Origin of the sequence: Candidatus Tisiphia endosymbiont of Thecophora atra (assembly GCF_964026395.1) — a bacterium.
Classification (GTDB): Bacteria; Pseudomonadota; Alphaproteobacteria; order Rickettsiales; family Rickettsiaceae; genus Tisiphia.
Window position 1 is genome coordinate 807,400 of record NZ_OZ032145.1, and the last position, 57,671, is coordinate 865,070.

Sequence of the window (57,671 nt, forward strand, 5' to 3'; positions counted from 1 at the left end):
AGCAGCTGAAGTCTTGTTTAAACCATTAGATGTACAAGATTTAGCAAATTTTGTATCACAAAACCAACAACAGAGGTCAATAACTGTTTTAGGGGCTGGATCAAATATTATCATTAGAGATGGTGGTATAGATGGAGTTGTAGTAAAACTTGGTCAAAATTTTACTAATATAGGATTTCAAGGCGATAACAAATTGTCAGTGGGAGCTGGTTGCCTGAACTATAATTTGGCAAAATTTTGTCAAAGTCAAGCAATTACCGGGTTTGAGTTTTTGGTTGGTATACCGGGTACTATAGGTGGTGGAGTGGTTATGAATGCTGGGGCGTATGGTTCAGAGTTTAAAGATATCATAATAGCAATTGAAGCAATAGACTCTAGAGGAAATTTTATCCTAATCCCTAACGAAAAGATAGGTTTTAAGTATCGTGGTAATAATTTACCAAAAGATTTGATTATAACTAGGGCTATCTTTAAGGCAACTATTGGGGAGCGAGAGATGATCCTAGCAAAAATGGATGAAATAAATAAAAATAGGCTAGCAACCCAGCCGATTAAAGAACGGACGAGCGGCAGTACATTTGCTAATCCAGAAAATCATAAAGCATGGCAACTAATTGACAAGGCTGGTATGAGAGGATACAGAATTGGTGGGGCTTCTATGTCGCAACTACATTGTAATTTTATGATAAACCATGGTAATGCCTCTGCTTGTGATTTAGAAGCTCTTGGTGATCTTGTAAAAAAAAAGGTATTTGAAAATAGTGGAATTAATCTAAAATGGGAAATTAAAAGAATGGGGAAATATGCATAAATATCAAACAAGCTTTATTGCGAATTCTAAGATTACCATATTGAGTGACAAAGGAAAAAAACACGTGGCAGTAGTAGGTGGTGGTATGTCTGCTGAACGAGAAATTTCTTTAGTATCGTCTTTGGGAGTTAACAAAGCTTTGGTAGATAGTGGATATAAAGTTACTTTTATAGATATGGGAGTAGATATTGCCTCAGTACTGCTGCAGATAAAACCTGATATAGTTTATAATTGTTTACACGGCACTTATGGTGAAGATGGTTGTCTGCCTGGATTACTCAATATCCTACGGATTCCTTATACTCACAGTGGCGTTCTTGCTTCTTCTTTAGCATTTAGTAAAACACATGCAAAAGCATGGTTTGTTGCTAATGATATTAAGATAGCCAAGAGTATTGTAGTTAATAAATCTGATAATATTAACAACGACCCTATGCCAAGACCGTATGTTATAAAACCTATTGCTCAAGGATCAAGTATAGGCGTTGAATTAATATTTGTTGAGGATGATTTTAATTTTGCTGATTATGATTTTCCTTATGGTGATCAGGTAATGATTGAAGAATATATTAAGGGGCGAGAAATGCAGGTAGCCGTTCTAAACGGTAGGGCTTTAGGGGTATTGGAAATAAAACTCCTGAAACAACGTTTTTATGCTTATGATACTAAATACACAGATGGATTTGCTCAGCATTTATGTCCAGCTCCATTACCACAGAATATATATAATAAGTTACTAGAGGAGTCGGAAAAAATATATCAAACCATGAATTGTAGAGGTGTAGCTAGAGCAGAGTTTATTTTTGATGAAAGCAAGAATGAATTTTTTACTCTAGAAATTAACACTCATCCTGGTATGACTCCCTTATCGATTATACCAGAAATAGCTGCCTTACAGGGGATGGATTTCCGCTCGCTAGTTGAAAGAATTTTAGAAACAGCATGCATTGACCCATGAAAAAGAATAAGATGTTTAATAAGAAAAAAAAAGCTAATATACCGCTGCGACGAAAGATTGGAGTGGTGTATGTTAGGGTGGTATTGTTTATTAAAATTATCCTAGTAGTTTTTCTTTCTTTATTTTTCTTCACCAACTATTTTAGTTCTGTAAAACAAGAAATTGCCCAATATGTTTACGAATTCACTTCTGATATTGGTTTTAGGCTTGAAAATGTTTTAATAGAAGGGCAATATAATACTCAGGAAGAAGATATATTGGCTACTTTAAATGCCGATAAGGGTACAGCTATTTTTTCTTTAGATTTGGATTCAATAAAAAGTAATTTAAGACGCAATCCTTGGATTAAAAATGTCTCAATTATTGAGAGAAGATTACCTAATACTCTTTATATAAGACTAATTGAGAGAATACCTATTGCTATTTGGCAGATTAACGGGCAAGTTTTTCTTATTGATCAAGAAGGATATAAAATTACCAATAATATAGGTAGTTTTTCTAATCTTTTGCATGTTGTGGGATCGGATGCTAATATTTATACTAGCAAATTAATTCAGGATTTAGCTAAACACCCTGAATTAGCTAAAAAAATTATCTCTTCTGTACGTTATGGAGGAAGACGTTGGGATTTAAATCTAGAACAAGCTATTACTGTTAAAATGCCGGACTTAGGTTTTGAACATGCTTTAGATTATCTTGCAGGATTGGATATGAAAAATATATTATTTAATCAGAACTATAAAATTATAGATTTACGAGATTCGGCTAAAGTTTATATGGAAAAATATTAAAAATTATGAAAGCCAAATTGTCTAACTTTGTTACTCTTGACCTTGGTAGTAGTAAAATAGCTTGCATTGCGGCATATATTGACAAAAGAGAGGAAGCAAAAATAATAAGCCAAAATCTGTATTACTCAAAAGGCATTAAATCAGGAGTCATATTAGATTTAAAAGAGGCAGAAAATAGCATAGTCGGGGCGATTTATGCATTAGAAAAAGATTGCGGTAAAAACATAAAAAAAATAACTATATCACTAACAGGCTATGGCACTAAGTCTTATTACATAAATAATAAAATAAAACTTTCTAATCAGCCAATTTCACAGCAAGATATCAAAAAACTTATCAAAAAAGCCCTATTGGAGTTCAAGCTTAAAGACCAAGAAATTATTCATTATTTTCCTATAGAATTTATTCTTGACGATAATAATGCTATTGAAGATCCAGTTGGGATGTTTGGCAAAGAATTAGGGTGTGAATTACATATTATTACAGCAAATTCTAATATGCTGATGAATATTACCAATTGTTTTGCAAAATGTCATGTTGAAATAAATAATATTATATTAGCAATTTACGCTTCGGGAATTGCTTGTCTTTCAGAAGATGAAAAAGCTCTTGGTTCTATTATAATTGATATGGGTGCTAGAACTACCTCATTTGGTGTATTCGTCTCAGGTAAATTACTATATACAAGCTACATAGATATAGGTAGCTTTCATATTACATCTGACATAGCAAAAGTCTTTTCAGTAAGCCTTGATATTGCAGAAAAACTTAAAATTCTTTATGGTAATGCTATGCCATCTTCTTTTGATAAAGATAGTGTTATTATTTTAGAAGATTCTGAAATGGAGATTCCTGATAGCGGCAGACCAACAATTACTTCAAAGTATCTTGCATCTGTCATTAATCCAAGAGTAGAAGAAATATTATTGATGGTTCAAGCAGAATATGACAAGGTTGTTGCAGGCAATATGATCGCTTATCGCATTGTTATTACCGGCGGCGGGGCAATGCTCCGAGGAGTAAAAGAACTGGCAAGCAAAATTTTTGAAAAACAAGTACGAATTGGTAAACCAGAGGTCTTACCAGGTTTTGCTGAAGATTATAATCCCCATATATACTCCACTTCTATAGGTATGGTAAAAAATCAATCTTTAAAAATACAAAAAAATAATTTTAATATTAATGATAATAACGATACTAGTTGGTTTAAAAAATTTCTAATTTGGTTGAAGGAGAATATTTGAAAAGAAAATGCCTAATACTCGATAATCAAGCTTTTTAGAATTATTAAAAGATACGTCTATTAGCGAGGAGGCATGAGCCGACGAAGCAATCCACAAAAAATATAATAAGTAATTTGGATTGCAGTGTCGCCACTAAAGTGGCTTTTTGCAATGACGTTTAACTAAAAGTTGTATACATCTTACTAATTTTGTGTGCATCGTCTAGGTTAACGGGGTGTTACCCCTGTGGAAACTTTTTAAGAGCTTAAAAAATGATTAAAAATGAAATATTATCTTACCCAGAAGTAAAAAGTTTGAATGGTCAATGTAAAAAGCTTGTTGTATTGTTACATGGGCTTGGTTCAGATGGGCATGACTTAATAAGCTTAGTTCCCTTTATATCTAAGGAATTGCTAGATTGTCATTTTATTTCGCCGCATGGAGTTGAAAAATTTGATAATGCACCGTATGGTAGACAATGGTTTAGTCTAAATGATCGTACTCCTTATGTAATAGGGGAATTAGTTGCTAAAAATAGCAGTTTAGTTACAAAGATAATTCAAAAAAAACAAGCTGAACTAAATTTAACTAATAAAGATACTATCATAATTGGTTTTTCACAAGGCACTATGATGGGACTATATTTAAATTTGGTACAAAAAGAGCCTTTTGCTTGTGTGGTAGGATTTTCTGGTAAATTAATCGCCCCATTAGAATGTATCAATAAAACTACGCCAGTTTGCGTAATACATGGTGAATTAGACGATGTGGTTGATGTAAGTAGCATGGACGAGATAATAGAATATTTACAGAAATATAATATTGATCATAGTAATTACAAGATACCAAATCTTATGCATTCTATTGATGATAGGGGACTACAATTTGCCGTCAAGTTTATAAATACTAAAGCACAGTAAATTGTAATACGACGTTTTTTTAAGTACTTAATCCCAAGGAATTTAGCAGATGTTTTACTGCTTAGGCAAGTAGCTTAAAACTTCAAATCATTTGAGTATATATGATTAGCTTATTATTGAATTTTTTATATATATTAAGAGTGGTAAGCAAGCAGCAAATACTGACTTATCCTAGTACAATAAGATTACCATCTAGGTTAAAAATTCTTGGCTGGGTGATAACCATAGTAGTTTATCCAATTGGTCTATTTAAAACACCAAAAGATGATTTTGCTATAAGGTTAACCGATTGTTTTAAAAAATTAGGTCCTGTTTATATAAAATTTGGGCAAACTCTTTCCACAAGACCGGATCTTATAGGAGTTAAGATTGCCAGTTATTTGCAGTCTCTTCAAGATAAGTTGCCACCTTTTAGTAGTAGTATAGCACGAAAGATTATTGATGAGTCGTTTGGTCAAAGTACTGAAGAGTTATTCACCGTCTTTGAGGATATACCAATTGCAGCAGCTTCGATTTCTCAAGTACACAGAGCTAAGTTGAAGTCCGGTGAATTCGTTGCAGTAAAAATATTACGCCCGAGAATTCATCATACATATAATAAGGATATTAAACTTTTATATATTCTTGCTAAACTAGTAGCAAGAATATTTATAAAATTTAAAAGACTGCAACCAGTAGCGGTAATAGATGTATTTAATACTACTATGAAATTTGAGCTTGACTTACGTTTAGAAGCGGCGGCAGCTTCAGAACTCTCTGATAATCTGCAAAATGATGTTGATATATATATTCCTAAAGTTTATTGGCAACTGACTCATGAATATATAATAACCACAGAATGGGTAGATGGAATATCAATTTATGCTCGAGATAAGCTTATAGAGCAGGGCTTAGATCTAACTAAAGTAGCCCAAAGATTTGCTACAATATTTTTTAACCAAGTATATAGAGATGGCTTTTTTCATGCAGATTTACACCCCGGCAATATTTTAGTTAGGTCGGATGGTAGCATAGTGTTACTAGATTTTGGTATTATGGGTAGGTTATCTGATAAAGATAGAATGGCAATTGCTGAAAGCCTATTTGGTTTTTTAAGTAGAAACTATAAGTTAGTAGCACTTGTCCATCTTAGGGCTGGTTATATTCCTCAGAATACCGATCTTGATCTTTTTGCTCAGGCGTGCAGAGCAGTGAGTGAACCGATTATGGGATATGTCGTCAAAGATATTTCTATAGGTAGGTTACTTGCACAATTATTTAAAATCACCGAAGATTTTGGCATGGAGGTACAACCACAATTGCTATTATTACAGAAAACTATAGTAGTAGTAGAAGGGGTAGGGCAGCAGCTTGATCCAGAAATTAACGTATGGCAGCTTATAGAACCATGGATCAAGAAATGGGCGGCTAAGAATCTTAGCCCAGAGGCGAAAATTCTTAGAATTTTAAAGCATGTTGTAGTGGAAATATTGGAGAGATTTAATAAATGAAAATAGTAACCTGGAATATTAATTCGGTACGTTTGCGACTTAGTTTACTCAAAAAGCTAATTGATGAACATCAGCCTGATATTATATCATTGCAGGAGATTAAAACAATTAATGAACTATTCCCTTACCAAGCTATTAATGATATGGGCTACCAGCATATATATTGTTCAGGAGAGAAGTCTTATAATGGAGTAGCAATTTTATCAAAATTTCCTTTTACCAATAAATTCATTCTTGAATTGTATAATAGCAATAAAAGGCATGTAGCAGTAGAAGTTTTAGGTATTGAGATACATAATTTTTATGTACCGGCTGGTGGTGATATAGCTGATGTAAATGTTAATGAAAAATTTAAACATAAATTGGCATACGTAAAATTAATACAAGAATGGTTAACCAATAATCGGAGTAAAGATAGTAAGATTATTATAACGGGAGACCTAAATATTGCCCCTCATGAGCATGATGTATGGTCTAGCCGTCAATTGCGTAATGTTGTTAGCCATACAGACATAGAGCGTTCAACTCTGTTGGAATTACAGGCTTCCTTAGGTTTTATCGATAGTAGCCGCTATTTCATACCGTATAATGAAAAATGTTATACTTGGTGGAGTTATAGAAATATAGACTGGCAAAAATCTAATCGGGGACGTAGATTAGATCATATTTGGACTAGTTCTAACTTACAAGATAAGATGCTATCTGTCAGCTCCTTATCAGAAGCTAGGAATTGGCTTATGCCCTCTGATCATGTACCTTATTTTTTAACATTGGGGAGTGTTGGGTAAAGGGTAAAACTGTTATGTTAAACTCGTGTTATTAATGATTAATAATTTAAAAATTGTTGACATGAGTCTATCTGTAATTATATTAGTATGTACAATTATTTTTCTTTAATATAAAAATTGCTTTTTACGTTTAAATTATAAAAAATATCTTAATAATGTAAATAAAGAGGGAAATGTGCGTTTAAGTACACTAATAATGATATTATCTGTTTTCCTATTTTTAACAGGGTGTGGTGGAAATGGAGTTTTGATGCCGAAGGCTAATTTAGCCCAAGATATTACAGGTATCCAAGTAACATATATTTTACCACATGGGATTGAACAAAATGCTGGGACAGTTAATGGACTAAGGTTCAAACAATATGATTGCGGACCTGAGAGTAAAATAGAAAGGTTACATATTAATTCTAAACATAATGGCTTGTTAATAGAAAGAAGGACTGACAATGGGGTGGCAGGTTCTGGTGTGATTTGCAATGTTGACGTAAATACTATATCTAAGCCTGATAGCACATGGGTTATACTAACGCCTAAGACTCAAGAAACATACCAACAGGGTGTAGTTTTGCCATTTCCTGTGCCTGATTTTGATATAGAATCTTATTTATCAAGTGCTACATTTGATTATGTATTTGAACTCAATTCAGAATATAATGGTGATTCAATAAAAGCAAACTTTGATCGTCTGTTAGGTAAAGGCACTGATTACAGATTAAACCTTAATGATGAGCAATTTGACATTTCTGTAAAAATATATCCTTACAGAAATGGAGCAAAAGTTGTTGCCAATATTACGATATATAATCAAAAAACAAAAAATGGAGTAATTAATGTGACTCAAAAAATAGAAAGAGTAAAAGAAGAAATACGCAGAATAGTTAATTCTTAAGCAAGGTTAAGTAAATAATCTTAGGTATAGCTAACACGAAAAGGTTTAAGGCATAGTAATGGTAATAGAATTGGTGTCATTCCCGCGTAGGTAGCGGAATCTAAATATGATCTTACGATGTCATCCCTGCGTAGGTAGATATCTAAAATAACTTAACACACCTATCTTGGTCATTTTTTAGATTCCTGCATACGTAGGAGTGACATAAACCCTCGCAGGGATGACATCGCTTTCTAGCTAAGTAAGATTAACATATACCTAAAACCTTTTCGGGTTAGCTATAATATAATTTTAAATATTGTGAAGATAACTTTATTGCAATCTGATCTTACCTCTTTATTATTTTAAAAAGTTATTAAAATAATAGAAGGTATGGAATTAATAAATGAAAGTTCAGGATTATAAATTTTATAATGATTTAATATCACAGATTGTGGTTGAGGAAGTTTGGTTATTTGGTTCTAGGGCAAGGAACGATAATCAGGATAGAGCAGATATTGATTTAGCTATAGTATGTCATAATGCTACTACTAAGGATTGGTTGAAATTACAAGAAATTGTTGATAATGCTGATACACTCTTAAAAATAGATTGTATAAGGCTTGACGAATTAGAGGATTCATCAGACTTAAAATTATCTATAATACGAGAAGGGGTAAAATTATATGAAAGATCCTAAAATAGAGTTAGGTTTTTCAAAGCTAAGTAGAGCTTTAATATCTTTAGAAGATATTGTATTTAAGCCCGTGCTAGAAGATCGAAGTAATATAGATGCTACCATTCAAAGATTTGAGTTTACAATAGAACTATTTTGGAAATTATTAAGGGTAATTCTTGAAAGCAAAGGAGTAGAAGTGCAATATCCTAAAGATGTTTTAAGAGAAGCATTTAAAGGACATCTGATTGATCATGAACAAGAGTGGTTAAAAATGCTGCTAGATAGAAATATTACCTCTCATACTTATGATGAGCAGCTAGCGGATAAAATTTATAATAATATTAGATCTTACATTCCCACATTAAGAAGTACATTTGATAAGTTGAACTTTCTTAATCACTCACCTTACGCATAATCCCCATGGCAATTTAAAAGTTATAGGAAAAACAGCCTAGCGTCATTGCGAGGAGGCATAAGCCGACGAAGCAATCCATTTTTGGTTACTTTTGTGGATTATTTCGTCGACCTACGGTCTTTTCGCTAATAGACATTGACCGCATACAACTTTTAAACTGCCCTGCCTAAAACCGCTTCCTCTTCGAACTTTCGACAGTTGTGGATCGTAGGTAACCTCAGTTCGATATAAGAATTAATTAATTCTTATATCGAACTGGCTTTGTTATAAGGAAAAATGCACTCTTGAAGCGGCTGACGCGGGTGCATTTTAACTTTTTTCATCATTCAATATGTGATTTTAATAATTAAAATCACATATTGAATGGAGTATTATATTTTAACAATCAGGTGGGCAGCCGCTTCAAACCTGATTGTTTCTATCTTGTGAAGTGGGGACAAGTATTACTTCAAAAGATTGCTACGACGCCGCTTTTCGCGGCTTCTTGCTAATAGACAGTTAAGGAAAAACTTGATTATCGAATTATAAGTATAATATAGTAGGAAAAAGAGTCAAGTAATTTAAATATAAAGAATTTAAAATACGGTAGCACTTCACAAGCTTCTAGAGTAGAATGAGCAAATCTACTCTGTATAAAAAGGTTATTAGTATGTTAAAAAATTATTCGTGTTTAAAGGGAATCGTATCACAGGATTTAGAAGATCATATAAAACACACAATGACTCATCATAATCTTATAGTACAAGCTAATGGATTAGACTATCAAGTAAATATAGATACTCAGTCCGATTCGATACCTAATGTTAAGGTGTACTATACCGATCAGTTTAGTAATGAACTATTAACTAATTTAAATAAACTAGGAAATGAAGGATTGTTTAGTTTGGATAAGTTACCTCGCACTTCTAGGCTTGATTATCTTCGTAGTGGAATTTTAAAAGTAGCTGATTTAAAGAATATACTACCAAAATCATGGCAAGAAATATCAGCTTTGTTAGACCAATATCTTATATGTGGTACAAAAGTGTGTATTTTAGGTGAATCGTATTATAATAGTGAAACAATACAAGAGATACCTTATGGCTTACATCTAAGACAAACATATAATCATCTACCTCCTAGAGGTATACATGATATACATATGAACCAAGGTACTTCTTTAATGATGTCGCAAAGTAAAAATAATGGTATTTATCAAGATGGAGCTATATTTGTAGAAACGCCTGATAACACAACTATGGCTTTTTTCTTTAAGTTTGCTGAGCAATCTTTAGTTACTGATGATGCAGGCAATCCTTTGAATGAAGAAGGTAAGTCAAAAACTTGGGCAGATGAATAACGCGAATTCGGGATAACAGGTTATCCCAAATTCGGCTGTATATATAGAAACAATCAGGTTTGAAGCGGCTGCCCACCTGATTGTTAAAATATCATTTGCGTTCAATAGATGATTTTAATTATTAAAATCATCTATTGAACGGTAAAAAAGTTAAAATGTACTCGCGTCAGCCGCTTCAAGAGTACATTTTTCTTTATATCACAGCTAATTCGGGATAAGAATTATAATTCTTATCCCGAATTAGGGTGAATAGACTATTAATACAGATAGGTAGGAAAAGGAAAAGATTGTTATGAAAAATTATAGAATTGAAACTGATTCATTTGGAGAAATTAAAGTAGATGATCAATTTTACTGGGGTGCGGGAACTCAAAGGTCTCTTGAAAATTTTAAGATAGGTAATCAAAAAATGCCTATCCAATTGATTAAGGCATTGGCAATTTTAAAAAAATGTGCAGCAAAGGTCAATAGGGAATTAGGTGATCTTAAGCCTGAAATAGAAGAATCAATAAATCAAGCTACCACTAGAATATTAGATGGGGAATTTGATGTTCAATTTCCTTTAGTAGTATGGCAAACCGGGTCTGGTACACAGACTAATATGAATATGAATGAAGTAATTGCCTCTATTGGTAATGAACAGCTAGTAGGTAAAAAGGGTGGTAAATCACCAATTCACCCTAATGATCATGTGAATATGGCTCAATCATCCAACGACTCCTTCCCAACTGCTATGCATATAGCAACCGTACTTGCGAGTAAACAACAATTGATTCCAGCCTTAACAAGTCTGCATTCGGCGTTAAATACCAAAGCTCAAGCTTGGAATAAAATAGTTAAGATAGGGCGTACTCATCTGCAGGATGCTACACCTATAACTCTTGGACAAGAATTTTCTGGATATGTAGCACAAGTGGCATATGCTATAGAACGAGTTGAACAATCGCTCGAAAGAGTATATTTCTTGGCACAAGGTGGCACTGCAGTAGGTACTGGTATTAATTGCCGTAAAGAATTTGCAATAAAATTTTCTGATAAAGTTGCCTCATATACTAACTATCCGTTCAAAAGTGCTGCTAATAAATTTGAAGCACTAGCTACTCATGACGCATTAGTAGAATTCTCTAGTACCCTAAATACTATAGCGGTAAGTTTAATGAAAATTGCTAATGATATTAGACTGCTCGGATCAGGGCCAAGATGTGGTTTTGGTGAATTACATCTACCAGAAAATGAACCTGGTTCGTCAATTATGCCAGGTAAGGTCAACCCAACACAAATTGAAGCATTAACTATGGTTTGTGTTCAGGTCATGGGAAATAATCTTGCAGTAACTGTAGCCGGATCAAACGGTTGTCTCGAGCTAAATACTTTTAAGCCTGTTATAATATATAATATTTTGCAGTCAATAGACTTAATGTCTTCTAGCATCAATAGTTTTGTTACGCACTGTATTGATGGGCTAGTACCCAATATAGAACGTATTAATAAGCTCAGAGAACAATCGCTAATGTTAATAACAGCATTAAATCCACATATAGGCTATGATAATGCAGCAAAGATTGCAAAAAAAGCCTATCAAGAAGGCATAACTTTAAGAGAAGCGGCTATAAAATTAAATTTTTTATCAGGTGAAGAGTTTGATAGCTTAGTGCTAGCAGAAAATATGGTATGATATAATGGGCAGATGAAGTCTTGCAAGAAGTCTATTGACTAAAGTTGAAACAGATTATACAGGTTACAGTTTTTAAGCGTGACTTAAAGCGTATTGTTAAAAGAAATAAAGATTTAAAAAAACTATATAAGGTGGTAGAAATATTGGTACAAGGTATTCCTTTGCCAAGTAAGTATCGTTCACACAAATTAATTGGAAATTATGGTTCGAAATATGAATGTCATACTGATGACTTAGTTATATTACACCGCAGTGGCACTCATGTTGATTTATTCGAGTAATTTAAAACAACTCTTAACTATAAGGAAGGTTATTTTATGGTGGAAATTTTTGTATTCTTTACTATACTAACAACAATTTAATTTAACAGGTAGAGTATTATTATGGCTTTACATTTCAAAGCACCAGAGAATATAGTTCTTAAACCAGTTATTACAGTATTTGGTGTTGGGGGAGCTGGTGGTAATGCGGTAAATAATATGGTACTTGCAAAATTACAAGGAGCAAATTTTGTCGTTGCTAATACTGATGCACAATCACTAGAACATTCTTTATGTGATAATAAAATACAGTTAGGAGTTGCTATTACTAAGGGTCTTGGAGCTGGTGCATCTCCAGAGATTGGTGCTTTAGCCGCTGAAGAATCAGCTGACGAGATTAAAGGATACTTAGAGGGTAGCAATATGGTGTTTATCACTGCTGGGATGGGTGGAGGCACTGGTACAGGTGCTTCTCCGGTCGTTGCAAAGATAGCCAAGGAACTAGGAATTCTTACTGTCGGAGTGGTAACTAAGCCTTTTCATTTTGAAGGAAAGCATAGGATTAGAACTGCCGAGCAAGGTTTACTAGATTTACAGAAATTTGTTGATACTTTGATAGTAATACCGAATCAAAATTTATTTCGTATAGCAAATGAGAGTACTACATTTGCAGATGCCTTTAAAATGGCAGATGATGTATTACATGCTGGAGTTAGAGGGGTTACTGATTTGATGATCATGCCAGGGCTTATCAATCTAGATTTTGCCGACATTAGAACGGTGATGAGCGAAATGGGTAAAGCTATGATGGGTACTGGGGAATCCTCTGGCGAGGATAGGGCAGTTAAAGCTGCTGAAGCAGCTATCTCTAACCCATTATTAGATCATAACTCAATGCGTGGTGCTAGGGGGGTTTTAATTAACATTACTGGTGGTACGGATATGACATTATTTGAAGTTGATAGTGCTGCTAATAGAATTAGAGAAGAAGTGGGTGATAGCGATGCTAATATTATTTTCGGCTCTACGTTTAATCCAGAATTAAATGGTGTTATTAGAGTATCGGTAGTTGCTACTGGTATTGATGCTGATCACTCAATAAGTAGCAAATCCCAACCTATTGAATTAATAGCAAGTACTACTACGAGTTCTGAACAGATGGATAGTCAGTCCAATTCGATAGAAACAACAATATTAGAAGAAATTCCAGATTTTGCTCAATATACTGGCGAAAAGCCTAGTTTAGTGGATTCTGAAACACAACATTTAAATTTAAGTGTTCAAGCAACATCAATTGATATGCTAAATCAGCAAACTATAAGCAGTAATGATGCAAAATCATCTTTACTAAGTAGAATGTGGAATTCACTCAGATCTAATACTACTCAAACTCAGGAGCAAATAAAAAAGCCTACACCGCCTATTCCTCAGAAGGATAATATAGAAGTTGATATCCATGATATTCCAACCTTTCTAAGGAAACCAAAATAATTTGTTAACATAATTTATTTTTTTATGAGAGATTTTTTAGGGTGGGCTTTTAAATTACCCTACAATTTTTAACAAATATATTTTACTAAAAATATTTATTGTCTATTATCATCAGATTATCCTATAAGTATAGTGTGTAAAATGACAAAACTAGATTTTAGACATATTTCATCTGTAATAGATGATTATGATGTTTTTTTATTTGATCTTTGGGGAGTGGTAGTAGAAGGTAACCAAATTTATCCCGGAGTAGTTGACAATATTAACAAGATACTTAAACAACAAAAGAAAGTTTTTTTTGTTACTAATGCCCCACGCAACACATTTTCCTTATTTACCAAAATTAACAGCTGGGGCATTAACGCAACGAAAGAAATGATTATTAGTTCTGGTGAAGTAGCAATTGATATGATACTAGAAAGTGATAAAAGATTTGGTATAACAAATCCTATGGTTTATCATCTTGGTCAAGAAAGTAATGATCTTATGCAGGGATTACAGACACCTAGCACCACAAACATAAATGAAGCTAATATTTTGCTGTTAACGCTTTATCGTGATGAAGAAAAAAATTTAAATTTAGATGAGTTTGACGATTTATTAAAAACTGCAGTTAAAAGAAACATGATTAGCATATGTGCAAACCCAGATCTTGGAATTAGGCAACAAGGAGTACAGAGATATTGTGCTGGATACTTTGCTGCAAAAATAAAACAATTTGGTGGTGAAGTAATTTTTACCGGCAAACCCTATATAGAAATATATCATAAAGTATTAAACCAATTACCAAATATTGCATTGAAACGTATTCTTATGATAGGCGATACTTTCTATACTGATATTTTAGGGGCAAATAAAGTAGGAATTAATTCAGCTTTAGTATTAACAGGTAATGCTACAAAGTTTCATAACCAGTATCATACTATTGAAGAAAAAATGTACCATTTGAAAATTGCAGCAACTGAGCAGGAAGTAATGCCAAATTTTGTTATTCAATTGACTGCAAATTGACTCGGATACTTGAATACTTTGAAGAATTGGCTCTTGCAAATACTTGCGGGGTATTCGCCCACAACTGTTGAAAGTTAAAAAACCGTCTATTAGCGAGGAGACCGTAGGTCGACGAAGCAATATATGACAAGCTTCATGGATTGCCACGCTCACGTACGTTCGCTCGCTAATAGACGGTTTTTTAACTTTCAACAGTTGTGGGCGAATACCCAATTCGGGATAAGAATTGACAAATTCTTATCCCGAATTCGCGTATTTTCAAATCCAATTCGTAGGATCATTCGAGTATATATATTGATATTAGTAGAATAATTTGTTATATACACTATTTGGATTAACCAAAATTATTTAGGCTACAGGAATAATTTTATTAAAAACTTATTATTAATTGCGGTCGTGGCGAAATTGGTAGACGCACAGCTTTGAGGGGGCTGTTCTTAACAGAGTGGAAGTTCAAGTCTTCTCGACCGCACCAGTTTTCTATATACTCTCAACTTAGTTGTCTTATAAAACCTAACATGTTAGAATACAAGTGACTCATCCTTCTTGGCTATTGAGGGTACTTTTAGAAAATTCAGTATATATACTCAAATCATTTGAGTATACTCGGTGAACTTCAAGAATTAAGGTCGTCGTATCTAAAAATCGAAGCTGCTCCGTTACTCATGTATGCTCTGCTGCTCGACTTTGCTACTGCCTAGCTCTTCTTGAAGTTGACCTTCGTACTAACTCTTGAAATCATAGCAGTATACTCAAACGAGGAGTTATGCAAAATCAATCAAAAAATATGTTGTCGGTTCATCAAAACCAATTTGACGAAACATTTGAGCATATTAATAATCTTCTGAATAATGATGAATTTGGCAAAGCAATAGAGATTATGAGTAATCTACACTATGCAGATCTTGCAGATGTTTTAGATAATATAAATCAGAAAACATATAAAACAATTCTTCCTTTGTTACAGGATACACTAAAGCCTGAAACTTTAGTACAACTTAGCGTGAACAGTAAACCACTTATAATGCAAATTTTAGGTGTACAGAAAAGTGTACAGCTAATTAATCAACTTGCTATAGAAGATGCTGTTGAAGTTATCGAGGATTTTGATGATCTAACAAAAGAAATGATCTTAAATAATCTCAAAGCAGAAAAAAGACAGCAAATTATAGAAGGCTGTACTTACCCAGAAGATACTGTTGGTAGGGTAATCGAAAGAAATTTTGTGTCATTTCAAGAAGATTGGACAGTAGCCACGGCTATAGATTTTATTAGACACAAACATATAGCACAAGATTTTCATGCTGCTATTATACTCGACAGTAAATACCGACCTATAGGTAGTATACTTCTAAGCACTTTACTGAAGCATAAAGGGGATAAGTTAGTAAAAGATCTTATGAATCCTGAATTTAAAATTACCGATGTATTTACTAATTTAAGTGAGTTAAGTTTTATTTTTAAACAATATGCTCTAACAATTGTACCAGTGGTGAATAAAAGTGGCAAGTTGATAGGTACTGTTTCAATAGATAGTATGCTTTACATCATTGAACAACAAACAGAAAAAGATATAATGTCACTCGGTGGCGTTTATACTCAAGATACATTTTACAATCTATTTTATACTGTGAGACACAGATTCCCTTGGTTATTTGTCAATTTAATTACTGCTTGTATGACATCGATAATTATTAACCAGTTTAGTATTACAATCTCAAAACTTATAACACTGGCAGCTATTATGCCTATTGTTGCTTCTATGGGAGGGAATGCCGGCACACAAGCCATGACAGTGACAGTGAGAGCACTTGCCAACAAAGATATTCACCATAATAACGTGCTGAGAGTGATTCTTAAAGAAATAGCTGTATGCGGATTTAACGGCTCTATACTGGCCTTAGTTGGGGCGCTATTAAGCTTAGCCATGCTTTCTGATCCAAATCTTAGCTTGATTTTCTCTATAGCCGTTATCCTAACTTTTCTAATTGCTGGTCTTTTTGGCTCAGTAATACCAATTACTCTACATTATTTAAATATTGATCCCGCCACTGGCTCAGGTGTATTCTTAACCACCATAACTGATTCATTTGCATTTTTTACCTTTCTTACTTTAGCTTATACCTTTTTGGTGTAAACTTGCCTTGTGATTATCGAGTTTAATTTAAAGTGCTACAAGAAGTATTGAAGTATTAGTTACTCACACCTTACGCATAACCCCCATGGCAATTTAAAAATTAGACTTCTTTCGAAACTCTACTTTTGCTGGTGATTTGTACGTCGATGCGGTACTCGAATCCTCACGTACATTAGAGTACGCTGCGGTTCTGCGTTCCGCGTCTCCTTCAAATCCCTCAGCATAAGCGAGTTTCGAAAGAAGTCTATTGTAGAAAAGTACAAGACGTCTATTAGCGTCACCGCTTTGCGGCTCTTCGTTAATAGACATTTATGCATTTTAAAACAAACTTTTCTATCATTATTTGTGGCTTTTAAACTGCCCTGCTTGAATGCTTATATGATGATGCTTGACAACCAGTAACAACAAATAGATATCTGTGTTAATAATATCAAAAAGAAACGTAAAGTGAAAATATTTTATAATATAGATAACTTTAATAGCTAATAATTATTGATTTACAACATCTATATCTATATCTTTACCTGATAGGCAAGCTATCATTAGCTGAATTAAATTAAACTAACTCACTTAAAGGAAAAATTTATGCACAAAGGTGAATTCATTGATTATATAGCAAACCAACAAAATTGTACTAAAGTTGAAGCTGAAAAGATTATAAATACATTTACCAATGCAGTTACTTCTATTCTTGCTGAAGGTAAAGACGTAATACTGATTGGCTTTGGTAAGTTTTACTCTAGTAAAGTAGCAGCTAGAGCTGGCAAAAATCCTAGAACTGGTCAGCCTCTTAAAATTGAAGCTTACGTTCAACCTAAGTTCTCTGCTGGTGAAAAACTAAAATCTGCCTGCAATGGACGTAAAGACTCAAAACCAAAAACTGCAAAGTAAGTAATATACTCAAATGATTTGAAGAATTGTTTTTTGAAAATATCATGGGTTCGCATGCTCACCATTCATTTTCAAATCCAACTCGTAGGATCATTTGAGTATACTCTTTTTGAAGTAACCATGATCAAAATGAAACATCGCTTTAATTTGTTACTCATACTTATTAGATTTTATCAATTCTTTATTTCCCCCCTACTTGGTGATAATTGTCGTTTTGATCCATCATGTTCAGAATATGCTAGATCAGCAATAAGAATGCATGGTAATATTAAAGGATTATGGTTATTTATTAAGAGAATAATTAGGTGTAATCCTTTCTGTCAAGGAGGATATGATCCTGTGCCTAATACTACCCAACCTGAAAATTAATTAGAAAAGTATAGAGCTACTCATAAAAACAAAATCTTCACGAAACCTAATTTTTCAAATCATTTTTGCTCAGTCTTTAACAGGGCAGTTTAAAAATCCCAACTAATGATAGAAAAGTTTGTTTTTTTAAAATGCATAAATGTCTATTAGCGAGGAGCCACAAAGCGGCGACGTGGCAATCCAAAAGTTGCAGTGGCAAAAAATAAAACAGCGAGCTTATATCTTAAAAACATGTTATAAGTAATTGTAAGAGGGTGACTTGAAGCAAGCTAGACTGAAATAGTCGTGAACAGAATAAGTACCCTCTATCGTTAAGTTTGCTTTGAACAAATTGCAGAAGGTACTGGATACAGTAGCCTTGCACAATAAGATGAAGGAGATTATACTATGAAAAAAATAATAGGTCTAGTTAATAATTTTAAACCTAAAAAAGTTGCGATAGTAGCTTGTATGCGTAAATTACTGGAAGTTTGCCATAAGCTTATTCAACAAAAACGTGTATTTGTTGTTAATCAATAATATTTTTTATTTATATAAAATACAGATAAAAAATATTTAATTTTTTTAAAAAGATAATTGCTGTTTATTTGGATCGCCACGCCACTTTGTGGCTCGCGATGACAACTATTTATTTCTATAATTTAGTATTTTATATCATTAGTTGGGACTTTTAAACTGCCCTAGTCTTTAATCAAATGTAGTAATTTTTCTTTTGCCTCTGCTTTAGCACGTAGGCTTGCATAAGTGTCTTGCTTACTGTCATCTATAATATGGTTTACAAATACAATAGTCCTATTATCTCTTTGAATCCAGCCAATAAACCACCCTTGCTGGAGGTCTAACTTCTTAGTTCTATTTTTATTAAGCTGAGAACCGTTGCCTGTTTTCCCATAAAGTTTCCAGCCGCTTGGTAGTTCCTCCACAAAGAGTATATTTTTTGTCATTTCATGAGATTTAAGACTTATTGGTAATTTGTTATCAATAAGATTCTGTAAGAACACGACTTGCTCTTCAGGTGAAATTTCCAACGAACTAGATAGCCATGAATTCGTTAATCCATTGTTTTTACCTTTATCACCTGAAACATTTTGATTCCCATAGTTAAATTTTATAACATAGTCTTTGAATTTACTCATCCCAAGCTTTTGCGTCAAAACTTGAGAATACCAAACACAACTATTTTGCATCCATGTTGTTGGATTGTGGGGCTGTTTCCACCTGTCAAGCCAATCTACATAACCTTCTTTAAATGGTAACTCAGGATGAGTCTCATCAACTAGCAATCCTTCTTCATATCCCATCAAACTAATGGCGATTTTGAATGTTGAGCAAGGTGCATAGCGTGATGCACAATCACCTTCTTGTTTGATAATTTTATCATTTTCTTTAACCAAAAAGCATTTGGTATCTGCCAGTGAGGATGTATTAAACAATAACCCTATGCTTAAATAGAAAATAAGTTTTTTCATTATACCCTCAAAAATTTAAATTTGTTTCTTCTTTTATTAAGCCAATAAGCCTTATTGGAGCTTCTGTTGCCCCTCTTACCTTAATTGGTAGAGCTAAGATACAGCTTCCTGTTATAGGTAGATTTGCCAAATTAGCAACATTTTCAACAATATATTTGCCATTGCCCAAAAACAATTTATGAACGGGAAATCCATCTGCTGGCCTGTCTGGTGACAAAGTGTCAATACCAAGTCCGCACACACCTCGTTTTGTCAGTATCTCCGCTGCTTCAACTGATATAGAAGGAAAAACGTGATTATTGCTATACTTTCCCGGATCACTCCAAAACTTTTCCCATCCTGTTTTGATCATCACAAAACTTCCCTCATTGATCATTCCGTATTGTTCTTCAAAATGTTCAATGTCCGTTAGGCTTAGACTATAACGCTCATGACAAGAGCTTGATACATCAATAACAACACAAGGAGCAACCAGCTGCGATAATGGTATTTGGTCAATGGTAGTACTACTTGGAATACAGTGTGCTGGTGCATCCATATGTGTACCAATCCCGGCATGCATTTTGAACTGCTGCACGCGAAATTCTTCATTCTGTCGGCAGTCAGAATAATCCAATTTAACTTCAATATTAAACCCACAACCTCCACTCCACGAAGGAGTCTGCTCATCAAGAGTGTGTGTAAGATCAATAATTTTGTATGGAAAAATCATGACTATCCCTACTTCAAACTTACCAAAAAGAATCAGTTCTCAATATTCCTATTATAAAGAAAGTAATATAAACAACTATACATAAAACTATGTATAAAGTGTAATTAAATACATAACCTGTCTGCGATCTACTCACCAAAAAACCAAAGTAATTTACCGTTTTGGCAAAGCTATTTGGACCAAATCTATCTATCACTCTTTGATCCATCAAATTGCATAACTTACTTAAGTTAGTTACTAATTTTACTATCACAAAGTCATAAACCTCATCAAAATAATATTTATGTACCAACAGCTTTTCTATAAATCCTATTTTTATTTTTTCTTTGATTCTTCTATAAAAATAAATCCCCAAAACAATACCTATTAGTCCCAAAACCATTGGTAATAATTTTATATAAAGAGGAGGATGAATTGTTAGTATTTGGTAAATATGAATATTAAATATACTATCAAGGAAATAACCATTTGGTTTGTCAAAAGACAATATATAATAACCTATCATTCCTGCAAAAAAACTACCTGCCACTAAAAGACTAAGTGGTCCATTCATGATATTGGGTGATTCATGGACATGATTGATGTCAATAGTTAATCTAGTTTTTCCATGAAATACTAATAAGATAATTTTCATAGAATAAATGGCAGTCAGAACTGCAGCAAAAATTCCAAGAATAAACACGATAGTACCGATACCACCGCTACTATATGCTAGCTCTAAAATAGCATCTTTTGAATAAAATCCTGCTAAAGGATAAATACCTATGAGTGCCAGTGATCCAATTAAAAAATTACAATAAGTAATTGGCATCTTATCTTTCAAACCACCAATCTTAAAAATATTTTGTTCGTGACAAGCGTGAATTACACTACCAGCTGATAAAAATAATAAAGCTTTAAAAAATGCATGGGTGACTAAATGAAAAATACCAGCATTATAAGCTGACACACCACAAGCAAGAAACATATAACCAAGTTGGCTACAAGTAGAATAGGCAATAATTTTTTTTATATCATCTTGAACTATGGCAATAGTTGCGGCAAATATACATGTAATACCACCAATAATGGCAATAAAGTGCAATACCCCTATACTATATTCAAATAAATAAGAACATCTAGCTACTAAAAAGACCCCGGCTGTTACCATAGTTGCAGCGTGAATAAGTGCTGAAACTGGAGTTGGACCTTCCATAGCATCTGGTAGCCATATATGCAAGCCAATTTGAGCCGACTTGCCCATGCATCCCAAGAATAATAGCAAACATACCACGTCAATTACTGTTGCTTTAAAACCTAATATACTTAATTGTATATTAGATAATGACTTTGCTTTAGCAAATACACTAGTAAAATCAACTACACCAAAATAAACAATAATGGTAATAATCCCAAGTATAAAAGCAAAATCTCCTACCCTATTTACTATAAAGGCTTTAATTGCTGCTTTATTCGCCGCTTCTTTCTGATACCAAAAACCAATTAACAAATACGAACAGAGACCAACACCTTCCCAACCAAAAAATAATTGTAAAAAATTATCTGTTGATACCAAAGCTAGCATGAAGAAAGTGAATAATGATAAAAATGCTAGAAATTTAGGTAATCCATCATCATCTGCCATATAGCCAAGAGAATAAATATGTACAACAGCTGAAATCCAAGTAACCACTATAAACATAATAGCGGTTAGCTGATCGACGTAAATCGCCCAACTTACTTTCATGTTACCAACTTCTAGCCATTTTGCTAAAATTATATGAATAATGGCTTTGTTTATGCCCACATTGTAAAATATAAACATAGATAATAAGGCCGATAAACTTATAGCAATAGTAGAAATGAAAGCTGCTTGTTTTTTGCTAAAACACTGACAAAACAAACCATTGATGATACCAGAGATTAAAGGTAACATTACTGTAAGTGTTGCTGCCGAAGCTATCATATCAATTAGCCCTTCATCTGATTTATATCACCCACTTCTATTGAGCCTTTATTTCTAAAATAAACTAGTAATATTGCAAGTCCTATTGTGGTCTCGGCAGCTGCTATTGTTAAAATTATTATACTAAAAATTTGCCCAGATATCTCATGTGCATAAGTAGAGAATGCCACAAAATTGATGTTTACAGCCAGCAGCATCAATTCAATCGACATAAGAATTGTTATAACATTCTTATGCATAAACAAACCAACCATCCCTATACTAAAAATGAGGGCCGACAAAGTTAAATAATGTTCCAAAGTAATAGTACTAATCATATTTGAGTCCTTCTATTCCCTCATTTAAATGTGGTTTGACCATTAATATGGAATTATCTTTATTTTTAGCATGCTGCTTAGCAATATCCTGCCTTTTAACTCCGCTGCGATGTCGAATAGTTAAGGTAATACAAGATATCATTGCTACAAATAGAATAATACCCGAAATTTGGAAAGGTAAGATATAATCGGTATATAATACTCGTCCAATGGCATGAGTATTAGTGACACCTGATTTTATCTCAAATTGGCTATTATCTAAAATTATATTTTTAGTACCTAACCAAATTATCAGGACAAGATCAGCAAACATAATAAGTGCAACAGCAATACTTATAAATAAGTTTCTTTTAAATTGTACAATAACATCGGTAAAACGAATATTCAACATCATTATAACAAACAAAAATAATACTGCTACTGCCCCAACATATATAACAATCAATATCATTGCTAAAAATTCTGCTCCTAGCAAAACCATTAGCCCCGAACCGTTACAGAAAGTAAAGATCAACCATAAGACAGAATAAACAGGGTTTTTACTGATGACTACCAAACAACTACTTATAACCATTAACCCTGCAAATAAATAAAAAAATATCTCCATAATTATCTATATTTATAATCATCATGTAACTTAATTGCTAATTCTTGTTCCCACATATCACCATTTTTCAGCAATTTTTCTTTGTCATAAAGCAATTCTTCATGGGTAATAGTAGCAAATTCAAAATTAGGGCCTTCCACTATAGCATCAACTGGACACGCCTCCTGACATAAACCACAATAAATGCATTTAGTCATATCAATATCGTACCTAGTGGTACGCCTACTACCATCTTCTCTTTCTTCTGCTTCAATAATAATAGCTTGAGCCGGACAAATTGCTTCACAAAGCTTACAAGCAATACAACGTTCCTCACCATTGGCGTAACGTCTTAATGCATGCTCACCTTTAAATCTTGGGCTTATCCTTCCCTTCTCATAGGGATAATTTATAGTTACTTTAGGTTTGAAGAAATACTTCAAAGTTAGACTAAGCCCTGAGATTATTTCAAATAAAAAAAAAGACTTTAGGTAACTAATTATTCTCATTTTATTATACACCAAAAATTTGTAGCACTAAGCATGTTTACAATTTATTTTTTTCTTCCTAGAGAAGGTTTTAGGTATACTACTTAACTTATATAAGTTCTATCTTTTAATAAATCAGCTATTGCCTGATAAGATTTCAGGGCTTTTTCTGGATCACTGGCAATCATTTCTGCTCCAAGTTTCTCATTATTATTCATATTCCATAAACGACAATTATCAGGGCTAATTTCATCAGCCAACATTACCATAAATTCCTCACCATTAAACACTCTGCCAAATTCTAGTTTGCATTCAACAAGCCTTATACCAATACCTGTAAATAATCCACTTAAAAAATCGTATGTTCTTATGGCTTTATGTTTTACTTCATCAATTTCTTGTTTACTTAACCAACCAAAATTTAGTATTTGGTGTTCATTAATTATAGGATGTTTTAACTCACTACTTCTAACTCTAAAATCGATAATTGGATGATCAAACACGTATCCTTCTTCCATAGAGAATTCTTTTACAAACCTACCGCAAGCTACTGTAGAAACCAATATTTGAACGGGAAAAATATCTACAGATTGTATTAATTGCTCACGCATGTTAATTTTTTCAATTAGGTGGTTATCTATTCCTACCATATCAAGTCTGCTCATTATGAAGGACGAAATATTATTATTCAGCACCCCTTTACCCGAAATATCAAAAATCTCTCCGTTTTCTAAAGTAATTTTGTCAGTAAACGCCATAATAAAAGCAAAATCTTCTTGTGACTGATAAAGAGCTTTACTTGATCCTTGATATAACTTTTGTTTCATTTGAAAAAGATTCTATAGTAGCGGCTTTCACCTTTTGTACAAATTTAATATTTATTATATCAGAAGAATAGATTAAATAAATATTTAATACTAATCCAGCTAGCAGAGATTGCTATAAAAGCTATAATAAGTCCAACTATAGAGGTAATAAATCCAAGAACTATAGTTAATCCGTCTCGGTTTAAAAGACCTAATGCCATTATTGTAATGCCCAGTGCAGGTATGGCGTTAGTTAGAGGTAAAGGTATTGATATAGCAATAGAGCAAATCAGTGATATTAAACCAATAAATTGTTCACAATATATAGAGGCTGCGAAACTAAATCTTGGTCGTATATATTTTTCTACAAATTTAATCTTTGGTACAATCTTGTCACTTATATTAATAAGTATATCATTGCTAATTTGATAATTATTAATTTTAGATGGTAAAGAAACTTGTCTAAAGCCAAGCAACATCTGCATAGATAGAATCATCAAAGGAATACCTACTATAGTAGTAAAACCTGGAGGATACGGCAGCGGAATTGCAACTGGTATTGCAAAAAAAAGTATCGTTAATAGAAGACCATTTTCATGAAAATCAACTAATAACTCACTAATTCTAGTCTTTTCTTTTTTTTCTTTTTGTCCTAATTTATAAAAAACACTAGATACTGTAGTTCTATCTAGTTGTTTATCTTTTGATGCAATGTTAAACATTTTTACTTAATTTTCTTGTAAATTATACTATATTTTAGATTATTAGAAAATAATTAATAATCAAAGAAATTAATTCCATCAATAATTTTCTTACGTTAGGTTATCTCAAAACTATGATTTTATAGTAATTGAGAAATGCACTACACCCCAATTCGGGATAAGAATTAGTTAATTCTTATCCCGAATTGGCTTTAATACAAGGAAAAATGCATTCTTAAAGCGGTTTTGCGAATGCATTTTAAACCTTTCTAAAGCTAAAAACATGATTTTAATTTTTTAAAATCATGTTTTTAGCAAAATATTAATTTAACAATCAGATGCAGAGCCGTCTCAAATCTGATTGTTTCGATAATTTTACCGAATTTGGGATAAGAATTGACAAATTCTTATCCCAAATTCGCACACTACGGAATGTAGCACAATTGTAATGGATTTAGCAAAGAATATTTACTTTATTATCATTAGACTTCCTGCATAATTCTACTTTTGCTGGTAATTTGTGCGTGATACCGGTACTCTGCTCCTCACGTACATTTGAGTACGCTGCGGGTCGAGGTTCCGTGTCTCCTACAAATTCCTCAGTAAAAGCGAATTCTGCAGGAAGTCTATTAGTGAACTTCAGTTTTGGATTAAAATTAAAAATTTTAATCCAAAACTGGCTAGAATATTCAGAAAAATGCATTCTTGAAGAGGCTGACGCGAGTGCATTTTAACTTTTTTTATCATTCAAGTTGACCATTTTACAAAAAGAGTAAGACCTATGAATAATAATTTACTTGAATTAATATCAATTACACAAAGTTTTACAAAAGATGATCATAGTACGCAAAAAATACTAGATAATGTTACTCTAAAACTAAAACCTAATGAGATAGTTGCGATACTAGGAAAATCTGGATCTGGAAAATCAACATTACTAAGAATTATCGCAGGTTTTACAAAACCAGTTAAAGGTAAAGTAATACTAAATAAAAAACCTGTTTTTCGTGATCGTTGTGATATTAGTATGATTTTCCAAACATTTGCACTTTTTCCATGGTTGACTGTTTTTGAGAATGTTGAGCTAGGTTTAAAAAGTTTCAATATTTCTGAGTATGAACGTCGCAAACGTGCATTAGAGGCCATAGATATGATAGGACTTGATGGTTTTGAGTCAGCATATCCAAAAGAATTATCAGGTGGTATGAAGCAACGAGTAGGTTTTGCTAGAGCATTAGTTCTCAGACCAGAGATTTTACTTATGGATGAAGCTTTTTCTGCTCTTGATGTTCTAACTGCTAATACCTTAAAGAATGATTTTCTTGATCTGTGGAGTAGTGGAAAAACTCAAATGCAGTCGGTGGTATTGGTAACTCATTCGATTGAAGAAGCAGTAACTATGGCTGACAAAGTGTTAATACTTTCATCTAATCCTAGGCGTATTGTATCAGAATTAGCAATTACCCTCCCTCGTTTACGTGATGTTCAAAGTATGGAATTTCGTACTATGGTAGATAAAATTTATGCTCTCATGGTATCAGCCTATGAAAAACCACCTTTGCCTGTTAGTAATAAACAGAAAGCTATTGTTGGCAACATCGATCAAAAAATTCATTTGTCGGTAAATGAACTGATCGGTAGCATTGAGGCACTTTCTGCATCGCCATATAAAGGTTCTGCAAATTTATCAGAATTATCTAAGATTTTTCACATTAACAATATGGGGGAAATTTTACATATTGTTGGAGCTTTACAAATATTAAATTTTGCTAATGTTACTTCTGAGAGTATAAAATTAAATAAACATGGCAAGCTTTTTTTCACAAGTAGTTTAGAAGATAGAAAAAAAATGCTTGCTCAGCATTTACTTGACAATATTCCTCTTGCATCCTACATTTGTGAAATTTTACATCAACGTTTAGATCATAAAGCACCTCTTTCACGTTTTAAGACACAGCTTGAGGATACATTATCTAGTGAAGATGCCACTATAACTTTAAAGTCTATAATAGGTTTAGGAAGATATGCAGAAATCTTCTCCTATGATGATAATAAAAAGGTTTTTAGCTTAGATAATCCAACAGCTTGAAAGTCGAATTGTATATATCGTATTATTTAACCTCAATTTCGGATTAATTTCATTAGACTTCTTTCGAAACTCTACTTCTGCTGGTGATTTGTACGTCGATGCGGTACTCGAATCCTCACGTACATTAGAGTACGCTGCGGGTCGAGGTTCCGCGTCTCCTTCAAATCCCTCAGCATAAGCGAGTTTCGAAAGAAGTCTAATGAAATTAATCCGAAATTGAGGTTAATAAGGTGATGTTATTGTGTTACAATAGATATCTTCGGCAAACTCTACTTCTGTCGGTAATTTGTGTGTGATACCGGCTACTGCTGCTCCTCACGTACATCATCGTCCGCTGCGGGTCGAGATTCCGTGTCTTCTTTAAATTCCTCAGCATAAGCGAGTTTCGAAAGAAGTCTAATACCATTTCTGAAAACTAATCATCACGTTGTCGTACTTCATGATCTCCGCTCCTCACGTACTAGTTGTACGCGAAGGTAGCCGACACTCGTACTCCGAGTAGCAATTTAGTTTTGGGAAATGGTATAATAACCTGAATTCGATGTAACAAGTTACATCGAATTCGGTATTATATATAGAAACAATCAGGTTTGAAGCGGTTCTACACCTGATTGTTAAAATATAATACTCCATTCAATATGTGATTTTAATAATTAAAATCACATATTGAATGATGAAAAAAGTTAAAATGCACCCGCAGAACCGCTTCAAGAGTGCATTTTTCCTTATAATAAAGCCAGTTCGATATAAGAATTATTAATTCTTATATCGAACTGAGGTTATAATATGTTTTTAAGATATAAGAACCTAGTCAATTTAACATTCTTGACCACTCAGGATCAGAAGCATCTTGAGGAGTAAGAATCTCTCTTTCGTTATAACCGGTTAAGTCAATGGAATATATACGATTTCTACCAGCTGTTTTGTTTCTAGAAGGCCAACCTTTAGCAAACATAATTATCCTACCATTGGGTGACCAACACGGACCTTCAACTAGATAGCCACTAGTTATAATTCTTTCACTATTCTCATCACCATAGGAAAGTGCTTTCATCACTCCAATGGTAAAACCCTCTCCTTTAGAAAGTTTAGTAAAGGCTATATAATCTCCTCTAGGTGACCAACTTGGTGCAGTATACATTCCCCCGCCAAAACTGATACGTTCCACATTTGAACCATCAGAATTCATAATATATAATTGTCTTGTTCCACTTCGATCAGAATTAAAAACTATTTTACTGCCATCCGGTGAATAGCTAGGAGAGGTATTAATACCAACACCATGGGTCAACTGCTTAGTCGCCATATTATTCAGATCAATTTCAAAAATATGAGTAGCTCCATTTCTTGCTATTGACATTATAGCCTTGTCCCCTTGAGGTGAGAATCTTGGGGCAAAGGACATGCCAGGAAAATTACCAACTAGTTTTTCTTTACCTGTTTTAAGATCACGAATGTAAACATGTGGTTTTTGCTTTCGTACATACGATAAATACATAATCTTATCTGCTTGTGGTGAAAATCTTGGAGTAAGAACCAAATTTTTACCGTCTGACAGATATTTATGATTAGCACCATCATGATCCATCATAGCTATTTTCTTTACCCGTTTTAGATAAGGTCCACTTTCTGACACATATACTATTTTTGTATCAAAATAACCCGAATCTCCAGTAATTTTCTCATAAATTTTATCAGCTATTTTATGTGCTACTCTACGCCATAAATGTGGTGCTATTTCAAAAATCTCACCTATAAGATCTTTTTCTAAGCTTACATCCCATAATATAAAACTAACCTTTAGCTTGCCAGAAGATAGCTTAGTAACCTCACCATTAATTAGCAGATTAGCATTAATTTGTCGCCAAGCAGCAAAAAGAGGCTTATGTTTTACCCCTAAAATTTGTTCTATAAAAGAAGCCGTAGAAATTGGGCGAAACATGCCAGAACTCTTTAGGTCATTAGATACTACGCTAATTATATCAGCACCAATTACACTATTCGCACTATCATCTGCATCAAATTTATTAATAGCTATCGGCATTGGATCAACATGTCCTCGCTCTATAACTATAGTTTCTATGGCATAACTATTGAAGTTAGCAACTAACAACAGTATAACACAAAAATACCTGACCACTAATACCACCTAGATCTTTTTTTAACATCAATTTGTATTTAGGTTCCGTTGCCAAAAACAACCTAAATACAAATTGATATTAATATATAATAAAAGTTTGGTGGGCGGTAGTGGATTCGAACCACCGACCTTTACGATGTCAACGTAATGCTCTAACCAACTGAGCTAACCGCCCTTGCTTTTCTGATTTAATTTTATACTTAAAACGACAAAGTATACTCTTCTGCTTTAAAGAATTGCTTTTTCAAATACTTGCAGAGTCTATCTAGTACTCACGTAGCAGATGTACACCTAGTCCGGTTACCCCTTGTTTGTTGTACCAATTCTTCAAATCATTTGAAATATATATCAAGTTTTCATGGTAACATGTCTAATCTATAATAGCTTCAATTTCAAGTTTTATTTGCATTATTTTAAATATTCAGCTAGAATCCGGCATAAAATTATAAGTAAATGACCTTAAAATCTCAAGCTTTTGATATTAGCAATAATTTTGTAGTGGCACTGGATGGTCCAGCAGCATCGGGTAAGAGTACAATTGGGCAAATGTTAGCACAAAAACTTAAGCTTACTTACTTTCAATCAAGTATTGTATATAGAAGCCTTGCTATTTCTTGTATAAACCAAAAAATTGATCTTACTGACATAAATGGAATAATTGAATTATCCAAATCTACGGAATATGTACAAAATTCAGAACTTGATAGTGAGATTGTAGGTAATGTAGCATCAAAAATTGCTGTTATACCGGAAGTAAGAAATAATCTAGGAAAATATCTAGGAAAATTAATAAAAACAACTCCTAGAATTATAATGGAAGGTAGAGATATTGGAACAGTAGTTGCCCCAAATGCTGACTTAAAAATTTTTATCAGAGCAGATATTGTTATTAGAGCAAAGAGAAGATATAAAGAGTTGCAAGAAAAAGGGGGAGGATATATATTTGACACAGTTTTGGAACAACTAAAAATAAGAGACAAACGGGATATAGAGCGTGATATTGCTCCAGCTCTTCCCCCACAAGGAGCTTTAGAAATTGATACTTCTTATCTATCACCAAAAGAAGTGATTGATAAGATCATGGAGTTTATTTCAGTTAACGCGAATTCGGGATAAGAATTGGCAAATTCTTATCCCAAATTCGGTAAAATTATAGAAACAATCAGATTTGAGACGGCTCTGCATCTGATTGTTAAATTAATATTTTGCTAAAAACATGATTTTAAAAGATTAAAATCATGTTTTTAGCTTTAGAAAGGTTTAAAATGCATTCGCAAAACTGCTTTAAGAATGCATTTTTCCTTATATTAAAGCCAATTCGGGATAAGAATTGACAAATTTTTATCCCGAATTGGGATAGTTAGGTAACATCAACATATTTTATGTGCCATAGGTTGTTTTATCTACATTTTATTAACCATTCATAGTTAATTTAGTTGAATTTGATTACTTAAGGCGAAGAACAACTTGCTTATGTAAATTCAAGTCAATTAACTATAATTTTTATACTAGACGGCACAACTAGTATTAGAGAATAATATGCAAAAATTTAAGAAAAAATTTGTTTCTCAACTTGCTGAAATTAGCATTCAATCTCACGAAGATTTTGCACAAATGCTTGAAGCCGTAAGTACTAGTCACGTAAAAGAAGGTACTGTTGTCAAAGGTCAAGTAGTAGGGATTGCTAAAGGCATTATCATAGTTGATGTTGGATTAAAGAATGAAGGCAGAGTTCCTATAGAAGAATTTGCTCTAGCTAGTAATCAACCTTTACCAGAAGTTGGCGAGATAGTTGATGTATATATTGAGAAAATTGAAGGGCGTAACGGTAGAACTATATTAAGTCGTGAAAAGGCCATTAGAGAAGAATCATGGGGACATTTAGAAATTGCATGTGCCAATAAACAGTTTGTTGATGGTATAATATTCGGACGTGTTAAAGGTGGATTTACTGTTGACGTATCAGGGGTTGTTGCCTTCTTACCTGGAAGTCAGGTAGATGTTAGACCAATAAAAGATATTGCTTCGTTAATGGGTATCAAGCAGCCATTCCAAATTTTAAAGATGGATAAGAAACTTGGTAATATCGTAGTTTCTAGAAGAGCCATACTTGAAGAATCAAGATCTGAGGCTAGAGACGAAATGTTATCGAAAATTAAGGAAGGAATAATATTAGATGGTACAGTAAAAAATATCACTGATTACGGTGCGTTTATTGCTTTAGGTAATTCAGGTAATGTAGACGGTCTATTGCACGTTACTGATATTTCATGGAGCAGAATAAATCACCCTTCTGAAGTTTTATCTCTAGATCAAAAGGTTAGGGTTATAGTTATAAAATTTAATGAAGAAACTAAGAGAATTTCACTTGGTATGAAGCAACTTGATCATAATCCATGGCAAAGTATAAAAGAAGAATTCTCAGTTGGCAAAGTAATGACTGGCAAAGTAACAAATATTGCTGATTATGGGGTATTTATTGAATTAAAAGATGGTATTGAAGGACTCGTTCATTCAAGTGAAATTAGCTGGGTAAAATCAAATCAACATCCTAAGAAAATGCTTACTATTGGTCAAGAAGTTCAATTCACAATTCTAGAAGTTGATACCGATAAACATAGAATATCTTTAAGTATTAAACAGTGTCAAGATAACCCAATTATTGGGTTTGCACATAGTCATCCAATAGGTAGTATAATTAAAGCACCAATACGAAATATCACTGACTTTGGTATGTTTGTAGCACTTAATGACAACATTGATGGTATGATTCATGAAACAGATATAAGTTGGGAAGGCAATGGTACTGAGCTGTTAAAAACATATAAAAAGAATGATCAAATAGAGTGTAAAGTCTTATCAATTGATATTGAAAAGGAACGTATAAGCTTAGGTATTAAACAACTAAGCTTTGACCCCCAGCAAGATGAATTTGACATGTACAAAAAAAATATGGTCGTTACTTGCTCAGTTACTGAAGTTAAAGATGATGGGATAGAAGTTATTTTAGACGACAAAATACCGGGCTTCATCAAAAAAGCTGATCTTTCTAGTGAAAAAGCTGATCAAAAAACTGAAAGATTTGTCCCTAATGACAGAATTGATGCAAAAATCATTACCATTGATAAGGCATCTCGTAAAGTTACTTTGTCAATAAAAGCACTTGAAATAGAAAAGAGAGAAAAAGCTATCAAAGAATATGGTTCTGCTGATAGTGCTGCTAGTCTAGGGGACATACTTGGAACAGCTCTTGACAATAAAGGAGACAAGAACGGTAAAACTTGATATTTATTAGATATCTTTGGCAAACTCGCTTATGCTGAGGAATTTAAAGAAGCCACGGAATATCGACCCGCAGCGGACGATGATGTACGTGAGGAGCAGCAGTAGCCGGTAGCACGAATAAGTTATACCATTTCCGAAAACTAATCATCACATCGTCGTACTTCATGATCTCCGCTCCTCACGTACTAGTTGTACGCGAAGGTAGCCGACACTCGTACTCCGAGTAGCAATTTAGTTTTGGGAAATGGTATTACCAGCAGAAGTAGAGTTTGCCAAAGATATCTATTATTGTTTTGTAGCAAAATCGAAGGTCTTTACTTCAATTTTGCTACTCAATTTTTACCTAAAAATTTGCAAATTGGTTACCACTTTTCAAGTTTTTGTAAGTAATATAGGATTTTCCCATGGACAGTTTGATAATTAAAGGCGGTATCCCTCTTGAAGGTAGTATTAGCATTAGTGGGGCTAAAAATTCGGCCCTACCAATTATGACTGCAGCACTACTTACAGATAAGCTTAGTATTAACAATGTTCCAAAGCTTACTGATATTCTCACAATGAAAAAATTACTTGAGAATTTAGGTAGTGTTGTTACTTTAACTGATCATCAAGATCGATTGAGTATGGATATCGACAGCAGCAATATTAATAATTTTACTGCACCATATGATATAGTACGTAAAATGCGTGCTTCTATTTGGGTTCTAGGACCTCTACTTTCTAGATTTTCTAAAGCTAAGGTTTCCTTACCTGGAGGATGTGCTATAGGTGCTCGACAAGTTGATCTACATGTAGCAGTTCTACAAGCTATGGGAGCAAATGTTGACGTCGATCATGGTTATATTAATGCTACAATTAAAGGTAGATTAAAAGCTGTACATTTTGTTTTTAATAAAATATCTGTTGGAGCAACAATTAATGCCATAATGGCTGCTACTTTGGCTGAAGGAGAAACAATATTATTTAACTGTGCTAGAGAACCAGAAATCATTGATCTGTGCCATTGTCTTAGCAAAATGGGTGCAGAAATAGGTGGAATTGCTACAAATGAAATAAGAATAATTGGTAGATCTCATTTAAAAAATGTCAATTATTCAATTATGCCGGATCGTATTGAAGCTGGTACTTACATGATTGCTGCTGCTATTACTAAAGGCAATTTAAACATTTATGGAATCAGCAATAATATCGTTGAAAATATAGTATTAAAGCTTATTGAAGCTGGTATAGAAATTTTACCTATTGATAATGGTTTAAGAGTTTCTTACGTAGGTAAATTAAACCCTGTGGACATCCATACAAACCCATATCCAGGGTTTGCAACAGATTTACAAGCTCAGTTTATGAGCCTTATGACTCTTTGCAAAGGTTCTTCTATAATTACAGAAAACATTTTTGAGAATCGCTTTATGCATGTTCCTGAATTATGCAGAATGGGTGCAAATATAACAGTTAACGGAAAGAGTGCTATAATACGGGGTGTACCTTTTTTGACAGGAGCAGAAGTAATGGCAAGCGACCTCAGAGCATCAGTATCCCTAGTATTAGCTGGACTTGCCGCCAACGATACAACAAGAATACACCGAATCTACCACTTAGACCGTGGATACCAAACATTGGAGAAAAAACTAACCAGTTGCGGGGCAAATATAGTACGAATTACTGGAGGTAATGTTTAAATAAATTCGTTATATTTAGGTAGAACTTCAAGAATTAAGATTCCCGCGACCTAAAGATCGAAACTACTCCGTTACTCATGTACGTTACGCTGCTCGACTTTGCTACTGCCTAGCTCTTCTTGAAGTTATACTATCGTCTATCAATTCTTGAAATCATAGCAGTGTATCACCTTGGGAAAATGAGTTTCCAATTTACGCAGCGAGCTTATCTCTCAATACTTCAATTAATTTATTAATTGCTTCGTCAGGATTTATATTCTCAAGAATTGCAAGCTCCCCAGCTAGCCTATTTAAGGCTGATTCATAAATAGTCCTTTCACTATAAGATCGATCACTATCAACATTCTTATAGAGATCTCGTACCACTTCTGCTACAGATACTACATTACCAGAATTTATTTTACCCTCATATTCTTGTGCTCTTCTACTCCACATCCTATTACCTTGCTTAGCTTTACCCTGAAGTGTTGAATATATTAAAGCTAAATCAGTTTTACTAACAAGTTTTCTAAGACCCGAAATAGCAGCTCTGTTTACCGGTACTTTCAAAGTCATTTTGTCTTGAGGGAACGATATTACATAAACCTTAATATCAGCACCAGCTATGATTTGGTGTTCTACATTTACTATCTCTCCAACTCCATGAGATGGATATACAATTCTTTCTCCTACTTTAAATTCAGACGATGTTGACATGCTTACTCCTTTCCATTATAAAAACTTAGACCATGGTCAATTGATTTGAATTTGTGTCAGTGAGTTGCAAATAATTAAATCCTAACTATAGATATTTTGCAAATCACAATACTAAAGATAACACTCCCTAAATATACTCAAATGTGACTCCGAATTAGATTTGAAAATGAGGAAAGAACCCACTAGACGTACATTATGGTACGGGAGTCCTTGATATTTTCAAATAACAATTCTTCGAAACAGAATTAGTATACAATACAGACTAATTTTACTCTGTGGTAGTATAGCATATTTTAGAAGGATAACAAAGTATAAGTTATAAAAAAATATTACCCTAACCTGAATTCGATGTAACAAGTTACATCGAATTCAGTATTATATATAGAAACAATCAGGTTTGAAGCGGCTGCCTAAAATATAACACTCCATTCAACATGTGATTTTAATAATTAAAATCACATGTTGAATGATGAAAAAAGTTAAAATGCACTCGCAGAACCGCTTTAAGAGTGCATTTTTCCTTATAACAAAGCCAGTTCGATATAAGAATTATTAATTCTTATATCGAACTGAGGTTACCCTGCCTAAAACAAAAGAAAAATAAGTTGCCTTTTGCTCTAATATTGGTTAGTATTCAAAGCCTTTAGGCTAGGTAGCAAAGTGGTAATGCCGTGGACTGCAAATCCTCAATGCGCCGGTTCGATTCCGGCCCTGGCCTCCATTAAAACAAACTGTACATAATATGGTAGAGTTTATCGAACAATTCCTAGAAATGATGATAGCGGAGCGTGGTGTAGCTAATAATTCCGTACTTGGCTACAAAGGTGATCTGTTAGATTTTCAGAAATTTTTATCACAGAATAACTTGTTAGAGCTGAATATTAAAGCTGAAAATATTAGAGACTGGATAGAATATTTATCAGGAAATGGCTTGCAGGCAAGATCAATCAACCGGAAAATATCCACTATAAAAAACTATTATGAATTTTTAATTAGCGAAAAGCATACCAATTATAATCCTGCTTTGATGGTAGATCTACCAAGATATCAAACTAAACTTCCTTCTACATTATCAATTGATAAAATCAAAGATTTACTTTTCTATTGTGATCAAGACAAAAATCCTGATTCCATACGCCTAAAAGCAATGATTCATTTATTATATGCAAGTGGATTACGTGTTTCTGAGCTTGTCAGTATAAGGTTAACTGATATTTTAGTAAATCAAATGTCCCAAAATATTAGAAAAATATTTTCAATAATCGGTAAAGGTAATAAAGAAAGGATGGTGATAATCAACGAACAGGCTACCATGAGTTTGTCTGATTATTTAACTATTCGTAGTAAATTTATAAGCAAAAAACACCCTAAAAGTCAAATTTATTTATTTTGCTCTTCTTCAACTAGTGGTCATATGACTAGGCAGAATTTTGCAATTCTGTTAAAACAAGCATCTATTAAGGCTGGGCTAGACCCAAGTAATATCTCCCCACATACTTTACGTCACAGTTTTGCAAGCCATTTGCTAGAAGGCGGTGCAGATCTTAGGGTAATTCAAGAACTACTTGGACATGCTGATATTAGTACTACCCAAATTTACACACATATACAAACAAAGCATCTAAAACAGGCTTTAGATCATCATCCGCTTAAATCATCTATACTCAAATGATGTAAAGAATTAATGGTATACTCAGGTAGAACTTCAAGAATTGGCGTTCCCGCGACTCATCTTCGAGATAAATATGAGCAGAAATTATGCTATAGAAGTAGATTGTCATGCGGTGTGTGGGACAGAAAATTAAATTTTTGTTACTGACTACATGTATGGACCTCCTGTAAAATGCAAGAAAAAAATAACATCTAATAGCAAAAATGCAAATGCATACATGTATCCGGCTTATAGTTAATAAATTATGTGTAATTTATCCTACAGCCCTGATGGAATTCGCTGGCTTACAAATTTACTATATACTTATCATTTTATCGGCTTCAAAGAGCCATTGTAGTCATCAGTTTTTTTGTAAGCTAAGGTTTGTCTTATTTACCATCAATATTATTATCTCACGCATATTCCGGGTTGGAATCTCTTACATATTCTTTGTTTACCTATTAATTAATAAACCACTATTTATTTTATGTTAATTATAATAGCTCTGTGCTACAAACTTTACTCTCTACATAATCATCCCCTGACCTTAGTACTGCAAACACCACTCTTGCCAGTTTATTAGCTCAGCAACTACTGTTTTATTATGTCCATTTCGCTCAGATAAATTAAACATCCACTGCGTAAATTTGCTAAAATCTTTTTTAGATTTTTGTTCTTCCGATGTAAATCTTATCTTGGCATTTAGTACAGCTCTAGCTCCTTGGATCAATAAAGTACGCAAGTAAACATCACCTCGCTTGCTAATTCCAAGCAATTTATCTTTCCCTCCACTGGAATGCTGCCTTGGCACTAATCCAAGCCATGCCGATAATTGCCTACCATTCTCAAAACTTGTAGCATTACCTATTGATGCTATTAAAGCAGTAGCAGTAATTAAACCAAGACCAGGTATAGCTGTTAATCGTTGATATTGAGTTAAGTTGCTAGCTATTATTTTTAATCTTTTTTCTATCTCTTTTATTTTTTTGTCATTATCCAAAAATTCCTCTTTCAGTTCACTAAATGTTTGATAACCCAGCTGGCTTAAATTTCCTTCATCTAAAATCTCGGTTAATTTTGTCATAACCTTATTGATCCCTTGAGGAATAATAAAACCAAATTCATGTAGTAGACCCCTAATTTCATTAGCAAGGGCAGTACGATTTTTTACCAATCTCTCTCTTACTCGATGAATTGATAAAATATCTTGTTGTTCTACAGTTCTAATTGGTACAAACCTCATATTTGGTCTTGTTACCGCTTCACATATAGCTTCTGCATCAGCTTGATCATTTTTATTAGTTTTAACATACGGTTTGACAAATTGTGCTGCCATTAGTTTTACTGTATGCCCCAATTTAGTTATTTCTCTTGCCCAGTAACTAGCTCCGCCGCAAGCTTCCATCCCTACCAAACATTTTGGTAAATTAGCCATAAATGTTAAAACTTGATCTCTCATTAATTTTTTCTTTAATACCGTCTTACCATTTTTATCTACACCATGAATTTGGAAAATTCTTTTTGCAATATCTATACCAATTGTGGTAACTTCCATCTTAGCCTCCTGATTGTTATTTTAATATTTAATATTAACTTTAGAAGATTAGCAACTGCTTTTCATTCTGTATATCAGGAGGTCCATACCATTATTTTTTCACCTGTGGAATTTTATAATAAAGAAATACTGATAAAAGTGTACTTTAATGACAAGAGTTTTTATTTGAAACAAAACAATGGTAATACACATAAGAAGCATTATGTTGACTAATTTTTAGTATGTCAAGTAGAAAAGTGATGTTTACATGACTACAAACTTCATGCCAAAACCACTGCAAACCTGATTCTTTAGACGTTTTAAGCACTTTTTTGTCTCGAAGATGAGCCGCGACCAAAGATCGAAGCTGCTCACGTACTAATGTACGCCTAGCAGCTCGACTTTGCTACTGCCTAGCTCTTCTTGAAGTTATACTATCGTCTACCAACTCTTCATTTACGAGTAGTATATTAGCTATATAATACATATGAGTAATTTCATTGGTCATGATGATCAGAATCACCTAATGGTTTCATTATATCATCTTGGTGAATTATTTCATCTGTCAAACCAGTTCTTGGATTAGAAATAGGTGTTTCAAATGATAAATTGTTAACAAAACTTCTTACAGAAATTTTCATTTTTTTTGTCAGTTGTTCCGAGGCATCTAGTCCATCCATGAATGGAAAGTGGTCTTCGTCCCAGTTAAAGAGTATAGAAGGGTTATCTAATATATGGAAAATACGACAAAATTCATCTTTATCCCAATCATTAGGTAATTCTTTGTGTTCAGAAACATAACGAAATGCTTCTACAAATTTTTTTATTTCTTCTTCAAGATGTCTAGCTTCTTTTAATATTTCTTCACCAAATTTTGCTAATTTCTCCATGACGTTTTCTATCTCACAAACATTAGCATAATTTTTAAGTAGTACCATTACTGTTTCAGGGTGTTCATGTTCTATTGCTATTTCTAAGGGATATTGCTTATCATGAGGCCACCTTTCATCTAAATACTCTTGTACATTGACTAAAGAAGGATCATTTTTTATCATCTTTTCTACAACAGTAGAAAATCCTGCCCGTATTGCAGTATGTATAGCGTGATAATCATAGTTACCATTGTTATAAAAAACATTTACTGATGCATGATGATCTATTAGTGTATGGGCTGTATTAATATAGTCCTCCTTTTGTTCTGAATTCTTTGTAATATCACTATTATCTTCTGTATCAGAATCTACTTTAGAGTCTGTATCAGGTATGTCGTCAGGGTTTGCATCATATATATCTTGATATTTGGCAACCCATAGATCCAACACATTAAATAATGGTGTATTATATAATTCTCCTTTGTCCTTAAACCAAAATCTTGTAATGTCTTTACCCCAACCCTTACTATCCACTTGAGCTCCGTGATCAAGTAATATCTCTACTGCCTGATATTTAGTGTTCAATGCTGCTTCATGTAAAGCTGTCCTTTTTTCATAACCTAACACATCTACCGTAGCACCAGACTTAATTAATAACTCTATTATATCAGTAAACCCTTCTTTTGCCGCTATATGTAATGGAGTTCTACCATTAATATCTTTGACGTTAATATCAAGGTTAGGCAATTCTAATATTTTTCTTACTTCCTCAATATTTCCACTCTTAACTGCCACATGTAGTTGCATAGTGCTAGCTACATCTTTATCTTTACTCATCTGATCCTCTTTTATATAATCATTATAGTTGAATTATATCATATTTTTCCTACCCACTAAGCATATTTATGAAAAAATTTATACAACATAGGTTAGAAAATATTGCATCTTTTTAAAGATAAAAAGTAGTAAATGCTTTAAATAGTCAAAATTTTAGTTTATTATAACTTTATAATTAAAATATCATGGTTTCTTATGGAAGATGTTAATAACTATTGGGATAATTCAAAATACCAGTATTGCAGCATATGCTGAGAGGTTGCTTAAGGAGTTAATTTTGCTAAATAAAAAAGTAAAGCAACCAATAGACATGTATGAAGTCAAAAAAGGCATCTACTATGCTAAAAAATATCATGGTAGTCAAATGAGGCAGTCCGGCGAGCCATATTACTCACACCCAATAGAGGTGGCTTATATGGTTGCCCAGTACACAGCCCTAGAAATTCCACGATTGTTTAGAACTGACATGGTTGTTACCGCATTACTGCACGACACCATTGAGGATACAAAACTTACCGAAAAGATGATTGCTTACATCTTTGGCAGTCAAGTGGCTAGTCAAGTAGAAGACCTGACTAGGGTCAAGTCTCATGGCAAGATTAGCTCGGCGGAAATGGTCGAAATGTTATATAAAGAAAAGAAACATGATGTGCTTTTAGTTAAGTTATTTGACAGATTACATAATATACAAACGGTTAGTGCTAAATCACCGGAAAAAGCTAAAAAGATTATAGAAGAGACCTTACGTTATTTCGTAGTTTTAGCAGAATATTTAGGGTTACCTAGCGTATCAAAATTAATACACATATATACTACTATTAATGTATTGACAGACATTGATTTAAATGCAACTAATTTTTCTTATCAAAATAATTACCAGCCGCTTTCTCTAATCTACCAAAATGCATTACACCAAAACTATAACTTATAACCACAGGTATCATTATAATTAATAATCCTATATAGCCAAAAAACTCAACTAAATACACCAGTCCGAATGAAGTTATTATATACATTATAACACGTGATAAAGCATAAGAAAAAGATGAATAAGTAAAACGTCGGAAAATTGATATATGCGTATATGTTATTGGTCTTGCTGGCACATAGTCACAGGCAAATAGCATTATACAACATTGAATAAAAAATATAGTATAATGACTAGATGTTTTTGTTATTAACATTGGGGTAAGTAACATAACAATTATAAACAAGCATAGTTTAGCTTTGATGATTTTTGGTGGATAAACTTTATAACTTAAAAAAGTCAATACTAACATTCCTATTAATTGAATTATTGAAACAATAAAATTTTGATGAATGATTTGTTCTGAGCTGAATCCAAAATCTTGCTTAAGAATATTACCACAATAAACATAAGCAAAGTAAAAACATACTGGCCAAGCACAATCCATAAAAAACAAAGCTATTATGTTTTTCCTATCACTATTTTTTTCTACAATTCCTTTCCATATAGGATTAGATTTTAAGTCTTTTTTTGAGTCACCTAAAATATTTTTTACCCGTCTTTTTGCGTCAGCAAAATCAGTAGTTTCCTTTAAAGTTGTTCGTGCTATAACACCTATTATAGCTACCCCTGCTCCAAACCAAAATGCTATACGCCAATTTAAATTATGTAAGGTTGTAAAAGATGCAATAGCTAATGCAAATGTACCACCTAATATAGAAAAGACAGAGGTTAATGCTACTACTGGGTATTGGATAGGTGGTTTTGTTATTTCAGTTAAGTATAATTGTGCACCTATAAATTCTCCCATAGATGATAAGCCTTGAAGAATTCGACATATTGTAACTAATATAGTAGCAATGAGTCCAACTTCAGCATAAGTTGGAAGATTAGCCATCACAAAACAGGATAAAGCCATCATAAAAGTTGTAATAATAACAGTTGCCTTACGTCCAATATTATCTCCTATCCAGCCAAATAGCAAAGCCCCAAATGGTCTTAATAAATAAGTAGAACAAAAAGCAAAAGCAGCATAAATTGCTGCAGTATGAGGGTCAGATTTTGGAAAAAACAACTCATTCAACAATACCGCCATATGAACATAAAGCATCAGATCAAAATACTCTAGGAAAGTCCCTATTGAAAGCAATCCAACAGCTTCTTTTTGTTCTTTCGTTAGGCTTCTTTGTTCCTGCTGATATCCTATCATTTATTCACCTTAAATATATTTATTAGTATTTATAAATACTGAAGATTTGGTTAATTAATAGCAAGAAAATTATAGTATCGAAAATTGAAATAATAAATCTTGGTTGTAACAATATCACGGTTCTATAAACAAATTACTCACCTTACGCATAACCCCCATGGCAATTTAAAAGTCATAGGAAAAACAGCCTAGCGTCTATTAGCGAGGAGCTGCAACGCAGCGACGAAGCAATGAATGTGGATTGCCACGACCACTACGTGGTTTCGCAATGACATCTTGTACTTTCCTACAATTTTTAAATGCCATACATAAGGTGAACAAATTAGAAGGGGGAAAAAAGATATTTGGTAAAAATATAGGCTGAGATCAACGAGATGTTGATTATCAAAATCGTATCGCATACGAGTAGAATATTGGATATTGTTTATATATGAAAAACTACTTAATTTTTTTATTAAAAATTAAGTTGACTATTATTTTAGAATTGATTCTAATTAAAATATTGCAACATAAATCAACCTAATAGCATGGCAAAATATAAAATGGCTGATGATTTTGATGATAGGGATAAAGGTAACGGGAAGGAAGAAGACAAGGTAAGTCTTGATCTGTTTAAGAGTGCAGTTTAGGAATATTTAAGAAGGATGCTACACGAGTCTATACTGATGTTTTTTCAGAGGTGGGGCAATGGGTTAATGCTATTAAGACAATCACTACAATATCCTAACAAGAATGCAGAAATTTCTGTGTCTGCTGCAGTTTGGGCTGATAAACAATTAGAATCGCATTGTCAACAATTTCACTCATATCAGGGGGCATCTTCTTCCCAGCATAATGCTTCGTACGAAACTTGTCCTAGTACATCTGACTCGGAAGACGATACAGCACTAGCTGAAACTGTTAAACTCCATATGTGTTGTGAAATTATGTAGTATCAATTCCATAAATCGTCATCCCCTATGCCAATTGGTATAGGGAGTTTCTGTTTCCCTAGGAGCATTAGGTGCTTTAGCTATTGCCTCACTTGTTACTTCTTATGGCTTTAACTGGCGTGCAGCATTTTGGATAGGTGCAGTAATTGCACTGATTGGTTTTATTGCAAGAACGAAGCTACGAGAAACGCCTGAATTTGCTGATGCCAAACGTCAACTAAAAAAAGTTTTTGCACAAACTAATACAGATACCAGTACTTTAGTAAAAAATCCTATTTGGACAGAAAAAGTTAATAAAAAAACAATATTAGCTCTTTTTTTCTTACAATGTGCTTTACCTATAGGTTTTTATTTTATTTATATATATTGTAGTAATATTTTACAAACTAACTTTGGTTATACAATTGCTGAGGTTATTCATCATAATTTTATTCTATGTCTAATACAGCTCTTGGTTGTATCAATATTAGCTTATTTAAGTTACAAAATATATCCACTATTAACCATGAAAATTTCCGTTATTACTGCTTTTGGCTTCACTTATCTTGTTAACCATTTTGGCTATTGGGGATTATGGGTTATTATGATCCCTACAATTGTGGGGTTCGCATACGGGCTATTACATTTTGAAAAGTTGGAGAAAGTGGCGGGGAATTATCCATAGAATTTTGATGATTATGTTGATCAAACTGCTGTATGGATAAATTTTTATAACATAATGCAGTTAAGTCTTGTGTTATTGTTGGTATTTTTAAATGCATAGCAATGATTATAAAATTTTTTACGGTTTCTTCAATAATCTTCCTAGCTTTTTCAGGTGATTTAACTCCTAGAGTTTGTAAGTTGTGAACTCGGTCAAATAATTTAATCAATGCCACATCATATTTTTCTTGTTGAAGTAATATATCTAATGTTTCTGCCGAGCTAATCTTGCCGTGAGGCTTGTTCCTGCTTAAGTCTTCTACTTGACTAGCAACCTGCTCCCCAAAAATATAAGCAATCATTTTTGCGGTAAGTGTTGTATCCTCAATGGTGTCATGTAGTATGCTGGTAACAATAATGTCAGTACGAAAAAGATAATCAGAGATCATATACGCCACCTCTAGTGGATGAGAGTAATAAGGCTCGCCTGACTGCCTCATTTGGCTGCCATGATATTTCTTGGCGTAATAAATAGCCTTTCTAACCTCATCAATATCTATTGACCGGTTTACTTCCTCATTCATCTTACGTAATTTGTCCAGTAATCTAGTAGCATATTGACAAGGTGCATACTTTGAGTTGTCCCAATAATTAATATCTTCTTCCATAAAAACCATAAATATTTTTATATTCAATTTATAGATTAAACTAAAATATAAATTATTACCAAGGATTTTTTATCTATTTTTAAAAAAGATGAATATTTTTGTATTTTGTTGTTGTGTGAATAGACAGCTACTCCCTTTATGTTCACTTATCCCCCTCCTCTAATTCCTTATTATATAATTTATAATATTCCGCTTTATTGTCCATAAGTTGTGAGTGAGTTCCTTGTTCAAATATCATACCAGATTTCATAACAACTATATGATCAACATCCTTAATGCTCGATAAACGATGTGTTATAATTAGGGTGGTTTTATTCTCACGAATATTTACTAAAGAATTTAGAATTAATCGCTCAGAATTTTGGTCTAATGAACTTGTTGCTTCATCCCAAACTAAAATTGCTGCTGATTTCAAAAAAGCTCTAGCTATCGCTAAACGTTGACGTTGTCCACCTGAAAGTGTTGAACCTTGATTACCAATGATCGTATCATACCCTGCAGGCAGATTTGAGATAAATTGATGAGCATCAGCATATTTTGCTGCTATAATAATCTGATCACGAGTTGCATTTGGATTACCATAAGCAATATTTTCTGCAACACTAGTGTCAAATAATGTAGTATCTTGAGTTACTAAAGAAATTTGCTGCCTTAAAGAGTCAATCCTTATATCTTTAATATCATAATTATCAATTAAAATTTGTCCGCTAGTTGGGTTATAGAATCTTACTAATAAATTAGATAACGAGGTTTTTCCACTGCCAGAACGTCCAACAAAAGCTGTAGTTTTCCCTGGCATTATTTTTAGATTAATGAGCTTTAAAGCTACTTTATTATTAAATTTTAGCTCGACATTGTTAAAAATTATTTGTGGATTAACTAACTGAACATTTTGAGCATTTACACTATCTTTAATAATAGGCTCAGTATCTAGAATATTAAAAACTCTTCTTGTTGCAGCAATACCCTCTTGTAAGTTTACATTTAAAGAAACCAAACTTTTAAAAGGTCTATAAGCTGCAAGAAATGCAGTAATAAAAGCAAAAAATGCTCCTGGTGTAGTTTCTCCTTTTATGACTAACAACCCACCATACCAAATAAGCCCTCCAACTGTAATACCACTTAATACTTCCATGATTGGTGAAACCAATGCATCCAGTTTTGCAGTTTTCTTTAGAAAACGTAAAATATTACTAGAGAGCAATAAAGCTCGATTGCTTTCAATTCTCTCTCCTAAGAAAGACTTAACAATTTTAATTGACTGAAAAGTTTCATCTAACCTAGAAGTATAATTAGCTAATTCCTCTTGAGCTTGACCTGATATTCTACGAATTTTTTTCCCTAATTTCTGTATTGGATAAATTGCTAGGGGAAATGCTAGAAACACAATACAAGACAACCCAGGTTCTAACTTAAACATCACTATGATAAGACCTATTACTGTTAAAAAATGTTTGGCAAATCCTACTAGTAAATTTGACACAGCACCACGCATCATGGAAATATCGTTAGTAAAACGTGATATTAAACGCCCCGATGATTGAGATTGAATAAAGAGAATGTCGGCAAACAATAGATGCTCATACATCTTAATTTGCAGATCGGTTAAAATCCTCTGACCAAGAAATTTAATTAAATAATTTGAATAATATTCAGCTATCCCTTTAATAGTAAATGTTATTACTACCATTAACGGTAAAAATAATAACATTTGACGATTTCCTGTTAAAAATATTTGATCAATAGTTGGTTGCACTAAATTAACGCTATAAGCAGCACACATAGCTGCAACTACCATACAAAATACTGCTATGCTGATCTGTTTGAGATATGGTTTTATATGATCAATTATTAACCTTCTTAAAGTACTATAGGCACTGTAGTCATACTTTATTAGATTATGTTTTTTTTGCAAAATTCTCTCCTTCAGTTTAGTAATTTGTTATATAGCTAACCAAGGTTAGTATTTATCCATAGCAAATTGGCGTCATTGCGAGATCACATAGTGGTCGTGGCAATCCATATTCATTGGATTGCTTCGTCGTGCTTACGCACTCCTCGCAAGAGCAGAGAGAGTGTTTTAAAAATTTCCTTCCACCCGTATATATATTATCGTTTCAGCAATCTTATGATTCTCTCAAAAAATTTCTATACTGTTTTTTTAGCAAAATTCCCCAAATTTAACCTACAAAAAAATCTATTTTTAACCCTATTACAAGGGAAGGAAATATGACAGAATCGTTAACTTTTTCTCGCCCTATAGTTGAAAATCAAGATATTATCTTTTATAACATAGTCGGTAATTTTGTCCCACCTGAATGGCGAAATCTTACCAATAATTGTGGTAAACAATTAAGTAAAACGTCTCGTCAACTTTTATCGTTGATAGTTTCTTGCACGAAAACTGATAGCTACAACAATACACAAGAATTACAAGAAGGCTATCATTTTTTCGAGAAAGAGCTAGGTTCTTATATCTTTAAATTATATAAGTAATTGTAAGAGGGTGACTTGATAGGTTCTTGATTGAAATAATCGTGCACAGAATAAGTACCCTCTTACAAGGTTTGCTTTGAACAAATTGCAGAAGGTGCTGGAAGTAGCAGCCTTGCACAATAAGATGAAGGAGATTATATCATGAGTAAAATAATAGGTCTAGATGTAAGTAAAAAATGGTTAGATATATGTTTATATGAGTCTAACAATAAACCGATATATAATCGTTTTTCCAATGATAAGTTAGGGCATGAAGAACTGATAAAATTAATAAAAGAGCAAGAAATTAAGATAATAGTATGTGAGCCTACTGGAGGTTATGAAGCAGAGATTTGCCAAGAATTGTATAATAATAAGCAACAGATACATAAGGTCAATACCTATAGTTTTAATTCATTTAGTAAATCGGTGAATTTGTGTAAAACTGATAAGAAGGACGCATTTAAATTAGCATATTATGGCGATAAGATGCAACTTACAGCTAATTATTTATATCAAGTTGAATCAGAGACTTTGAAGAGATGTCAGCAAAGGCGAGAAGATTTAGTATTAATGCTTAGCAATGAAAAGAAGAGGCTACATCATAGTATTGATGGCATTGATAAAGAGAGTATAGAAAAACTCATTAAATTTTTACAGAATGAAATAGCTGAGCTTGATAAGAAATTAAATGAGGTAATAGATGAATCAGAAGAGTTGAAAGAGAAGGTAAAAATATTAGAGAGTGTGCCTGGTATTGGTAAATGCGTAGCTAAAAAACTAATTAGTTTTTTACCTGAATTAGGAAATAAAAATTATAGTAGTAACGAATTGTCAGCAATTGTGGGGATAGCTCCTTATGCTCGTGATAGTGGTAATAAGCAAGGACGAAGATTTATTAGAGGTGGCAGGAAAATACCACGAGATGCTTTATACATGGCGGTATTGGCGGGGAAAAATGGTGTCAAAAATAGTTTTCAATATTTAAAAGCTTTATATGATAGGCTTGTTAACAATTTTAAACCTAAAAAGGTTGCTATAGTTGCGTGCATGCGTAAACTACTTGAAGTGTGCCATAAACTTATTCAACAAAAACGTTGTTTTGTTATTTAGATAAATATTTTTTATTTTTTTGAAAATTTAGATAAAAGATAATTGCTGTTGACAAAAATTATAGTTAGGAAAGAGGAAAGAAAGTTGCCATAGTAAGAAGAAATGGTAGTTTCTAGTTATGTACTAGTTACGACTTAATCTGACAATAAGTAATAATCAGGCAGCTTGATAAGTAATAGCCAAGTTGTCTGATATTCTCTCTATATTACTAATATTTTTATCTTTAGCAATATAAAGTGAATCTCTAAAAGTTTGCATTGGTGTTTTACCAAAACAATGTTTACCTGAATGAGACCTTTCGTTATTATAATTTGTAAGCCAAGTATCTATATCAGCTTGTAACTCATCTAATGTATTATAGAGCTTTTTACGGAATAGAATGTGATAGCACTCTTCCTGCATAGTTTTGTGAAAACGCTCACATATACCATTAGTTTGAGGGCTATATGCTTTAGTTCTAGAATGATCTATATTCTCAATACCAAGATATAGTTGATAAGCATGATTCTCAGGTTTACCACAATATTCCGTGCCTCTATTTGTAAGTATTCGAAGCAAAGGGATATTATACTTTTCAAAAAATGGAATAACCCTATCATTCAAATGGTCTGCTGTAGTAATAGCTGTTTTCTCGGTATAAAGCTTACAAATAGCTACCCTAGAATAAGTGTCTACAAAGGTTTGTTGGTAGATACGTCCTATGCCTTTAATGTTTCCAACATAATAGGTATATTGAGAGCCAAGGTAACCAGGATGCATGGTTTCAATCTCACCAGTTGCTTCACGTTTATTCTTGATTTTCTCAAGTGCAGCAAGTTGTGCATCACTCAAAATAATACCAGCATTTGCAACTTTAGCATCCAATGCTTTTAGACGTTTTTTGAAATTCTATAGATCATGACGTAGCCAAACAGACCTTACTCCACTTCCAGAGATAACGATACCTCTCCTACGTAATTCATTAGCAGTACGTTCCTGACCATAAGCAGGAAATTCAACAGCTATATTAGACTTCTTTCGAAACTCGCTTATGCTGGGGGATTTGAAGGAGACGCGGAACGCAGAACCGCAGCGTACTCTAATGTACGTGAGGATTCGAGTACCGCATCGACGTACAAATCACCAACAGAAGTAGAGTTTCGAAAGAAGTCTATTAACTACTGCATCCTCGATATTAGATGGAACACGATTCTTCAAACATGGCTTCTTTCTAGTCATCTCAAACAAAGATTCTGCTCCACCTTGCTCATGCAGTTCCTTATAGCGGTAAAATGTATCTCTGCTATAGCCCATTACTTTACAAGCTTGCTATACGTTTCCTAGTTGTTCTGCTAATTGTAATAAACCAATTCTTGGTTTTATAATTTTTTCTTGATATGTTGTCATCTGACAGTCTCCTTAATAAGAGGTTGTTAAAATTTGCTGGGTACGATTTTATTCCATATTTTCGTACCCAACAACTCCAAACTGTCAGATCAAGTCTTTACTTTTACACCAGTCATAAAATTGCTTAAGTTACACTTTGCGCAACCAATATAACCTTTTTGTCCAGTAGTGTGACTCAGATGTACGTGAGGAGCAGAGTACCGGTATCACGCACAAATTACCAGCAGAAGTAGAATTTTCGAAGAGGTCTAATTCCTCTGAGGCAACTCCAACTGATGACGAGTCAGACTGCGATTCAGATTCTGATATAATTATCAATATCAACTTTTATATTTTCTATTTTTTCAAGTTCTCTTTTTATATTATTTTTTATTTCTTCGATTTTACGATATTTTTCTGCTATCTCCTTTTGTTTTGGTAAATCAAATTCATCTGTTGCAGTAATTGGGATTTTGATTTCAATATTTCTTGTTCTTTCTATGGTTGGCTTGTATTCCCAGTTAAAGTTATTTTTATCTAATACTTTTTGTAATTCAAACGATAGATATAAACAATCAAGGTTATCACATTTTGGGATATACAATCTTGCATCTCCATTTATGCTAAATTTATGTTTTGACCTATAAAAAACTGTGCCAGCATATCCATTGGTAGTAATCTGGATAGATTCAACATCATGATCAAAATGATTTATATAACCTAAAACACCACCTTGTTTTGTGTTTGCTGAGTAGATAGGATACGAACCTTTATGTTTTTTAATATAAGTCTTAGTGTATTTTGCTATTCCTTTTTTTATATTAAAAATATCCTCTATTTTTACACTTTGGCAATACTCGATTGCATCATCAATTTTGATAACAAGTTTATCTATTTTATGTTTGTATTCCCCAACTTCTTGCTTAATTTCAGAGATTACTTGATATTTTTCTATAATATCTTGTTGGATGTCAATATCAAGATTCCCATCGACATCTACAGGTAATCTAATAATGATATTCTGCATATTTTTTAGAGAAGCTCTTAATCCCCTATCAAAACCATAAACATCCTTAATTCTGTCTAGCTCAATCATTAAATATTGTGGCAAGATAGTATCTTCTAATATTCTTATTGTTCCACAATGATCAGTTGTTGCAAATGGGATGTACTTTCTAATAAAATTAAATTTAAAATCACCATCAATACCCCATATAACAAAATTACTATCAAAATCTTTTATATTACTATCTTTTATCAAACCAACTGGATTAAATACATTTGCACTATATGCGGGTATATTGCCAGCTTTAATATTTATTAAATCCCTTTTTAAAACTCTTTTACCTATAAATAATTTAAAATAGCTACAATCATTTAAAGGTATTTCTAAGTACTTTTTTTTTTCTTGAGTTACATTAAAACCAATATCTTGCAAAGATGTAGTAAACTCATTACAGCTCGTTACTAAATCGCTAATTATATCACTAAACTCACTAATTGAAACTACTTGGTCTATTCCTTCAATGCCTAATTCAATTTTTTCTTCTTTACTCCACCATCTTTCTACAGACCAATTTTTATCACTGTCAAATTCATTTATCGAAACTATCTTACACCTTTTATCATGATTAAGAGTTGCAAAATACTTCTTATTGCCCTTAAAAGCATTATATAAATTAACAGCTTCTTTTAAGTCATCTTGCTCAATATCAAATCTGTAGATATCTCTACTTTCACCTATTTCACTGACCAAATAAGTGAATACAGGATCAGTTTGAATATCAGAAATATCAGATTTTTTTGTAATTGCTAAAATATAGGTCTTTTTTTGTGTTGTAAAAAATGTCTTTAATGGCAAAGAAATAATTGCATCAATATAGCAACTATCCAAAATATATTGCCTTAGTTTTTTATCATTCTGTCTATTAAAAATGCCGTCAGGAACAACTATAAAAGCCTTGCCACCTTTTTTTAGAGCTTTTATAATCCATTCCATGAAAAGTCCCTCAATACCCATGGCATTTATCTTGTAATAATTCTTTAACGTAATATTTTTAGCTATCTCTTCTTTTATGTTACTACTTCCACTAGTAACATAAGGAGGGTTTGTTAAAATTAAGTCATATTTCTCTTCTGCAACATCGGAAAGAGTACCAAGTATTGAGTTTGTTTTTAAAATGAAACTATCATTAAATATTTTGGCAAATTCTCTAGTTAGTCCAATATTATCTTTTATCAGTTCACAAAAATAAATAAGCATATTGGCTTTTGCTAAAATGATGGTTTTTTGTTCATCTTTATCAAAACCTTTATCAAAGCCAACTATTTTAACTTTTTGTATTATTTTATTGTTTTCAACTTTAAAAAGCTTATCAAGATTGTCTTTTATAAATTCTAATGGAAATTTACCTACTCCGCATGCTGGATCACAAATAGTCATCCCATCTTTTAGTTCACCTTCTGCCATTTCGTTGATAGCACGAACAACTTTAATTGGAGTAAAAAACTGTCCCCAATTCTTCTTACTGATACTTTCTTTCAAAAAACTTTCAAAAAGCTTGCTTTTAAAATCATGGTCAACATGCTCAAGTTTTCCATAATCTCTAAATTTTTGTAAAACTTTTTTAAAGACTGTTCCGTAACCATCCACAGCTTTTTGTTCTTTACTGATAAATAGGCTACCATTTATTATGGTGGTCTTGTCTAGGGCATTTTCAGGAAACAGCTCCTTTATTTGTGGTCTGATAATATTTGCGTAATGTTGCAAAACTGTGTTAGTTTCATTGCCTTCTTCATACATCCTGAGTAAAGTATAAAAATTATAAGTACCTTGCAATATTTTTAAATCACTTAGATATTTGAATATAAATAATTCAACAAATGTGTATAAGCAATTCTCAGGGGTTGCACCACTAACACTCCAAACATCTTGCCATATTTGTTTTGCTAAGTCGGTTGGATTGATTAGTTTTTTTGGTAAGATTTTATCATTTTTTTCATTTATTGATTGTATTATTTCATTGATAACTTTTTGCAAGTTTGTATCTTTGGAGTCAAAAAGATACTTAAAATCATCACCTTTTTCGTTTTTTACGTTATTACCAGTAGCAACATTAATCCATACCGTTTCTTGGGTATCAGTTGCAATAATTAATTTTGTTTTTAGTTTTTTGGCAACCTCAATTTCTTGCAAAATGGCATTATTTTTTTTATCCTTGGTATTAAAGTTTTCAGGTAGTTTAAATTCCACAATAGCAATAACTTCTTTTTGTTTTGTGATAATGGCATCAACTCTCTTGTTTGATACATCCCCATAATCTATACTTCTTATTATATCAGCTTTTTTTAAAGCACTAATAGTTGTTGCACCAATATTATAAAAATTCCAAGTCCCTATTTTTTGAGGATTCTTGATTAAATCTCGTTGCAGAAGTTCTTCGCTCATAATTAAATCACACAATTATTCAATAGACCTCTTGCGAAATTCGCTTCTGTTAGGGAATTTGTAGGAGACACGGAACGGAAAACCGCAGCGTACTCTAGTGTACGTGAGGATTTGAGTACCGGATCGACGCACAAATTACCAGCAGAAGTAGAATTACGCAAGAGGTCTAATAACAAATCAAAAGTAGTATTATTGTCCCTTATTATATCCAAAACAAAACTCATCGACAATAGATATTTAAGATATTTTTTACTAATCTTATGAAATTGTCCAATAACGCGAATTCGGGTAAACTGTAATTTATACAACATAGGTTAGAAAATATGCATCTTTTTAAAAATAAAAAGCAATAAATGCTTTAAATAGTCAAAATTTTAGTTTATAATAACTTTATAATTAAAATATCATGGTTTCTTATGGAAGATGTTAATAACTATTGGGATAATTCAAAATACCAGTATTGTGCATATGCTGAGAGGTTGCTTAAGGAGTTAATTTTGCTAAATGAAAAAGTAAAGCAACCAATAAACATGTATGAAGTCAAAAAGGGCATCTACTATGCTAAAAAATATCATGGCAGTCAAATGAGGCAGTCTGGTGAGCCTTATTATTCTCATCCAATAGAGGTGGCTTATATGCTTGCCCAGTACACAGCCCTAGAAATTCCACGATTGTTTAGAACCGACATTATTGTGACTGCGTTACTACACGATACCATTGAAGATACACAACTGACCGAAAAGATGATTGCTTACATCTTTGGCAGTCAAGTGGCTAGTCAAGTAGAAGACCTGACTAGGGTTAAGCCTCATGGCAAGATTAGCTCGGCGGAAACACTAGATTTACTATTCCAGCAAAAAAAATATGATGTGGCATTGATTAAACTTTTTGATAGAATTCACAATTTAGAAACTTTAGGAGCAAAATCACTAGAAAAAGCTAAAAAGATAGTAGAAGAAACTGTAATACATTTTTTAACTTTAGCTATGCATTTAAAAATACCAACAGTAACAAAACGAATTATTACATTATGTTGTCAACATTTATCTATACCTCTACATAAGGCTTTTGTGGATAATTCCCGACCTCTTTCTCCAACTTTTCAAAATGAAATAGTCCGAATGCAAAACCTATGCAAACTGGAAGCAATATAATCATTATCCCCCAATGATGCAAATATTCAGTTAAGTAAACAATTGAAAAAGGGGTAACTACATACATTAAGGCACGAGATATGGCAAAGGTAAGACTAGCACAGCTAAAACGTTTAAAGACAGGAAAATGTTTATAATATATTGACTGTCCTAGGTTAGGACCGATAGGTACAAATAACATAGCGAATAATTGAATTAAAAATACATCAAATGAGCTATTAACATTATTTAATAAATAAGGGCAAGCTAAAGCAAATACACAAAATATTAATAACAAAGTTTTTACAATTTTTAACGGATATATTTTATAACTTAAATATGTTAATACCAAAGTGCTTAAGAAGGAAAATATGGAGAGAATAAAATTTTGATGAATGACCTGTTCAGCACTATAGCCAAAAGAAGTTTTTAAAAGATTGCCACAATGCATATAAGCAAAATAAAAACATACGGGACACATACATTCTATTAAAAACAATGCTAAAATTGTTGTTTTATTAGCTTTTTCCTTCCATATTGGATTATTTTCTAGTTTTTTGAGATCTATGCTGCCAACATTTGAAGGCTGCTGAAAAGTTTTTTTTAGTTGACGTTTGGCATCAGCAAATTCTGGTGTTTCTCTAAGACTCTTTCGAGCTGCTGTGCCGATCAATGCTACGCCTGCTCCCATCCAAAATGCTATACGCCAATTAAATCCATAGGAGGTCACTAAAGATGCTATTCCTAAAGCGCCAACTTCTCCTAAAGTACTAAAAATCGCAACTGATGAAACAGCTGGATATTGGGCTGGTGGATTTATAGATTCAGTTAAATAAAGTGCTGCTCCTACTGTCTCTCCCATAACGGACATTCCTTGTAGTACACGGCATATGGTGATCAACCAAGAGGCTGTAATACCTATTTGGGCATAAGTAGGGAGATTAGCCATGGTAATACATGATAAAGCCATTATAAAAGTCGTTATAATAACGGTATTCTTACGCCCTATATTATCACCTATATAGCCAAAAATTAACGCTCCAACAGGTCTAAAAATAAGGCTAGAACAGAAAGCCGTAGCAGAGTAAATTGCTGTAGTATGCGGATCACTTTGAGGAAAAAACAACTCATTCATCAATATTGCCATATGAATGTAAAGCATCAAGTCAAAAGATTCTAAAAAAGTCCCTATGGACAGCAATCCTACCGCTTCTTTTTGCTCTTTAGTTAGGCTTCTTTGTTCCTGCTGATATCCTATCATTTATTCACCTTAATATATTTATTAGTACTAATAGATATTGATGATTTGGTTGAACGATAGCAAGAAAAAATAATATAGAAAATTGAAATAATAAATCTTGGTTGTAACAATATCACAATTCTATAAACAAATTAGTAAGGGGGAAAAGAGATATTGGTAAAAATATAGGCTGAGATCAAAGGATGTTAAATATCAGAACTAATATAGTTATGTGAGTAGAATATTGGATATTGTTTATATTATGAAAAATAATTAATTTTCATTAAAAATAAGTTGACTAATATTTTAGAATTGATTCTAATTAAATTATGGCAACGTAAATCAACCTAATAGCATGGTAAAATATAAAATGGCTGATGATTTTGATGATGGGAATATGAGCAAAGAAGACTCTGCTTATGTTACTCAGTTTGAGAATGTTATTAATGATATCAAATCTCAGCTGCATACTACTAACCCAGCTGAGCTAGCGAGACTCAATAGTGCTATAAGCAGTTTGTTAGCTAGTAATCTTCCAGCAGAAATACTAAAAAGTTTAGAAGCTTTACAAGCTGCTGTTGCCAAAGAAGAGCAGCGTGCTGAACAAAATATTACTTACAGGCAAGAAGCGGAAGCCGCAACTAAGATGCAAGAACAAATAGAGTTTCTAGAGAGGGAAGCTGAAAAGTTAGAAGCTGAGCGGTCAGCACAATTTCACCAAGAAAGCATAAAATTAAAAGAACAACATACAGAGTTTAACAAAAATGCTGATGCATTTTTAACCGCAAGGAAAAGCGAAACAAATCAGTTGCATGATGTAGTTAAAGATCTTAAAGATGGCAAAGATGTAGAAAGTAAACTGCAGAAACTGGTAAAAAGCGAAGATCAGATTAAAAAACAAAATACAGAATATAAAAATTTACTTGAACATCGTGATAAAGTACATGAACATTATGATGGAGTAATGAAGCACGATAAAAAATTAAAAGAAGAAAAAGTAAAGTTAGAAAAAGATAAGATAGAAAAGGAAAAGTCGAAGGATGTTCAGTCGATAAGTGAAATTGACACGATAAAACAAAAAATAAAACATCAGGATAAGAAAATTACGGATTTTGCTCCAGTTGTGGAACAAGCTCAAAAGCAGAAAGATGAAGTTGATGCTAAGGTTCAGGAGATGAAGGAGAATGATAAAAATGAAGATAAGGAATTTAATGATTTTGATAAGTTAGTTAAACAATTACAACAGACAGATCCTGCTAAATATCAGAAGTTAAATAAGTTTACTACTTTACTTAAAAATCAAGAAAAGGCTATTGCTGGCAATGGAATAGTTAATGACACATTGCTTCGTAGTGAAGTTACCAATATAGCTAAAAATGAAGAAAATTTAGAACCTGAAATAGCAGGAACTAACGCACCATCTTCTTCTCCCTCTAAGCAGCTGACTGAAGTAGCAAATGATAAAACACCACAAGATTCTAAAACTATTGACCAAGAACAAGATAAAACACCAACAACCAATCTTAATAAAACTCTTAAAGACGAATCACATAAGCTTGGGGATAAAATAATACAAAAATTAGGATATAATGACCAAGTGGCAGTAATGAATCAACTATCGGAAAAACACTTAGAGCAGCATATTACTAAGGGATTATCTGAGGCAAAGCCTGTTCCTCTAAAACCTGTGCCAACTCCTAATCCCAAATTTACTACCCTGAATAAGAATGAAAAACAAAGGTAACTATTAACTATATTAAAATTTAAATAATAGGTAAATTATGGCAAAATCGAAAGACTCTCCAAAAAGATATGTAGACTCAAATAAAACTATATTACGCACTAGTAATAATTTATATAATTATGCTTCTGAACAATTTGACAAGGCGGAAGGCGCAAAAGAACAGGTTGGCTTAGTATCTCAAGTGATTGGTGGATATAAAGCAGTTGCTAGATGTTGGAACGAATCATTACTCTTCGGAAATGCAGCAGCAGCTGCTGGACTTGCTTATCTTTATCGCGAAGGTTTAGGAGTAGAAAAGAGTGAATATAAGGACAAGCTTTACGTATCTGTTGGAGCTAAATTAGGCGATCCATCTTGCAAAGAATTACTGCCTCAACGAGATCATAAAGATGTTGCTTCGGAAGCTGAAAAATGGGTAAAATCTATTAAAGATATTACCACAAGATATCCAAACAAGGATGCAGAAATTACTGCGGCAGATGCAGTTTGGGCTAACGGAGTATTAGAATTCCATTGTCAACAATCTCATTCATATCAGGGAGCATCTTCTTCCCATCTTAATGATTCGTACGAAACTGATCCTGATACGTCGTTTGACTCGGAAAAAGATGTAACACTAGGTGGAAGTACTAAGCTGCATGTATGTTGTGAAATTATGTAGTATTAAACTGGTCAATACTAGGTCATCCTCGCCTACGCGGGAATGACTTTGTAACTCACCTTACGCATGGCATTTAAAAGCCATAGGGAGAATAGCCTAGAGTCATTGCGAGAAGGCATAAGCCGACGAAGCAATCCATATGACAAACTT

The 57,671-nt window shown here is 33.0% G+C and carries 49 protein-coding genes, 3 tRNA genes and 6 pseudogenes (1 of these 58 running past the window's edge); 36 read left to right on the forward strand and 22 right to left on the reverse strand.

The features are described from left to right. The 20 genes and pseudogenes from murB to AAGD45_RS04070 all read left to right on the forward strand — a co-directional run. Positions 1 to 811 carry the 3' portion of a UDP-N-acetylmuramate dehydrogenase gene (gene murB, locus AAGD45_RS03975; protein WP_410521076.1) on the forward strand. It extends 77 nt beyond the left edge of the window, so 811 of the gene's 888 nt are visible here — the last part of the coding sequence; its start codon lies off the left edge, out of view; its stop codon occupies positions 809 to 811. Then, positions 804 to 1,769: a D-alanine--D-alanine ligase gene (locus AAGD45_RS03980; protein ID WP_341762096.1), complete on the forward strand. Its 966-nt coding sequence runs from the start codon at positions 804 to 806 to the stop codon at positions 1,767 to 1,769. Before murB ends, AAGD45_RS03980 begins: the two co-directional genes overlap by 8 nt. Continuing rightward, a complete protein-coding gene (locus tag AAGD45_RS03985) occupies positions 1,766 to 2,560 on the forward strand; it encodes a cell division protein FtsQ/DivIB (RefSeq protein ID WP_341762097.1) in 795 nt (264 codons plus the stop codon). Before AAGD45_RS03980 ends, AAGD45_RS03985 begins: the two co-directional genes overlap by 4 nt. Before the next feature lie 5 nt (positions 2,561 to 2,565). After that, complete coding sequence (gene ftsA, locus AAGD45_RS03990; protein ID WP_341762098.1) at positions 2,566 to 3,804, forward strand: cell division protein FtsA; 1,239 nt, start codon at positions 2,566 to 2,568, stop codon at positions 3,802 to 3,804. A gap of 251 nt (positions 3,805 to 4,055) precedes the next feature. Beyond that, on the forward strand, positions 4,056 to 4,703 hold the full coding sequence (locus tag AAGD45_RS03995; RefSeq protein ID WP_341762099.1) for a dienelactone hydrolase family protein: 648 nt from the start codon (positions 4,056 to 4,058) through the stop codon (positions 4,701 to 4,703). Between the two features lie 101 nt (positions 4,704 to 4,804). Further along, positions 4,805 to 6,193 (forward strand): 2-polyprenylphenol 6-hydroxylase, encoded by a 1,389-nt coding sequence (ubiB, locus tag AAGD45_RS04000; RefSeq protein WP_341762100.1) that lies wholly within the window; start codon positions 4,805 to 4,807, stop codon positions 6,191 to 6,193. Further along, complete coding sequence (gene xth / locus AAGD45_RS04005) at positions 6,190 to 6,981, forward strand: exodeoxyribonuclease III (protein ID WP_341762101.1); 792 nt, start codon at positions 6,190 to 6,192, stop codon at positions 6,979 to 6,981. The genes ubiB and xth overlap by 4 nt, the downstream gene beginning before the upstream one ends. 196 nt (positions 6,982 to 7,177) lie before the next feature. Further along, the gene (locus AAGD45_RS04010) at positions 7,178 to 7,870 is read left to right on the forward strand and encodes a hypothetical protein (RefSeq protein WP_341762102.1); all 693 of its coding nucleotides are present in this window, start codon (positions 7,178 to 7,180) and stop codon (positions 7,868 to 7,870) included. Between the two features lie 385 nt (positions 7,871 to 8,255). Continuing rightward, on the forward strand, positions 8,256 to 8,549 hold the full coding sequence (locus tag AAGD45_RS04015; protein WP_341747307.1) for a nucleotidyltransferase domain-containing protein: 294 nt from the start codon (positions 8,256 to 8,258) through the stop codon (positions 8,547 to 8,549). Further along, a complete protein-coding gene (locus AAGD45_RS04020) occupies positions 8,536 to 8,943 on the forward strand; it encodes an HI0074 family nucleotidyltransferase substrate-binding subunit (protein WP_341762103.1) in 408 nt (135 codons plus the stop codon). Before AAGD45_RS04015 ends, AAGD45_RS04020 begins: the two co-directional genes overlap by 14 nt. A 613-nt stretch (positions 8,944 to 9,556) precedes the next feature. Then, complete coding sequence (locus tag AAGD45_RS04025) at positions 9,557 to 10,282, forward strand: DUF2278 family protein (RefSeq protein ID WP_341762104.1); 726 nt, start codon at positions 9,557 to 9,559, stop codon at positions 10,280 to 10,282. A gap of 292 nt (positions 10,283 to 10,574) precedes the next feature. Continuing rightward, positions 10,575 to 11,957, forward strand: coding sequence for a class II fumarate hydratase (gene fumC / locus AAGD45_RS04030; RefSeq protein ID WP_341762105.1), 1,383 nt, complete (start codon positions 10,575 to 10,577; stop codon positions 11,955 to 11,957). A gap of 44 nt (positions 11,958 to 12,001) precedes the next feature. Further along, on the forward strand, positions 12,002 to 12,238 hold the full coding sequence (locus tag AAGD45_RS08715) for a type II toxin-antitoxin system YafQ family toxin (RefSeq protein WP_410521077.1): 237 nt from the start codon (positions 12,002 to 12,004) through the stop codon (positions 12,236 to 12,238). Between the two features lie 102 nt (positions 12,239 to 12,340). Further along, positions 12,341 to 13,313: pseudogene (gene ftsZ, locus AAGD45_RS04035) on the forward strand (cell division protein FtsZ); the annotation flags it as partial. Positions 13,314 to 13,849: 536 nt separating this feature from the next. Next, on the forward strand, positions 13,850 to 14,719 hold the full coding sequence (locus AAGD45_RS04040; RefSeq protein WP_341762107.1) for a TIGR01459 family HAD-type hydrolase: 870 nt from the start codon (positions 13,850 to 13,852) through the stop codon (positions 14,717 to 14,719). Positions 14,720 to 15,109: 390 nt separating this feature from the next. After that, positions 15,110 to 15,194: transfer RNA gene (locus AAGD45_RS04045), tRNA-Leu, on the forward strand. A 291-nt stretch (positions 15,195 to 15,485) separates the two neighbouring features. Continuing rightward, complete coding sequence (gene mgtE / locus AAGD45_RS04050) at positions 15,486 to 16,856, forward strand: magnesium transporter (RefSeq protein WP_341762108.1); 1,371 nt, start codon at positions 15,486 to 15,488, stop codon at positions 16,854 to 16,856. 585 nt (positions 16,857 to 17,441) lie between these two features. Further along, entirely contained in the window at positions 17,442 to 17,747 is a 306-nt protein-coding gene (locus AAGD45_RS04060; RefSeq protein ID WP_341752074.1) for an HU family DNA-binding protein, read from the forward strand. A gap of 129 nt (positions 17,748 to 17,876) precedes the next feature. Then, the gene (yidD, locus tag AAGD45_RS04065) at positions 17,877 to 18,116 is read left to right on the forward strand and encodes a membrane protein insertion efficiency factor YidD (RefSeq protein ID WP_341762207.1); all 240 of its coding nucleotides are present in this window, start codon (positions 17,877 to 17,879) and stop codon (positions 18,114 to 18,116) included. Between the two features lie 387 nt (positions 18,117 to 18,503). Beyond that, positions 18,504 to 18,635, forward strand: coding sequence for a hypothetical protein (locus AAGD45_RS04070; protein ID WP_341762110.1), 132 nt, complete (start codon positions 18,504 to 18,506; stop codon positions 18,633 to 18,635). 161 nt (positions 18,636 to 18,796) lie between these two features. Here AAGD45_RS04070 and blaOXA read toward each other — a convergent pair whose 3' ends face one another. The 9 genes from blaOXA to AAGD45_RS04115 all read right to left on the reverse strand — a co-directional run bounded on the left by blaOXA (position 18,797) and on the right by AAGD45_RS04115 (position 25,843). Further along, positions 18,797 to 19,585: a class D beta-lactamase gene (gene blaOXA, locus AAGD45_RS04075; RefSeq protein ID WP_341762111.1), complete on the reverse strand. Its 789-nt coding sequence runs from the start codon at positions 19,583 to 19,585 to the stop codon at positions 18,797 to 18,799. Positions 19,586 to 19,592: 7 nt separating this feature from the next. Continuing rightward, a complete protein-coding gene (locus AAGD45_RS04080) occupies positions 19,593 to 20,297 on the reverse strand; it encodes a cyclase family protein (protein ID WP_341762112.1) in 705 nt (234 codons plus the stop codon). Between the two features lie 19 nt (positions 20,298 to 20,316). Beyond that, positions 20,317 to 22,242: an NADH-quinone oxidoreductase subunit L gene (gene nuoL, locus AAGD45_RS04085; RefSeq protein WP_341762113.1), complete on the reverse strand. Its 1,926-nt coding sequence runs from the start codon at positions 22,240 to 22,242 to the stop codon at positions 20,317 to 20,319. A gap of 5 nt (positions 22,243 to 22,247) precedes the next feature. After that, positions 22,248 to 22,559 (reverse strand): NADH-quinone oxidoreductase subunit NuoK, encoded by a 312-nt coding sequence (gene nuoK, locus AAGD45_RS04090; RefSeq protein WP_341762114.1) that lies wholly within the window; start codon positions 22,557 to 22,559, stop codon positions 22,248 to 22,250. Further along, positions 22,552 to 23,166 (reverse strand): NADH-quinone oxidoreductase subunit J, encoded by a 615-nt coding sequence (locus tag AAGD45_RS04095; RefSeq protein WP_341762115.1) that lies wholly within the window; start codon positions 23,164 to 23,166, stop codon positions 22,552 to 22,554. The genes nuoK and AAGD45_RS04095 overlap by 8 nt, the downstream gene beginning before the upstream one ends. A gap of 2 nt (positions 23,167 to 23,168) precedes the next feature. Beyond that, positions 23,169 to 23,648: an NADH-quinone oxidoreductase subunit NuoI gene (gene nuoI / locus AAGD45_RS04100; RefSeq protein ID WP_341754835.1), complete on the reverse strand. Its 480-nt coding sequence runs from the start codon at positions 23,646 to 23,648 to the stop codon at positions 23,169 to 23,171. An 89-nt stretch (positions 23,649 to 23,737) separates the two neighbouring features. After that, positions 23,738 to 24,460, reverse strand: coding sequence for a phosphoribosylaminoimidazolesuccinocarboxamide synthase (locus tag AAGD45_RS04105; RefSeq protein WP_341762116.1), 723 nt, complete (start codon positions 24,458 to 24,460; stop codon positions 23,738 to 23,740). A gap of 59 nt (positions 24,461 to 24,519) precedes the next feature. Beyond that, positions 24,520 to 25,161, reverse strand: a complete 642-nt coding sequence (locus AAGD45_RS04110) for an exopolysaccharide biosynthesis protein (RefSeq protein ID WP_341762117.1) — start codon at positions 25,159 to 25,161, stop codon at positions 24,520 to 24,522. Between the two features lie 433 nt (positions 25,162 to 25,594). After that, a complete protein-coding gene (locus tag AAGD45_RS04115) occupies positions 25,595 to 25,843 on the reverse strand; it encodes a palindromic element RPE1 domain-containing protein (protein ID WP_341762118.1) in 249 nt (82 codons plus the stop codon). 78 nt (positions 25,844 to 25,921) lie between these two features. On the opposite strand from AAGD45_RS04115, the gene AAGD45_RS04120 reads away from it, so the two are divergent. Next, positions 25,922 to 27,229, forward strand: a complete 1,308-nt coding sequence (locus AAGD45_RS04120; protein ID WP_341762119.1) for a nitrate/sulfonate/bicarbonate ABC transporter ATP-binding protein — start codon at positions 25,922 to 25,924, stop codon at positions 27,227 to 27,229. A gap of 811 nt (positions 27,230 to 28,040) precedes the next feature. Here the strand turns inward: AAGD45_RS04120 and tolB are convergent. Together tolB and AAGD45_RS04135 are read right to left on the reverse strand one after the other, a co-directional pair. Further along, complete coding sequence (gene tolB / locus AAGD45_RS04130) at positions 28,041 to 29,273, reverse strand: Tol-Pal system beta propeller repeat protein TolB (protein ID WP_341762209.1); 1,233 nt, start codon at positions 29,271 to 29,273, stop codon at positions 28,041 to 28,043. A gap of 194 nt (positions 29,274 to 29,467) precedes the next feature. Continuing rightward, a tRNA-Val gene (locus AAGD45_RS04135) sits at positions 29,468 to 29,544 on the reverse strand. 278 nt (positions 29,545 to 29,822) lie between these two features. On the opposite strand from AAGD45_RS04135, the gene cmk reads away from it, so the two are divergent. From cmk to murA, 4 genes are all read left to right on the forward strand, one after another. After that, positions 29,823 to 30,485 (forward strand): (d)CMP kinase, encoded by a 663-nt coding sequence (gene cmk / locus AAGD45_RS04140; protein WP_341762120.1) that lies wholly within the window; start codon positions 29,823 to 29,825, stop codon positions 30,483 to 30,485. A gap of 423 nt (positions 30,486 to 30,908) precedes the next feature. Further along, positions 30,909 to 32,654: a 30S ribosomal protein S1 gene (locus tag AAGD45_RS04145; RefSeq protein ID WP_341762121.1), complete on the forward strand. Its 1,746-nt coding sequence runs from the start codon at positions 30,909 to 30,911 to the stop codon at positions 32,652 to 32,654. A 244-nt stretch (positions 32,655 to 32,898) separates the two neighbouring features. Then, positions 32,899 to 33,078, forward strand: a complete 180-nt coding sequence (locus AAGD45_RS04150) for a hypothetical protein (protein ID WP_341762122.1) — start codon at positions 32,899 to 32,901, stop codon at positions 33,076 to 33,078. Next, complete coding sequence (gene murA / locus AAGD45_RS04155) at positions 33,059 to 34,333, forward strand: UDP-N-acetylglucosamine 1-carboxyvinyltransferase (protein ID WP_341762123.1); 1,275 nt, start codon at positions 33,059 to 33,061, stop codon at positions 34,331 to 34,333. Before AAGD45_RS04150 ends, murA begins: the two co-directional genes overlap by 20 nt. Positions 34,334 to 34,525: 192 nt before the next feature. Here the strand turns inward: murA and AAGD45_RS04160 are convergent, their stop codons facing one another. Then, positions 34,526 to 35,029 carry a CarD family transcriptional regulator gene (locus tag AAGD45_RS04160; protein ID WP_341762124.1) on the reverse strand — a complete coding sequence of 168 codons (504 nt, stop codon included), beginning with the start codon at positions 35,027 to 35,029 and terminating at the stop codon, positions 34,526 to 34,528. A 646-nt stretch (positions 35,030 to 35,675) separates the two neighbouring features. Here AAGD45_RS04160 and AAGD45_RS04165 point away from each other — a divergent pair. Both AAGD45_RS04165 and AAGD45_RS04170 read left to right on the forward strand, forming a co-directional pair. After that, positions 35,676 to 35,750 (forward strand) — tRNA-Cys (locus AAGD45_RS04165). Positions 35,751 to 35,771: 21 nt separating this feature from the next. After that, entirely contained in the window at positions 35,772 to 36,701 is a 930-nt protein-coding gene (locus tag AAGD45_RS04170; RefSeq protein WP_341762125.1) for a site-specific tyrosine recombinase XerD, read from the forward strand. A 473-nt stretch (positions 36,702 to 37,174) separates the two neighbouring features. Here the strand turns inward: AAGD45_RS04170 and AAGD45_RS04175 are convergent. The 3 genes and pseudogenes from AAGD45_RS04175 to AAGD45_RS04185 all read right to left on the reverse strand — a co-directional run bounded on the left by AAGD45_RS04175 (position 37,175) and on the right by AAGD45_RS04185 (position 39,923). Then, positions 37,175 to 38,235, reverse strand: a pseudogene (locus tag AAGD45_RS04175) (IS110 family transposase). 145 nt (positions 38,236 to 38,380) lie between these two features. Next, positions 38,381 to 38,542, reverse strand: a complete 162-nt coding sequence (locus AAGD45_RS04180) for a hypothetical protein (RefSeq protein ID WP_341761148.1) — start codon at positions 38,540 to 38,542, stop codon at positions 38,381 to 38,383. A gap of 169 nt (positions 38,543 to 38,711) precedes the next feature. Continuing rightward, on the reverse strand, positions 38,712 to 39,923 hold the full coding sequence (locus tag AAGD45_RS04185; protein WP_341762126.1) for an ankyrin repeat domain-containing protein: 1,212 nt from the start codon (positions 39,921 to 39,923) through the stop codon (positions 38,712 to 38,714). Positions 39,924 to 40,118: 195 nt separating this feature from the next. Between AAGD45_RS04185 and AAGD45_RS04190 the strand changes: the two are divergent. Then, positions 40,119 to 40,854: pseudogene (locus AAGD45_RS04190) on the forward strand (HD domain-containing protein). Here the strand turns inward: AAGD45_RS04190 and AAGD45_RS04195 are convergent. Then, entirely contained in the window at positions 40,775 to 42,100 is a 1,326-nt protein-coding gene (locus AAGD45_RS04195) for an MFS transporter (RefSeq protein WP_341762128.1), read from the reverse strand. The pseudogene AAGD45_RS04190 and the gene AAGD45_RS04195 overlap by 80 nt on opposite strands. A gap of 695 nt (positions 42,101 to 42,795) precedes the next feature. On the opposite strand from AAGD45_RS04195, the gene AAGD45_RS04200 reads away from it, so the two are divergent. Together AAGD45_RS04200 and AAGD45_RS04205 are read left to right on the forward strand one after the other, a co-directional pair. Next, positions 42,796 to 43,032 (forward strand): hypothetical protein, encoded by a 237-nt coding sequence (locus AAGD45_RS04200; RefSeq protein WP_341762129.1) that lies wholly within the window; start codon positions 42,796 to 42,798, stop codon positions 43,030 to 43,032. Positions 43,033 to 43,114: 82 nt separating this feature from the next. Continuing rightward, complete coding sequence (locus tag AAGD45_RS04205; RefSeq protein ID WP_341762210.1) at positions 43,115 to 43,696, forward strand: MFS transporter; 582 nt, start codon at positions 43,115 to 43,117, stop codon at positions 43,694 to 43,696. On the opposite strand, the gene AAGD45_RS04210 is transcribed toward AAGD45_RS04205, so the two are convergent. Both AAGD45_RS04210 and AAGD45_RS04215 read right to left on the reverse strand, forming a co-directional pair. Continuing rightward, complete coding sequence (locus tag AAGD45_RS04210) at positions 43,623 to 44,342, reverse strand: HD domain-containing protein (protein WP_341762130.1); 720 nt, start codon at positions 44,340 to 44,342, stop codon at positions 43,623 to 43,625. The two genes, AAGD45_RS04205 and AAGD45_RS04210, sit on opposite strands and share 74 nt — an antisense overlap. Positions 44,343 to 44,484: 142 nt before the next feature. Beyond that, complete coding sequence (locus tag AAGD45_RS04215; protein WP_341762131.1) at positions 44,485 to 46,257, reverse strand: ABC transporter ATP-binding protein; 1,773 nt, start codon at positions 46,255 to 46,257, stop codon at positions 44,485 to 44,487. A 314-nt stretch (positions 46,258 to 46,571) separates the two neighbouring features. Here AAGD45_RS04215 and AAGD45_RS04220 point away from each other — a divergent pair, with 314 nt between their 5' ends. Further along, on the forward strand, positions 46,572 to 46,838 hold the full coding sequence (locus tag AAGD45_RS04220; protein WP_341762132.1) for a hypothetical protein: 267 nt from the start codon (positions 46,572 to 46,574) through the stop codon (positions 46,836 to 46,838). 141 nt (positions 46,839 to 46,979) lie between these two features. Further along, on the forward strand, positions 46,980 to 47,930 hold the full coding sequence (locus AAGD45_RS04225; protein ID WP_341760977.1) for an IS110 family transposase: 951 nt from the start codon (positions 46,980 to 46,982) through the stop codon (positions 47,928 to 47,930). Between the two features lie 156 nt (positions 47,931 to 48,086). Here AAGD45_RS04225 and AAGD45_RS04230 read toward each other — a convergent pair. From AAGD45_RS04230 to AAGD45_RS04245, 3 genes and pseudogenes are all read right to left on the reverse strand, one after another. After that, positions 48,087 to 48,932: pseudogene (locus AAGD45_RS04230) on the reverse strand (integrase core domain-containing protein); the annotation flags it as partial. 153 nt (positions 48,933 to 49,085) lie between these two features. Then, positions 49,086 to 49,316 (reverse strand): annotated as a pseudogene (locus AAGD45_RS04240) (helix-turn-helix domain-containing protein); the annotation flags it as partial. Between the two features lie 295 nt (positions 49,317 to 49,611). Beyond that, positions 49,612 to 52,743, reverse strand: coding sequence for an N-6 DNA methylase (locus AAGD45_RS04245; protein ID WP_341762133.1), 3,132 nt, complete (start codon positions 52,741 to 52,743; stop codon positions 49,612 to 49,614). A gap of 6 nt (positions 52,744 to 52,749) precedes the next feature. Here AAGD45_RS04245 and AAGD45_RS08720 point away from each other — a divergent pair. Together AAGD45_RS08720 and AAGD45_RS04255 are read left to right on the forward strand one after the other, a co-directional pair. After that, positions 52,750 to 52,914, forward strand: a pseudogene (locus tag AAGD45_RS08720) (palindromic element RPE1 domain-containing protein); the annotation flags it as partial. Between the two features lie 245 nt (positions 52,915 to 53,159). After that, complete coding sequence (locus tag AAGD45_RS04255) at positions 53,160 to 53,897, forward strand: HD domain-containing protein (RefSeq protein ID WP_341762134.1); 738 nt, start codon at positions 53,160 to 53,162, stop codon at positions 53,895 to 53,897. Here the strand turns inward: AAGD45_RS04255 and AAGD45_RS04260 are convergent. Continuing rightward, positions 53,791 to 55,137: an MFS transporter gene (locus tag AAGD45_RS04260; protein WP_341762135.1), complete on the reverse strand. Its 1,347-nt coding sequence runs from the start codon at positions 55,135 to 55,137 to the stop codon at positions 53,791 to 53,793. The two genes, AAGD45_RS04255 and AAGD45_RS04260, sit on opposite strands and share 107 nt — an antisense overlap. A 334-nt stretch (positions 55,138 to 55,471) precedes the next feature. Here AAGD45_RS04260 and AAGD45_RS04265 point away from each other — a divergent pair, with 334 nt between their 5' ends. Continuing rightward, positions 55,472 to 56,860: a hypothetical protein gene (locus tag AAGD45_RS04265; RefSeq protein WP_341762136.1), complete on the forward strand. Its 1,389-nt coding sequence runs from the start codon at positions 55,472 to 55,474 to the stop codon at positions 56,858 to 56,860. A 37-nt stretch (positions 56,861 to 56,897) separates the two neighbouring features. Continuing rightward, a complete protein-coding gene (locus AAGD45_RS04270) occupies positions 56,898 to 57,521 on the forward strand; it encodes a hypothetical protein (RefSeq protein WP_341762137.1) in 624 nt (207 codons plus the stop codon). Positions 57,522 to 57,671: the final 150 nt, after the last annotated feature.

Coding starts and splice junctions, on each gene's coding strand:
- AAGD45_RS03980 (WP_341762096.1), top strand. CDS start 804: ATGCATAAATATCAAACAAGCTTTATTGCGAATTCTAAGATTACCATA.
- AAGD45_RS03985 (WP_341762097.1), top strand. CDS start 1,766: ATGAAAAAGAATAAGATGTTTAATAAGAAAAAAAAAGCTAATATACCG.
- ftsA (WP_341762098.1), top strand. CDS start 2,566: ATGAAAGCCAAATTGTCTAACTTTGTTACTCTTGACCTTGGTAGTAGT.
- AAGD45_RS03995 (WP_341762099.1), top strand. CDS start 4,056: ATGATTAAAAATGAAATATTATCTTACCCAGAAGTAAAAAGTTTGAAT.
- ubiB (WP_341762100.1), top strand. CDS start 4,805: ATGATTAGCTTATTATTGAATTTTTTATATATATTAAGAGTGGTAAGC.
- xth (WP_341762101.1), top strand. CDS start 6,190: ATGAAAATAGTAACCTGGAATATTAATTCGGTACGTTTGCGACTTAGT.
- AAGD45_RS04010 (WP_341762102.1), top strand. CDS start 7,178: ATGATATTATCTGTTTTCCTATTTTTAACAGGGTGTGGTGGAAATGGA.
- AAGD45_RS04015 (WP_341747307.1), top strand. CDS start 8,256: ATGAAAGTTCAGGATTATAAATTTTATAATGATTTAATATCACAGATT.
- AAGD45_RS04020 (WP_341762103.1), top strand. CDS start 8,536: ATGAAAGATCCTAAAATAGAGTTAGGTTTTTCAAAGCTAAGTAGAGCT.
- AAGD45_RS04025 (WP_341762104.1), top strand. CDS start 9,557: ATGAGCAAATCTACTCTGTATAAAAAGGTTATTAGTATGTTAAAAAAT.
- fumC (WP_341762105.1), top strand. CDS start 10,575: ATGAAAAATTATAGAATTGAAACTGATTCATTTGGAGAAATTAAAGTA.
- AAGD45_RS04040 (WP_341762107.1), top strand. CDS start 13,850: ATGACAAAACTAGATTTTAGACATATTTCATCTGTAATAGATGATTAT.
- mgtE (WP_341762108.1), top strand. CDS start 15,486: ATGCAAAATCAATCAAAAAATATGTTGTCGGTTCATCAAAACCAATTT.
- AAGD45_RS04060 (WP_341752074.1), top strand. CDS start 17,442: ATGCACAAAGGTGAATTCATTGATTATATAGCAAACCAACAAAATTGT.
- yidD (WP_341762207.1), top strand. CDS start 17,877: ATGAAACATCGCTTTAATTTGTTACTCATACTTATTAGATTTTATCAA.
- AAGD45_RS04070 (WP_341762110.1), top strand. CDS start 18,504: ATGAAAAAAATAATAGGTCTAGTTAATAATTTTAAACCTAAAAAAGTT.
- blaOXA (WP_341762111.1), bottom strand. CDS start 19,585: ATGAAAAAACTTATTTTCTATTTAAGCATAGGGTTATTGTTTAATACA.
- AAGD45_RS04080 (WP_341762112.1), bottom strand. CDS start 20,297: ATGATTTTTCCATACAAAATTATTGATCTTACACACACTCTTGATGAG.
- nuoL (WP_341762113.1), bottom strand. CDS start 22,242: ATGATAGCTTCGGCAGCAACACTTACAGTAATGTTACCTTTAATCTCT.
- nuoK (WP_341762114.1), bottom strand. CDS start 22,559: ATGATTAGTACTATTACTTTGGAACATTATTTAACTTTGTCGGCCCTC.
- AAGD45_RS04095 (WP_341762115.1), bottom strand. CDS start 23,166: ATGGAGATATTTTTTTATTTATTTGCAGGGTTAATGGTTATAAGTAGT.
- AAGD45_RS04105 (WP_341762116.1), bottom strand. CDS start 24,460: ATGAAACAAAAGTTATATCAAGGATCAAGTAAAGCTCTTTATCAGTCA.
- AAGD45_RS04110 (WP_341762117.1), bottom strand. CDS start 25,161: ATGTTTAACATTGCATCAAAAGATAAACAACTAGATAGAACTACAGTA.
- AAGD45_RS04115 (WP_341762118.1), bottom strand. CDS start 25,843: ATGCATTTTTCTGAATATTCTAGCCAGTTTTGGATTAAAATTTTTAAT.
- AAGD45_RS04120 (WP_341762119.1), top strand. CDS start 25,922: ATGAATAATAATTTACTTGAATTAATATCAATTACACAAAGTTTTACA.
- tolB (WP_341762209.1), bottom strand. CDS start 29,273: ATGCCGATAGCTATTAATAAATTTGATGCAGATGATAGTGCGAATAGT.
- cmk (WP_341762120.1), top strand. CDS start 29,823: ATGACCTTAAAATCTCAAGCTTTTGATATTAGCAATAATTTTGTAGTG.
- AAGD45_RS04145 (WP_341762121.1), top strand. CDS start 30,909: ATGCAAAAATTTAAGAAAAAATTTGTTTCTCAACTTGCTGAAATTAGC.
- AAGD45_RS04150 (WP_341762122.1), top strand. CDS start 32,899: ATGGTATTACCAGCAGAAGTAGAGTTTGCCAAAGATATCTATTATTGT.
- murA (WP_341762123.1), top strand. CDS start 33,059: ATGGACAGTTTGATAATTAAAGGCGGTATCCCTCTTGAAGGTAGTATT.
- AAGD45_RS04160 (WP_341762124.1), bottom strand. CDS start 35,029: ATGTCAACATCGTCTGAATTTAAAGTAGGAGAAAGAATTGTATATCCA.
- AAGD45_RS04170 (WP_341762125.1), top strand. CDS start 35,772: ATGGTAGAGTTTATCGAACAATTCCTAGAAATGATGATAGCGGAGCGT.
- AAGD45_RS04185 (WP_341762126.1), bottom strand. CDS start 39,923: ATGAGTAAAGATAAAGATGTAGCTAGCACTATGCAACTACATGTGGCA.
- AAGD45_RS04195 (WP_341762128.1), bottom strand. CDS start 42,100: ATGATAGGATATCAGCAGGAACAAAGAAGCCTAACGAAAGAACAAAAA.
- AAGD45_RS04200 (WP_341762129.1), top strand. CDS start 42,796: ATGCTATTAAGACAATCACTACAATATCCTAACAAGAATGCAGAAATT.
- AAGD45_RS04210 (WP_341762130.1), bottom strand. CDS start 44,342: ATGGAAGAAGATATTAATTATTGGGACAACTCAAAGTATGCACCTTGT.
- AAGD45_RS04220 (WP_341762132.1), top strand. CDS start 46,572: ATGACAGAATCGTTAACTTTTTCTCGCCCTATAGTTGAAAATCAAGAT.
- AAGD45_RS04225 (WP_341760977.1), top strand. CDS start 46,980: ATGAGTAAAATAATAGGTCTAGATGTAAGTAAAAAATGGTTAGATATA.
- AAGD45_RS04245 (WP_341762133.1), bottom strand. CDS start 52,743: ATGAGCGAAGAACTTCTGCAACGAGATTTAATCAAGAATCCTCAAAAA.
- AAGD45_RS04255 (WP_341762134.1), top strand. CDS start 53,160: ATGGAAGATGTTAATAACTATTGGGATAATTCAAAATACCAGTATTGT.
- AAGD45_RS04260 (WP_341762135.1), bottom strand. CDS start 55,137: ATGATAGGATATCAGCAGGAACAAAGAAGCCTAACTAAAGAGCAAAAA.
- AAGD45_RS04265 (WP_341762136.1), top strand. CDS start 55,472: ATGGTAAAATATAAAATGGCTGATGATTTTGATGATGGGAATATGAGC.
- AAGD45_RS04270 (WP_341762137.1), top strand. CDS start 56,898: ATGGCAAAATCGAAAGACTCTCCAAAAAGATATGTAGACTCAAATAAA.